The sequence below is a fragment of the Betaproteobacteria bacterium genome (genome assembly GCA_016194905.1).
Taxonomy (GTDB): domain Bacteria; phylum Pseudomonadota; class Gammaproteobacteria; order Burkholderiales; family JACQAP01; genus JACQAP01.
In genome coordinates this window covers 228,366-285,250 of sequence record JACQAP010000005.1, presented here as the reverse complement: position 1 = coordinate 285,250, position 56,885 = coordinate 228,366, and the positions used below count along the sequence as shown (strand labels likewise).

General features: G+C 59.8%; 56 protein-coding genes (2 of these 56 cut by a window edge). 36 read left to right on the top strand and 20 right to left on the bottom strand.

All coding sequences use genetic code 11. The features are described from left to right. Positions 1–530 carry the 3' portion of a hypothetical protein gene (locus HY067_02600; protein MBI3526838.1) on the top strand. 268 nt of this gene lie to the left of the window's left edge, so 530 of the gene's 798 nt are visible here — the last part of the coding sequence; its start codon lies off the left edge, out of view; its stop codon occupies positions 528–530. Between the two features lie 334 nt (positions 531–864). Here HY067_02600 and HY067_02595 read toward each other — a convergent pair whose 3' ends face one another. Together HY067_02595 and HY067_02590 are read right to left on the bottom strand one after the other, a co-directional pair. After that, positions 865–1,386 carry a phasin family protein gene (locus tag HY067_02595; GenBank protein MBI3526837.1) on the bottom strand — a complete coding sequence of 174 codons (522 nt, stop codon included), beginning with the start codon at positions 1,384–1,386 and terminating at the stop codon, positions 865–867. 201 nt (positions 1,387–1,587) lie between these two features. Then, positions 1,588–2,250 carry a class I SAM-dependent methyltransferase gene (locus HY067_02590; protein MBI3526836.1) on the bottom strand — a complete coding sequence of 221 codons (663 nt, stop codon included), beginning with the start codon at positions 2,248–2,250 and terminating at the stop codon, positions 1,588–1,590. A gap of 68 nt (positions 2,251–2,318) precedes the next feature. Here HY067_02590 and HY067_02585 point away from each other — a divergent pair, with 68 nt between their 5' ends. Beyond that, the gene (locus HY067_02585) at positions 2,319–3,089 is read left to right on the top strand and encodes a class II glutamine amidotransferase (protein MBI3526835.1); all 771 of its coding nucleotides are present in this window, start codon (positions 2,319–2,321) and stop codon (positions 3,087–3,089) included. Here the strand turns inward: HY067_02585 and gluQRS are convergent. Genes gluQRS through wrbA form a run of 4 tightly spaced genes read right to left on the bottom strand, consistent with a single transcriptional unit; the run spans position 3,086 to position 5,660 of the window. Beyond that, positions 3,086–3,976, bottom strand: coding sequence for a tRNA glutamyl-Q(34) synthetase GluQRS (gene gluQRS / locus HY067_02580; GenBank protein ID MBI3526834.1), 891 nt, complete (start codon positions 3,974–3,976; stop codon positions 3,086–3,088). The genes HY067_02585 and gluQRS overlap by 4 nt on opposite strands. A gap of 43 nt (positions 3,977–4,019) precedes the next feature. Continuing rightward, entirely contained in the window at positions 4,020–4,361 is a 342-nt protein-coding gene (locus HY067_02575) for a DUF2069 domain-containing protein (GenBank protein MBI3526833.1), read from the bottom strand. After that, positions 4,361–5,053 (bottom strand): DUF2470 domain-containing protein, encoded by a 693-nt coding sequence (locus HY067_02570; GenBank protein MBI3526832.1) that lies wholly within the window; start codon positions 5,051–5,053, stop codon positions 4,361–4,363. Before HY067_02570 ends, HY067_02575 begins: the two co-directional genes overlap by 1 nt. Positions 5,054–5,066: 13 nt before the next feature. Next, the gene (wrbA, locus tag HY067_02565; GenBank protein ID MBI3526831.1) at positions 5,067–5,660 is read right to left on the bottom strand and encodes an NAD(P)H:quinone oxidoreductase; all 594 of its coding nucleotides are present in this window, start codon (positions 5,658–5,660) and stop codon (positions 5,067–5,069) included. A 56-nt stretch (positions 5,661–5,716) separates the two neighbouring features. Between wrbA and HY067_02560 the strand changes: the two genes are divergently transcribed. Both HY067_02560 and HY067_02555 read left to right on the top strand, forming a co-directional pair. Further along, positions 5,717–6,979, top strand: coding sequence for a YihY family inner membrane protein (locus tag HY067_02560; protein MBI3526830.1), 1,263 nt, complete (start codon positions 5,717–5,719; stop codon positions 6,977–6,979). A gap of 8 nt (positions 6,980–6,987) precedes the next feature. Further along, positions 6,988–7,455 carry a TlpA family protein disulfide reductase gene (locus HY067_02555; protein ID MBI3526829.1) on the top strand — a complete coding sequence of 156 codons (468 nt, stop codon included), beginning with the start codon at positions 6,988–6,990 and terminating at the stop codon, positions 7,453–7,455. 6 nt (positions 7,456–7,461) lie between these two features. On the opposite strand, the gene HY067_02550 is transcribed toward HY067_02555, so the two are convergent. Continuing rightward, positions 7,462–8,058, bottom strand: a complete 597-nt coding sequence (locus HY067_02550; GenBank protein MBI3526828.1) for a transglycosylase SLT domain-containing protein — start codon at positions 8,056–8,058, stop codon at positions 7,462–7,464. A 65-nt stretch (positions 8,059–8,123) separates the two neighbouring features. Then, entirely contained in the window at positions 8,124–9,833 is a 1,710-nt protein-coding gene (locus HY067_02545) for a proline--tRNA ligase (protein MBI3526827.1), read from the bottom strand. Between the two features lie 58 nt (positions 9,834–9,891). On the opposite strand from HY067_02545, the gene HY067_02540 reads away from it, so the two are divergent. Continuing rightward, positions 9,892–10,758, top strand: a complete 867-nt coding sequence (locus HY067_02540; GenBank protein MBI3526826.1) for a polyamine aminopropyltransferase — start codon at positions 9,892–9,894, stop codon at positions 10,756–10,758. 78 nt (positions 10,759–10,836) lie between these two features. Then, positions 10,837–11,370 (top strand): RNA pyrophosphohydrolase, encoded by a 534-nt coding sequence (locus tag HY067_02535; GenBank protein MBI3526825.1) that lies wholly within the window; start codon positions 10,837–10,839, stop codon positions 11,368–11,370. On the opposite strand, the gene HY067_02530 is transcribed toward HY067_02535, so the two are convergent. Together HY067_02530 and HY067_02525 are read right to left on the bottom strand one after the other, a co-directional pair. Then, positions 11,351–11,803 carry a barstar family protein gene (locus HY067_02530; GenBank protein ID MBI3526824.1) on the bottom strand — a complete coding sequence of 151 codons (453 nt, stop codon included), beginning with the start codon at positions 11,801–11,803 and terminating at the stop codon, positions 11,351–11,353. The two genes, HY067_02535 and HY067_02530, sit on opposite strands and share 20 nt — an antisense overlap. Then, positions 11,800–12,186 carry a ribonuclease gene (locus tag HY067_02525; protein ID MBI3526823.1) on the bottom strand — a complete coding sequence of 129 codons (387 nt, stop codon included), beginning with the start codon at positions 12,184–12,186 and terminating at the stop codon, positions 11,800–11,802. The genes HY067_02530 and HY067_02525 overlap by 4 nt, the downstream gene beginning before the upstream one ends. Before the next feature lie 242 nt (positions 12,187–12,428). On the opposite strand from HY067_02525, the gene HY067_02520 reads away from it, so the two are divergent. After that, positions 12,429–13,370 (top strand): HD domain-containing protein, encoded by a 942-nt coding sequence (locus tag HY067_02520; GenBank protein MBI3526822.1) that lies wholly within the window; start codon positions 12,429–12,431, stop codon positions 13,368–13,370. A gap of 2 nt (positions 13,371–13,372) precedes the next feature. Here HY067_02520 and HY067_02515 read toward each other — a convergent pair whose 3' ends face one another. Further along, positions 13,373–14,356 carry an NAD(P)H-quinone oxidoreductase gene (locus HY067_02515; protein ID MBI3526821.1) on the bottom strand — a complete coding sequence of 328 codons (984 nt, stop codon included), beginning with the start codon at positions 14,354–14,356 and terminating at the stop codon, positions 13,373–13,375. 157 nt (positions 14,357–14,513) lie between these two features. On the opposite strand from HY067_02515, the gene HY067_02510 reads away from it, so the two are divergent. Genes HY067_02510 through HY067_02500 form a run of 3 tightly spaced genes read left to right on the top strand, consistent with a single transcriptional unit; the run spans position 14,514 to position 16,806 of the window. After that, positions 14,514–15,524: an aldo/keto reductase gene (locus HY067_02510; GenBank protein ID MBI3526820.1), complete on the top strand. Its 1,011-nt coding sequence runs from the start codon at positions 14,514–14,516 to the stop codon at positions 15,522–15,524. A gap of 7 nt (positions 15,525–15,531) precedes the next feature. Then, the gene (locus HY067_02505) at positions 15,532–16,290 is read left to right on the top strand and encodes a 3-oxoacyl-ACP reductase FabG (protein ID MBI3526819.1); all 759 of its coding nucleotides are present in this window, start codon (positions 15,532–15,534) and stop codon (positions 16,288–16,290) included. Between the two features lie 3 nt (positions 16,291–16,293). After that, a complete protein-coding gene (locus HY067_02500) occupies positions 16,294–16,806 on the top strand; it encodes an N-acetyltransferase (protein MBI3526818.1) in 513 nt (170 codons plus the stop codon). A gap of 63 nt (positions 16,807–16,869) precedes the next feature. Here the strand turns inward: HY067_02500 and HY067_02495 are convergent, their stop codons facing one another. The 4 genes from HY067_02495 to HY067_02480 are packed head-to-tail and all read right to left on the bottom strand — an operon-like array spanning position 16,870 to position 20,589. Beyond that, positions 16,870–17,310 carry an acyl-CoA thioesterase gene (locus HY067_02495; GenBank protein MBI3526817.1) on the bottom strand — a complete coding sequence of 147 codons (441 nt, stop codon included), beginning with the start codon at positions 17,308–17,310 and terminating at the stop codon, positions 16,870–16,872. 17 nt (positions 17,311–17,327) lie between these two features. Continuing rightward, positions 17,328–18,233 (bottom strand): DMT family transporter, encoded by a 906-nt coding sequence (locus HY067_02490; GenBank protein ID MBI3526816.1) that lies wholly within the window; start codon positions 18,231–18,233, stop codon positions 17,328–17,330. A 45-nt stretch (positions 18,234–18,278) separates the two neighbouring features. After that, positions 18,279–19,565, bottom strand: coding sequence for a phosphopyruvate hydratase (gene eno, locus HY067_02485; GenBank protein MBI3526815.1), 1,287 nt, complete (start codon positions 19,563–19,565; stop codon positions 18,279–18,281). Between the two features lie 22 nt (positions 19,566–19,587). Next, a complete protein-coding gene (locus tag HY067_02480) occupies positions 19,588–20,589 on the bottom strand; it encodes an aminoglycoside phosphotransferase family protein (GenBank protein ID MBI3526814.1) in 1,002 nt (333 codons plus the stop codon). 175 nt (positions 20,590–20,764) lie between these two features. On the opposite strand from HY067_02480, the gene HY067_02475 reads away from it, so the two are divergent. Then, positions 20,765–21,595, top strand: a complete 831-nt coding sequence (locus HY067_02475; GenBank protein ID MBI3526813.1) for a ParA family protein — start codon at positions 20,765–20,767, stop codon at positions 21,593–21,595. On the opposite strand, the gene HY067_02470 is transcribed toward HY067_02475, so the two are convergent. Then, a complete protein-coding gene (locus tag HY067_02470; GenBank protein MBI3526812.1) occupies positions 21,561–21,788 on the bottom strand; it encodes a hypothetical protein in 228 nt (75 codons plus the stop codon). The two genes, HY067_02475 and HY067_02470, sit on opposite strands and share 35 nt — an antisense overlap. 38 nt (positions 21,789–21,826) lie before the next feature. After that, the gene (locus HY067_02465; protein ID MBI3526811.1) at positions 21,827–22,351 is read right to left on the bottom strand and encodes a gamma carbonic anhydrase family protein; all 525 of its coding nucleotides are present in this window, start codon (positions 22,349–22,351) and stop codon (positions 21,827–21,829) included. Positions 22,352–22,456: 105 nt separating this feature from the next. Between HY067_02465 and HY067_02460 the strand changes: the two genes are divergently transcribed. The 4 genes from HY067_02460 to HY067_02445 all read left to right on the top strand — a co-directional run bounded on the left by HY067_02460 (position 22,457) and on the right by HY067_02445 (position 28,955). Then, on the top strand, positions 22,457–23,563 hold the full coding sequence (locus HY067_02460) for a class I fructose-bisphosphate aldolase (GenBank protein MBI3526810.1): 1,107 nt from the start codon (positions 22,457–22,459) through the stop codon (positions 23,561–23,563). Positions 23,564–24,170: 607 nt separating this feature from the next. Beyond that, positions 24,171–24,902 (top strand): hypothetical protein, encoded by a 732-nt coding sequence (locus tag HY067_02455; protein MBI3526809.1) that lies wholly within the window; start codon positions 24,171–24,173, stop codon positions 24,900–24,902. Positions 24,903–25,480: 578 nt separating this feature from the next. Further along, entirely contained in the window at positions 25,481–27,502 is a 2,022-nt protein-coding gene (locus tag HY067_02450) for a caspase family protein (protein ID MBI3526808.1), read from the top strand. Between the two features lie 37 nt (positions 27,503–27,539). Further along, complete coding sequence (locus tag HY067_02445) at positions 27,540–28,955, top strand: hypothetical protein (protein MBI3526807.1); 1,416 nt, start codon at positions 27,540–27,542, stop codon at positions 28,953–28,955. Between the two features lie 122 nt (positions 28,956–29,077). Here HY067_02445 and HY067_02440 read toward each other — a convergent pair whose 3' ends face one another. Beyond that, positions 29,078–30,022: a transposase gene (locus HY067_02440; protein MBI3526806.1), complete on the bottom strand. Its 945-nt coding sequence runs from the start codon at positions 30,020–30,022 to the stop codon at positions 29,078–29,080. An 81-nt stretch (positions 30,023–30,103) separates the two neighbouring features. Between HY067_02440 and HY067_02435 the strand changes: the two genes are divergently transcribed. The 3 genes from HY067_02435 to HY067_02425 all read left to right on the top strand — a co-directional run bounded on the left by HY067_02435 (position 30,104) and on the right by HY067_02425 (position 35,224). Next, the gene (locus tag HY067_02435) at positions 30,104–31,312 is read left to right on the top strand and encodes a hypothetical protein (protein ID MBI3526805.1); all 1,209 of its coding nucleotides are present in this window, start codon (positions 30,104–30,106) and stop codon (positions 31,310–31,312) included. A gap of 111 nt (positions 31,313–31,423) precedes the next feature. After that, on the top strand, positions 31,424–31,996 hold the full coding sequence (locus tag HY067_02430; GenBank protein MBI3526804.1) for a hypothetical protein: 573 nt from the start codon (positions 31,424–31,426) through the stop codon (positions 31,994–31,996). A 279-nt stretch (positions 31,997–32,275) separates the two neighbouring features. Further along, positions 32,276–35,224 carry a hypothetical protein gene (locus tag HY067_02425; GenBank protein ID MBI3526803.1) on the top strand — a complete coding sequence of 983 codons (2,949 nt, stop codon included), beginning with the start codon at positions 32,276–32,278 and terminating at the stop codon, positions 35,222–35,224. Between the two features lie 651 nt (positions 35,225–35,875). Here HY067_02425 and HY067_02420 read toward each other — a convergent pair. Next, a complete protein-coding gene (locus tag HY067_02420; GenBank protein MBI3526802.1) occupies positions 35,876–36,151 on the bottom strand; it encodes a hypothetical protein in 276 nt (91 codons plus the stop codon). 81 nt (positions 36,152–36,232) lie between these two features. Between HY067_02420 and HY067_02415 the strand changes: the two genes are divergently transcribed. From HY067_02415 to HY067_02375, 9 genes are all read left to right on the top strand, one after another. Then, positions 36,233–36,706, top strand: coding sequence for a hypothetical protein (locus HY067_02415; protein ID MBI3526801.1), 474 nt, complete (start codon positions 36,233–36,235; stop codon positions 36,704–36,706). After that, positions 36,672–36,938, top strand: a complete 267-nt coding sequence (locus HY067_02410; GenBank protein MBI3526800.1) for a hypothetical protein — start codon at positions 36,672–36,674, stop codon at positions 36,936–36,938. Before HY067_02415 ends, HY067_02410 begins: the two co-directional genes overlap by 35 nt. Positions 36,939–36,958: 20 nt before the next feature. Beyond that, the gene (locus HY067_02405; protein ID MBI3526799.1) at positions 36,959–38,320 is read left to right on the top strand and encodes an HlyD family type I secretion periplasmic adaptor subunit; all 1,362 of its coding nucleotides are present in this window, start codon (positions 36,959–36,961) and stop codon (positions 38,318–38,320) included. A gap of 521 nt (positions 38,321–38,841) precedes the next feature. Next, positions 38,842–40,317, top strand: a complete 1,476-nt coding sequence (locus HY067_02400; GenBank protein MBI3526798.1) for a hypothetical protein — start codon at positions 38,842–38,844, stop codon at positions 40,315–40,317. Further along, positions 40,314–40,982, top strand: coding sequence for a VWA domain-containing protein (locus tag HY067_02395; protein MBI3526797.1), 669 nt, complete (start codon positions 40,314–40,316; stop codon positions 40,980–40,982). The genes HY067_02400 and HY067_02395 overlap by 4 nt, the downstream gene beginning before the upstream one ends. Positions 40,983–41,462: 480 nt before the next feature. Next, a complete protein-coding gene (locus HY067_02390) occupies positions 41,463–41,990 on the top strand; it encodes a thermonuclease family protein (protein MBI3526796.1) in 528 nt (175 codons plus the stop codon). 1,349 nt (positions 41,991–43,339) lie between these two features. Beyond that, positions 43,340–43,855 carry a hypothetical protein gene (locus HY067_02385; GenBank protein MBI3526795.1) on the top strand — a complete coding sequence of 172 codons (516 nt, stop codon included), beginning with the start codon at positions 43,340–43,342 and terminating at the stop codon, positions 43,853–43,855. A 921-nt stretch (positions 43,856–44,776) separates the two neighbouring features. Then, a complete protein-coding gene (locus HY067_02380) occupies positions 44,777–45,061 on the top strand; it encodes a hypothetical protein (protein MBI3526794.1) in 285 nt (94 codons plus the stop codon). Positions 45,062–45,172: 111 nt separating this feature from the next. Continuing rightward, positions 45,173–47,062 carry an MFS transporter gene (locus HY067_02375; protein MBI3526793.1) on the top strand — a complete coding sequence of 630 codons (1,890 nt, stop codon included), beginning with the start codon at positions 45,173–45,175 and terminating at the stop codon, positions 47,060–47,062. Between the two features lie 202 nt (positions 47,063–47,264). Here HY067_02375 and HY067_02370 read toward each other — a convergent pair whose 3' ends face one another. Beyond that, positions 47,265–47,924 carry an IS1595 family transposase gene (locus HY067_02370; GenBank protein ID MBI3526792.1) on the bottom strand — a complete coding sequence of 220 codons (660 nt, stop codon included), beginning with the start codon at positions 47,922–47,924 and terminating at the stop codon, positions 47,265–47,267. Between the two features lie 233 nt (positions 47,925–48,157). Between HY067_02370 and HY067_02365 the strand changes: the two genes are divergently transcribed. The 9 genes in view from HY067_02365 to HY067_02325 are tightly spaced (at most 16 nt apart) and all read left to right on the top strand, a layout consistent with a single transcriptional unit that may run on beyond the window. After that, entirely contained in the window at positions 48,158–49,621 is a 1,464-nt protein-coding gene (locus tag HY067_02365) for a thiol oxidoreductase (protein ID MBI3526791.1), read from the top strand. 15 nt (positions 49,622–49,636) lie between these two features. Beyond that, a complete protein-coding gene (gene gspG / locus HY067_02360) occupies positions 49,637–50,074 on the top strand; it encodes a type II secretion system major pseudopilin GspG (protein ID MBI3526790.1) in 438 nt (145 codons plus the stop codon). A 2-nt stretch (positions 50,075–50,076) separates the two neighbouring features. Continuing rightward, positions 50,077–51,267, top strand: coding sequence for a type II secretion system F family protein (locus tag HY067_02355; protein MBI3526789.1), 1,191 nt, complete (start codon positions 50,077–50,079; stop codon positions 51,265–51,267). Then, on the top strand, positions 51,264–52,964 hold the full coding sequence (locus tag HY067_02350) for a type II/IV secretion system protein (GenBank protein MBI3526788.1): 1,701 nt from the start codon (positions 51,264–51,266) through the stop codon (positions 52,962–52,964). Before HY067_02355 ends, HY067_02350 begins: the two co-directional genes overlap by 4 nt. Continuing rightward, positions 52,945–53,769 (top strand): hypothetical protein, encoded by an 825-nt coding sequence (locus HY067_02345; GenBank protein ID MBI3526787.1) that lies wholly within the window; start codon positions 52,945–52,947, stop codon positions 53,767–53,769. Before HY067_02350 ends, HY067_02345 begins: the two co-directional genes overlap by 20 nt. Positions 53,770–53,785: 16 nt before the next feature. Next, the gene (locus HY067_02340) at positions 53,786–54,313 is read left to right on the top strand and encodes a PilN domain-containing protein (protein ID MBI3526786.1); all 528 of its coding nucleotides are present in this window, start codon (positions 53,786–53,788) and stop codon (positions 54,311–54,313) included. Further along, positions 54,310–54,852, top strand: coding sequence for a hypothetical protein (locus tag HY067_02335; GenBank protein MBI3526785.1), 543 nt, complete (start codon positions 54,310–54,312; stop codon positions 54,850–54,852). The genes HY067_02340 and HY067_02335 overlap by 4 nt, the downstream gene beginning before the upstream one ends. Continuing rightward, the gene (locus tag HY067_02330; protein MBI3526784.1) at positions 54,852–55,346 is read left to right on the top strand and encodes a hypothetical protein; all 495 of its coding nucleotides are present in this window, start codon (positions 54,852–54,854) and stop codon (positions 55,344–55,346) included. The genes HY067_02335 and HY067_02330 overlap by 1 nt, the downstream gene beginning before the upstream one ends. Beyond that, positions 55,343–56,885, top strand: the 5' portion of a protein-coding gene (locus HY067_02325; GenBank protein ID MBI3526783.1) for a general secretion pathway protein GspD. 722 nt of this gene lie beyond the right edge of the window; only the first 1,543 of its 2,265 coding nucleotides appear in the window; the start codon lies at positions 55,343–55,345; its stop codon lies beyond the right edge, outside the window. Before HY067_02330 ends, HY067_02325 begins: the two co-directional genes overlap by 4 nt.

Below are 56,885 nucleotides of genomic sequence, written 5' to 3'. Positions count from 1 at the left end.
CCGATGAAGCAAAGCTGGCGAAGTCGGCGCCGCCGCAACTGGCAATGAAGACGCAACCCAAGGCGCGAGCGGACTATCATCGTGAAGACCGGCCTTCCCGCGAGCGTAGCACGCGCCCGGATCGCGAGCCGCTCGCGCGGGATGAATTGGTCGCAGCGCAGGAAAATGCCGCATCCGGCACAGCGGCGCCGCCTGCTCCAGTTCCGGCTGCGCCGGTCGTTGCCGGGCGGGCCAAGTCCGCTGAACAGGAACAGTCCCGGATTGCCGAATCCGGCGACTTCTCCTCGAGCAAGAAGGCCAAGGCGTTGGCCGATGCTGCCACGGAATCCAGCCCAAGCGCCCAGGCGCTGCGCAAAGAAGACGCCGCCGCGCCGGCCCAGCCTCGGGACTGGCTCGGAAAGATCGATGACTTGCTACGCGACGGCAAGGAGGCCGAGGCACGCCGGCAATTGCTCGGTTTCCGGCAACAATATCCCCACTATCCGCTTCCTGAACGCCTCCAGGCATTGCTGCCGCCGGATCAGCGCTGAGGATCGTCTCCCGTTCCGATATTGTTAGGGGCTCGTACGGCCGGCACAACTGCCGTACGGTGAATGCGACCCCGGGGCTCGCGCCAGAAGCTGGCTGAGGAGACCAGGCCCGCAGTATTTCGCCGATGGTCACAGGGAGCATGGGTGTAGCCCGGCAAAACGTGGCCAACGGCCAATGTCGCCGAAGTCATTCGACCCGCCGATCAGCCCTTTATCGGACCACGCGCGATGCTCGCAACCGGGTATCCGGTCTCGCGCTAGGCGATTCGGGTGTCGAGGCCGCCAAATAAAAAAAAGCCCCGGAATCCCGGAGCTTTTTCCAAATCTTAAGCGCTTAAGAAGCCTTCTTTTTGCTGCTGGCGGCTGCGACGTTCGTTTCCGTCAGCGAGGAAAGTTGCTTAGTCGCTTTGGAAACGGTGTCGTACAGGGAATGGGCAACGTCAATGACCGACTTTGCCGCTGCGACAGCCGCTTCAGACCCCGCCGGAGCGGACTGCAAAGCGGTATCCAGTGCCACGGACACATACTTGTTGAACTGGGCGACCTGCTCTTCGAGCAGAGCGCTGATTTCCTGTTGCGTGCCGGTGGCGACGTCGTAAAAGCTTTTGGCATACGCGGCGGCTTTGTCCAGGCTGGGCTGGAAACTGGTTCCGGCCCACGATGCCACTTCCGATACGTCTTTCAGCTCGGTGAGCGCCTTGGCACTATTCACTGCTTCATTAAAGGTGATCCTGGCATTCTTGAGTTGTAAATTCAGGAGCTTTTCGGCGCCTTCGGCGGCAATGGTGGCGAAACGCACGGTGGCGTCCAATTGCGCTTTCCCGGCTGCAGCGACTTGTTCCGGTTTGGTGATCATGGCGAAATCCTTTCACGGTGAGAGTTGTAAGAGACTCGGGACCTGCATTAATGTTGCATTGCACAAATTCTATTTTTCTCTCAGAGAACTCTCAAGTCAAGGAATTTTAGCCTAAAGAGATAAAAATTGCTGCTTCGCAGCAAAATGAGGGAAGTGGCCAGTGGTATGGATTAAGTCATTGAATAATATAATTCTTCAGTCTTACAATTTGAGGGCGAGGGTGACGCCATCGCCGATGGGCAACAGCGAGAGATGAATGCGTAAATCGGTTCGGAGCCGATCATTGAACTGCCTTATAGCTTGGGTATCATCACTTTTTGATTTCTTATCAATTACTTGTCCGCCCCATAGGGTGTTGTCCACGGCGATCAGGCCGCCAGTCCGCACTAAAGTGAGCGCCCGCTCGTAGTAAGGGAGATAGTTGATCTTGTCCGCATCGATGAATGCGAAATCGAAAGAACCGGCTTTTCCGGATGCAATCAATTCATCGAGCGTGGACAATGCCGGCGCGATTCTCAGGTCGATCTTGGCGGCTACTCCCGCCTCCATCCAGTATTTCCGCGCTATCGCGGTCCATTTTTCCGACACGTCGCACGCCACAATGCGGCCGTCGGGGGGCAGGACAAGCGCTACGGCCAGGCTGCTGTAACCAGTGAATACCCCGACTTCGAGGCAGTTCTTCGCGCCCATGAGCCTGACCAGAAGCTGCATGAACTGGCCCTGCTCCGGACCGATTTGCATCATCGACATCCTGTCTTCTGCGGTTTCTGCGCGCAGCCGCTGCAGGATTTCGGGCTCCCGTACCGAGTGCTCAACCAGATAGGTGTAGAGCGCGTTGGAAAGCGAAAGCGTTTTATTGGCCATGACGGGAGATAATCGGAAGGCGCATAGGTGCCGCGCATCGGATCAACAAAGGAAGGCGATCTAATTCAATGTGCCAGTTGATGGGGATGAACTGCAATGTTCCAACGGACATCTGCTTCTCCTTTCGCGGCTTCCATCAGCGCGGTGGTCGCACGGCAGACCATGCGGACGGTTTTGGAGTGGCCTTCTTCGAAGGCCCCGGATGCCGCATGTTCGTGGATTCACGGCCCGCGGCGGACTCACCGGTCGCCGCGCTGATTGCAACTTATCCGATACGCAGCCAGAACGTCATTGCGCACATACGCAAGGCGACTCGTGGCGCGGTGGCGTTGGTCAATACTCACCCCTTCATGCGCGAGTTATGGGGACGGTACTGGATTTTCGCGCACAACGGGACTCTGGAAAATTTCAGCCCGGAATTCGGCAGCCACTACCGGCCGGTCGGCTCCACCGATAGCGAGCATGCGTTTTGTCATCTGCTCGGCACCTTGCGAGTGCGTTACCCGGACGGGCAGCCGCCTCTTGCGGAACTCTGCGGCACCATTGCGACATTGTCCGCGGAAATCGCCAGGCATGGAAAATTCAACTACATCCTGTCCAATGGCGACTACCTGTTCGCCTACTGCACCGACAATCTGTCCTACGTATTGCGGCATGCCCCATTCACGACTGCCCACCTGAAGGACCAGGATATCGAGGTGGACTTCAGCCAGGTGACCACGCCGAACGATCGCATTGCAATCGTTGCTACCGAGCCTCTCACCGATAATGAACACTGGGTGCCATTCTCTGCCGGCCAGCTGGTTGCTTTTCAGGACGGGGTTCCGCTGTCCCTTTAGACGGCAGGAGCGCCTGCGCTCACAACATCAGGCAGCCGATCGCGTCTCCAGTTCTCCAGAGCCCAGCGCCACAGGGCAGAAACGCCGTCAGCGGAAACCTCATCGGGCGGTGAGTGCTTCAGGAATCTCAGGACATCGGCAAGGATGACCGCTGCGCGATCCGGCTCCACGGGATCGGCGAGGGTCTGCTTCGAAAGTTTTTCGCCTGCCGCGTTGAGCGCGATCGGCAGGTGCAGGTAGTTCGGCGTGGGCAGACGCAGCAATCGTTGCAGATAAATCTGCCGCGGGGTCGAGGCCATCAGGTCGGCGCCGCGCACCACATGCGTGATGCCTTGCGCGGAATCGTCGACCGCGCAGGCGAGGTGATAGGCGAATACCTGATCGGCGCGAAAGAGCACGAAGTCGCCGATCTCGCGGTCGAGATTCTGACGCACGCGACCCTGCAGGAGATCCACGAATTCGATTGCTGAATCTCCTGTGCGCACGCGCCACGCTCGCGCTTCGCGTCCCGGCGGCAAGCCCTTGCGGCAGGTCCCGGGATAGACCGGTCCGTCCAATCCGGCATCGCCGATCTCTATGCGGCTGCAAGCGCAGGCGTAGACGAGACCCCGGTTGCGTAGTTGATCCAGAGCCTCCTGGTAGGCCCCCGTGCGCGCGCTCTGAAATACGACTTCGCCATCCCAGTGCATCTGAAATTTTTCCAGGCATCGAAAGATCGAGTCGACCGCACCGGGCGCGACCCGCGGAGGATCCAGATCATCGATGCGCAATGCCCAGGTCCCGCCGTGCGATTTTGCGTCCAGGTAGCTTCCAACCGCGGCCACCATCGAGCCGAAGTGCAGGGGTCCCGAAGGCGTCGGCGCGAATCGGCCGCGATAGGTAGTCACAGGGGGTGCCAGGCTGTTCCAGGAAAGACGATCGATGACGAATTCAAGCCGATTTCCTCGCTGAAGCGCGCGCGTACCAGACGGCCGCGGTGAAAAAAGAGAGAGAAAGCACGATCTCGGCGACCGCCATCACCTGGCCTGATCCGCGTTCGCTCCACGCGCGCACCACACCCTCCGTGAAGTAGGCAAGGATCAGCATCGACGACCACTGGTAGGTGTAACGCTTGCCGCGCAGCACGCCGAACAGCGGCAGCAACAGGGGCAGCGCTTTCAGGGCGAGTGCCGAGCCGCCTGTCCGTACCGGTGCCAGCCACAATTCCCAGGCAACGCACAGAAAGATGAGCGCGATGAGACTCGCGCTGGCGATGAGTTGGGCAACGCGCATCATGCGCGGCTCGCCTGCGCGAGCTTCACCAGTTCGGTGCGCGCCTCGTCGGAGTCCTCCACTTCGTTCTCGAAGTCGATGCGCAGTACTTCGTCGTCAGCGCGCACGTCGAACCCGTCGCAGTCAACGCCGATCATCTCAACGCTCACCGGCGCTTTGCCATGGACGTGGCGGCAATAGTCACGCAGATTGTGCGCATGGTCGACGTTCATGTGCTCGATCACATCGACTTCGGCGTCTGCGATCGGGTAAGCCGGGGCGAGGTAGGTTTCGGCGGCGATCGTGTGGATGCTGCCGAATCCCGCGATATAGCGCAGCGAGCGGGGCTCGATGCGAAAGAAGCGGAAGCCGCCGATCTGCAGATATTGTCGAGCCTCCGGGAAAAAGCGCAGGTAACGCGATGCGATTCCCGCGTCATCGACCGGCGCGATGTCTCCGATCATGCTCACGCGCGCCTGCTCCTGCAGATCGCGGGTCAGCGGAGAAACCAGAAATCCTGCCTTCGGATCGCGGTCCGCATTCTGGGTATGTTCTGCAAGATGGCTGATCAGCACGACGACGCGGCCGCGCTGGTCGGTGCAGAACGGCAACGAAGATGCGTACGGATATCCGGGAAATTTGAGAGACTGTGTGGCCAGCACACCGCTTGCAAACTTGCGCACCAGTCTGCGTGCGTCCGACCCGCGGCTCATGTCCGCTTCCGGTTCACCGGGACAGCTTCCGCGCAATCTCGGCCAGCCTTGTGCCGAGCGCAATGCAAAGGCGCCGCTCATCCTCGCTGATCGGCTGATCGGTGTTGGCGCCGGCGAGGTGGCTGGCACCGTAGGGCGTACCGCCGCCGCGAGTGCTCATCAGTTCCGGCTCGGAATAAGGCACGCCGACGATCAGCATGCCGTGATGGATGAGCGGCAGCATCATGGACAGCAGCGTCGACTCCTGTCCGCCGTGCATCGACGCGGTGGAAGTAAAAACCGCCGCCGGCTTGCCGCTCATGGTTCCTTTCAGCCACAACCCTCCGGTGCCATCGATGAAATACTTCAGAGGCGCGGCCATGTTGCCAAAGCGTGTCGGGCTGCCGAGCGCCAGCCCGGCGCATTGTTCGAGGTCGCTGTACTCGACGTAAGGCGCCCCGGCATCGGGCACTGCGGGCTCCGTCGCCTCCGTCACCGTGGACACCTTTGGAACGGTGCGCAGCCGCGCGCCCATTCCGGGCACCTTCTCGACCCCACGCGCGACGAGTTGCGCCATCTGCTTCACTGCGCCGGTCTGGCTGTAGTACAGAATCAGGATTTCCTGCATCGCTGTTTTCCCGTCCTGGAAGCCCGTATTATATCGGCAGCGTTTTGCCACCTATCATGAAACTGCATCTGCATTCTCTCAAGGACATCGTTCGCCAGTTCCGGTTACTGGGGAACTTCGTCGTGCTGGTTTACCGGCGCTTCAAGGAAGAGCGCTGCTTCCAGCTTTGCGGCAGCCTCACGTTCACCACGCTGCTCGCGCTGGTGCCGCTGGTCACCATCATGGCCACGGTCATGACGGCATTCCCGGTATTCGACAACGTCGTCGAAACGCTGCGGGCCTATGTGGCCAGCAATCTGGTGCCGGCCGGGTCGTCGAAATTGATTACGGTCTACATGCAGCAGTTCGCGGAAAACGCGGCGAGACTGACCGCGCTTGGCATCGTGCTGCTGGGTGTCACGGCGATCATGCTGATGCTGACCATCGACCGCGCGTTCAATACCATCTGGCGGGTCAAGCGGCCGCGCTCCCTGATCCAGCGGGTATTGATCTACTGGTCGGTGCTGACCATCGGGCCCATGCTGATCGGCGGCAGCCTGTCGCTGACTTCCTGGCTGGTTTCACAGTCATTGGGCCTCGGCAGGCAGGCGCCGGAACTCGTGGTCGCGTTCCTGAAACTGGGGCCGCTGGTCCTGACTTCGGTCGCCTTCGGCTTTCTCTATCGTACGGTACCGAACCGCCAGGTTACTGTCCTGGACGCAGTGGTCGGCGGGATCATCGCCGCGTTTGCGTTCGAGGCCATGAAAATCGGCTTCGGCCATTTCATCGCCAACTTTGGCAACTACAAACTGGTCTACGGCACTTTCGCCAGCCTGCCGATCCTCTTGATGTGGATCTATCTGTCCTGGGTGGTGGTCGTATTTGCTGCGGTCATCACGGCGGTGCTGCCTTACTGGCGTAGCGGCGGCGTACTGCTCAAGCAGGCGCCGGGAGCGCAGTTCGTCGCAGCCATGGAAATTCTCAAGATGCTCTATCGGGCTTATCTGGACGGCTATGTGCTCAACCTCCATCAGTTGCGCACGGCGTTGAAATTGTCGTGGGAAGACGCCGAGACGATTCTGGAAAAGCTGGTGGCTGCGGGCTGGGTCGCGAAACTCCAGGGCAACGGCTGGGTGCTTGCGCGCGACGCGGGTGGTATCCCGGTCAAGGAGATCTTCAAGCTGTTCGTGTTCGGGCGGGACGCCGCGGACGTCAGCGAAGAAGCCGCAATCCGAAAGCTGGTTGCGAACGTATCTTCCACGGTAGATGGCGAACTGGACTTCAGTTTGAGGGATTTGTTCGCCACCGGCAGCAGTGCACGTACGGCGCGCATCGCCTGAGGGGGATCATGCAAAAATACTTGTGCCGATTGTTTCTGGTACTGGCGCTATCCTGGATGGGAGTTGCCTCCGCCGCTGAAAATTTCACGCTGACCGATGCGGAAGGCAGGTCGCATAGGCTTGCCGATTACCGCGGCAAATGGGTGATCGTGAATTTCTGGGCAACCTGGTGTCCGCCCTGCCTGGAAGAGATACCGGACCTGGTGGCGATCAAGGAGTCGCGCAAGGATCTCGAGGTCATCGGCATTGCGATGGAATTCCAGGATGCCAAGCAGGTCATGCAGTTCGCCGATGGCATGTTCGTCAACTACCCGATCGTGCTCGGCGATCGCAAGATTTCCGAAAGCATCGGCAAAGTGGATGGACTGCCGACCACGTTCATTTATGACCCGCAAGGCAAGCTCGCGGAGCGGCACGTCGGCAAGATCACGCGCAAACAGATCGAGCGCCTGATCGGCGGCAAGAAAGCCGGGTAACCGGATTCAGCCGTCGCCGATGTAGCGGGTGGGCGCGATGATGATGCGCGAACGGCCGCGTTCGTAATCCCAGTCCGCGGCCCAGGCGCGCAGCACGTTATCCGGGTACCGCGACTTGCCGAGCGTCCCGTTGTAGCGCGCCAGGGCGCGGAACGTGTCGCCGTGTTCGATATCCAGGTAATGGCGCAGGATCGTGCAGCCGTAGCGCAAATTGGTGCGCAGGTTGAATAAGTTCTGATTGCCATCGCCGATCAGTTTTATCCAGAACGGCATCACCTGCATGTAACCTCGCGCACCCGCCTTCGACACCGCATATTTTCGGAATTTGCTCTCCACCTGGATGACACCGAGCACCAATTGCGGATCGAGTCCGGCTCGCGTTGCTTCGTATTGCACGGTAACAATGAAATCCTGGCGCGCGATGTCGTCCGAAATGTGCTTTTCCAGCCGCCTCGACATGTCGGCGAGCCAGGCCGCACCTTCCGCTTGCGACTCGAATGTCAGCCGCGGACTGGCGCGATCGGCGACCGAACGGTGCAATACCGCCCGCACGCTGGCGGACAGCGGCTCGTATTGCTGCTCGCCTGCGAGAGGAGTTTGCATGGCGAAAGCGCAGGCAAGCAGCAGAGCGAGGCGCGCGGCGTATCCCGGTCGTGTGTCTTTTCGCTTCATCCGCAAATCGATTTCAGATGCCCCGCCACCTTCTGCAATTCGATCGTGGAGGGGGAGGTGTCGGCGCGGCTCTGGTATTCGATCTTGCCTTCTTTCAGGCCGCGTTCGCCAATGGTCACGCGGTGAGGCACGCCGATCAATTCGAGATCCGCGAACATCACGCCCGGACGTTCGTCGCGGTCGTCGAGCAGCACGTCGATGCCGGCTGCCTGCAGTTCATCGTGCAGTTGATCTGCGATCTTCCTGACCTCCGCGCTCTTGCGATATCCGATCGGCGCGATCGCTATCCGGAACGGCGCCATCGGCAACGGCCAAATGATGCCATTTTCGTCGTTACCCTGTTCGATGGCGGCGGCGACGATGCGCGATACGCCGATGCCGTAGCAGCCCATTTCCAGGACCTGCGACTTGCCGCCCTCGTCGAGGAAGGTCGCCTTCATCGCTTCGGAATATTTGGTCCGCAACTGGAAGATGTGGCCGACCTCGATGCCGCGGCAGATTTCAAGAGTGCCTTTGCCGTCGGGTGACGGGTCGCCGGTGATTGCATTGCGGATGTCGGCGATGAGCGCGGGCTCGGGCAGATCGCGGCCGAAGTTGACCCCGGTCAGGTGAAAACCGGCTTCGTTGGCGCCGCAAACGAAATCGCTCATCACGGCGACGGAGCGATCGGCGATGACCATGATATCGGTGGATGTTCCCACCGGACCGATATAACCCGGGCGGCAGCCGACGCGCGCTTCGATTTCCTTGTCGGTCGCGAAGCGGAAAGGGTCGAGTCCCGGGAGCTTCGTCGCTTTGATTTCATTCAATTGATGATCGCCGCGAACCAGCAACATGAACATCCTGTCTTCGTTCATCACCGCGAGCGCTTTTACGGATTGCGACAGCGGCAGATTCAGCAGTGCAGTCACGTCTTCGCAGGTCGTCCTGCCCGGCGTGGGCACCTTCTCCATTTGCTTCATCGCTGCCGCTCGCGGCTGCGCCGGCGCTACGGCCTCGGCCAGTTCGACATTTGCGGCGTAGTCGGATGCAGGCGAATAGGCGATGGCATCTTCACCCGAATCCGCGAGCACATGAAATTCATGTGAGCCGGTTCCGCCGATGGCGCCAGTATCGGCCGCAACCGCGCGAAATTTGAGTCCCAGCCGGGTGAAGATGCGGGAATAGGCGTCATACATGTTGCGGTACTCGCGCTCGAGGTCTTGGAATCCGACATGGAACGAGTAAGCGTCCTTCATGACGAACTCGCGCGCACGCATGACCCCGAAGCGCGGCCTGATCTCGTCGCGAAACTTGGTCTGGATCTGATAAAAATTCAGCGGCAGCTGACGATAGGAGCGGATTTCCTTGCGTGCGATATCGGTGATCACCTCTTCGTGCGTCGGGCCGAAACAGAAATCGCGCTCGTGGCGATCCTTGATCTTGAGCATCTGCGGGCCGAACACCTCCCAGCGCCCGGTTTCCTGCCAGAGCTCGGCCGGCTGCACTGCCGGCATCAGCAATTCCACCGCGCCCGCACGATTCATTTCCTCGCGCACAATGTGCTCGACCCTTCGCAGCACGCGCAAGCCCAGCGGCATCCAGGTATAGAGGCCGCTGCCGAGTTTCTTGATAAGGCCGGCGCGCAGCATCAGCTTGTGGCTGGGGAGTTCGGCTTCGCTGGGGGCTTCCTTGAGCGTGGAGATAAAGAACTGCGAGGTGCGCATGCGCCTGATTCCGTTGTCGAAAAGCCGCTATTCTACAGGCCGGCGCCGGTGCGGGACGATGCTTGCGCCGTTTTTGGCTGCGGTTTTTGCGTTTCGGATCGGGACGCTGAACGCTACGAGTCCATCATTCTTCAGGGGGGCGAACTTGCTCGGAAAGTGGAAAATCAGTCGCTGGGTGAACCGCGAAGTCAGCGTCGAAGTCAGCGAGCAGGATGGCATCCGGTCTTTGCATCTGGGCAGCGATACGGTGCAAAGCTCGATGAAGCTCGACGATCCTTATGAACTGGTGCTGTCGTATACGCGCGCGATGATGGCGTTTCTGTTGTTCCGCCCGCGACCCGAACATGTCCTCATGATCGGCCTGGGAGGCGGCTCGCTGCCCAAGTTCGTCTACAAGCATTTCCCCGACGCCAGAACGACCGTGATCGAATCCGAGCCCAAAGTGATTGCGGTTGCACGGCAGTATTTTCACCTCCCGCCGGACGATGAGCGCCTCGTCGTGGAAGTGGCGGAGGGCGGCGCCTGGGTGGCGGCGCACCCGAATTGCTGCGATGTGCTGATGGTGGACGGCTACGACAGCAACGAGCAGGTGCCCGAGCTGTGCTCGGAAGATTTCTACGCAAGCGCGCATGCAGCGCTGTCCGATGAGGGTGTCCTGGTGGTGAACCTGTGGAACTCCGATCCCCGTTTCGACGCTTACTTGCAGCGTATCGAAAGCGTATTCGATGCCGTCGTCTGCGTACCGGCGGAAAGGCGCGGAAACGTGGCGATTCTCGCGTTCCGCCGGTCGCAAGGCCAACCGCGCTGGGACGATTTGCGGGCGGCTGCCCGTCCCCTGCAATCGCTCTACGGCCTTGAATTCCTGAGATTTGTCGAAGGGTTGCGAGAGCTCAATCCGCGCTCCGCAGCCCGCCTTCTGGTGTGATCCCGGATAGCGAAACTTCTTTTATCCCGTTATTTGTGGAAAAATCCGCCCATTGAGAATTGGCGTGGGGTGGCTCACATGATTGATCGTGACGGCTATCGCCCGAATGTAGGAATCATTCTTTGCAACGTCAGGAACGAGGTTTTCTGGGGCAAGCGGATCAAGGAGCACGCCTGGCAGTTCCCACAGGGCGGGATCAAGGGTGGCGAGACACCCGAGCAGGCGATGTACCGCGAGCTGAAGGAAGAGGTCGGCCTCGATCCCTGCCATGTGAAGATCCTCGGGCGGACTCGCGAATGGTTGCGTTACGACGTGCCGCAGAACTGGGTGCGGCGTGAAACTCGCAGCCAGTATCGGGGGCAAAAACAGATCTGGTTCCTGCTCAGGCTCATCGGGCGCGACTGCGATGTTTGCCTGCGCCACTCCGAGCATCCGGAGTTCGATGCCTGGCGCTGGCATGAGTACTGGATTCCGCTGGAAAGCGTAATCGAGTTCAAGCGCGAGGTTTACCAGCGCGCGTTGCAGGAACTGGTGCGTTACCTGAATGCGTCGCGAGCGCGCCGGGACTACGAGCAGCGCGCGCCGCGATCCGTCACGCCGTTGGACGGCTGATTTCCGCAAGCTCCGGCGCCAGGGCCGGAGCTTCCAGTTCGACGACGACGAGCAGCGCCTTGTTTTCACCCTTCCAGTAGTCGGCAGCGTCCGCCATCGTGCCCACCGCGGCGGCGAATTCTTCCGGCTCGGCCCTCGCAAAACCCGACGCATCTCGCAACACCAGCAGCGTGCCGGCGCCCTCACCGTGCTTTAGCTCAAGCAGGCAGTCGTAAAAAGCATCCCAGTTATGGCCGAAATAGTCGGGAAATTGCAGTGCCTTGGCGATCGCATTCAGAAAACCGTTCTTGTCGCGGGCGGCAGGCAGCCTGACCGGTACGACCAGCAACTTTTTTCGCGCGGCAGATTCCAGAGCCGCGCCGGGCAAGGGGGCATGGCAGCGGAATACGCCGCCCGCTCCCGATTCGATGAGTTTGAAGAAATCGGTTTTCATTCGACGATCCGTCTGAAACTGCGGTAGTGGTCGGCGGTGTACCAGAACTGGTTGATCCCTGCGGCGATAATTCTCCTGGCGCCGCGATTCCCGCTGCCCGATGTCTTCACCGTGTATTCCCGATAGGTGCCACGCGATGCATGCGGTAACCGGCCCTCGCGATTGGCAAATACCACGCCGTCGCGGGAATAAGGAAACGGCCCCCCCTGCTTGATCAGCGCCAGGGTTTCGCGCGCTTCCCTGGGCAGATTGGCCGCACGAACCACTCCGGCGGTCTCGATCGCGGGCGAACGTGCCGATATCGTGCCGGTTGCCGACAGTAAGGATATTCCCAGCAGAAAAGCGATGGCGACGCGCATCAAGCCCCCGCGACGGCGGGGCATGCCGCACGGTCGAAGTTTTTCGTCGCCTTTTTTCCAATCGTTCAAGGTATTACCATCCCAATGGCAGGGCAGGCTGGCTCAATAGCCGGTCGCCGTCGGCCGTCATACCCTTTGGCACCGGTTCGCCCGCGTAAAAAGCATGCAAGTAGAAGAATCGTCTTGAAAATTCGGCGGCCGGGAGGGTACCATGACAGGAATATGTCGGCCATAAGCGACAAACCGGCCACAAAGGATATCGATTGATGCCACGTCGGAACGACTACGATGTCACCAACCAAGTCAACACGACTGACCCGGCTTCGGTAAATGGTGAAGTCAATCGCATATTCCTCGAGCTTTATCCGAAGGCGTCCACTCACGTCATTAACCGGTGTTTCCGCGATCTGACGCGCTTGCAGATGGGCGAGTATCCCGGTTATCACGCCTGCGAGACCGATTACCACAACCTGCAGCATTCGCTCGACGTCACGCTGGCGATGGCGCGGTTGATGGACGGCTACGAGCGCACGCAGGATCGTGGCGGTGACCTCGGTGCCAGGCTGTTCCGCTTCGGCATCGTCACAGCGCTGTTTCACGACATCGGCTACCTGCGCAAAGTCAACGACACCCGGCACAAGAACGGAGCGGAATACACCCTGAAGCACGTGACGCGCGGCGCGAAGTTCCTCGAAGACTACATGAACCGCATCGGCATGGCCGAACTTGCGCCGATTGCAACGCATATCATCCATTTCACCGGTTACGAAAAGCCGACTGCCAAGATCGACGTCCCCAACCTGACGTTCCGGCTGATCGGCAATATGCTCGGTACCGCCGACATCATTGCCCAAATGGCCGATCGCTGTTATCTGGAGAAGTGCCGCGATCGCTTGTATCCGGAATTCGTCGAAGGCGGGCTCGCCGCGCGCGACGAAGCCGATCGGCGCACCGGCGTGATGTTCAGGTCCGTCGAGGACTTGATGCAAAAGACGCCGAATTTCTACAAGACCGCAACAGTTCGCCTGAACGATCAGCTTGGCAGCGCGCACGGCTATGTCGACAAGCACTTCGGCGGGCAGAACCTGTACTTCGACGAAATCGACAAGAACATGCAGTACGCCTCTGCCGTTGCCGAGCGGCGCGACCTGTCACTGCTGCGGCGCGAGCCGCCGAAACCCGGCGAAGAAGTTTTCGAAGTGTTCTAGCTTTATTTCCGTACGATCAGCAGAATCTTTCCGACGTGCTCGCTTGATTCCATGAGCGAGTGCGCCGCCGCGGCTTCTTCCAGTCCGAATCTCCGGTAGACCACCGGTCGGATTTTCCCCGACTCCAGCAGCGGCCATACCTTTTCCCGAAGCGCCCGCGCGATGGTTGCCTTGACCTCCACCGGCCGCGGGCGCAGCGTCGAACCCGTGATCGTCAGGCGCCGGCGCAGGATGTCGGTCATGTCCAGCGAAGTCCTGGCTCCGCCAAGGAATGCGATCAGAGACAGCCTCCCGTCATCCGCGAGGCATGCCAGCTCGCGTGGCACGTAATCGCCGCCGACCATGTCCAGAATGACATCGACGCCGCGGCCCCCGGTCAGCTGTTTGATGACCGCGACAAAATCCTCGTTGCGGTAGTTGATTGCGCGGGTCGCGCCGATTTTTTCGCACTGCGCGCATTTTTCCGCCGTCCCCGCGGTCACGAAGACGCGATGCCCGAAAGCGCGCGCCAACTGGATCGCGGTGACGCCGATGCCGCTGGAGCCGCCTTGCACCAGCAGCGTCTCGTCGTTCTTCAGCGCGCCGCGCTGGAAGACATTGACCCAGACGGTGAAGAAAGTTTCGGGCAGGCCGGCGGCTTCTTCCAGCGTCACGCCCTTTGGGACCGGCAGGCATTGCACCGAGGGCGCCGCGACGTACTCGGCGTAGCCGCCACCGGTCACCAGCGCGCAGACTTCGTCGCCGATCTTCCACGCATTCACCTGCGGCCCCAGGCCGACGATGGTGCCCGCGACTTCAAGGCCCGGAATGTCGGATGCTCCAGGCGGTGGTGGATAGCCGCCTTTGCGTTGCAGGACATCCGGGCGGTTCACGCCGGCGGCCGCAACTTCGATCAACACTTCGCCCGCGGCGGGCGAAGGTACCGGGCGTTGGCCGGGGCGCAGAACTTCCGGCCCGCCGGGCGTGGCGATTTCGATTGCTCGCATCTGGGACGGGTTTTGTCTGGGCATGATTGAAGGGATCTCGTCAGTGAATCGCTGGTTTATATCATCTGCACGGCGACGCTCTCAAGTTTGCGCCTGGGCGGGGCTTGCGGCATCATTCGGCGCTCTTTCCAGAAAATAAATTCAGCGGGAGGATTCCATGGAATATCGCAAACTCGGCAACAGCGGACTGAAGGTTTCGCCATTGTGCCTCGGCACCATGATGTTCGGCGATCGTACCGACGCAACGGAAGCCGCCCGCATCATGGGCTCGGCTCTCGACGCCGGCGTCAATTTCATCGATACCGCCGACCAGTACGCGAAAGGCGAATCGGAGCGTATCACCGGCAAACTGATCGCATCCAACCGCGATCATTGGGTGCTCGCCACCAAAGTCGGCAACGCCATGGGCCCGGGTCCGAACCAGGTGGGACTCGGACGCAAATGGATCATGCAGGCGATCGACGCCAGCCTGAAACGACTCGGCGGCGACTATGTCGATATCTACTACCTTCATCGCGACTTCGATGATGCGTCGCTGGAAGAGACGGTTGTCGCCATGGGCGACATCATCCGCTCGGGCAAGGCGCGCTACTTTGGATTGTCCAACTTCCGTGGCTGGCGCATCGCCGAGATCATCCGCCTGTGCCGTGCTATGAACGTGCCGCAACCGATCGTCTGCCAGCCTTACTACAATGCGATGAACCGCCAGCCGGAAGTCGAGATCCTGCCGGCTTGCCGCCACTACGGAATCGGGGTTGTGCCTTACAGTCCGCTCGCGCGCGGCGTGCTCACCGGCAAATACAGGCCGAACGAAACACCGCTCGAAGGAACGCGCGCCGGGCGCGGCGACAAGCGCATGATGGAAACCGAATTCCGCAAGGAATCGCTGGCGATCGCGCAGAAGATCCGGGCCTTTGCCGAAAAGAAGGGCACGAGCGCCGGCCATTTTGCGATCAACTGGGTGCTCAACAACGCGATTGTCACCAGCGTCATCGCCGGCCCGCGCACGCTCGAGCAATGGCAGGATTATCTGAAGGCGCTCGAATTCAAGTTCGAACCCAGGGGCGAAGCGCTCGTGGATTCCCTGGTGTCCGTCGGGCATCCTTCGACGCCGGGGTACAACGATCCGCAATATCCGCTGACCGGACGAGTTCCGCTCATCCGCTGAGGCGAACATGGACCATTCTCCGGTCGCACTCGTCACGGGCGGTTCCCGCGGAATCGGGCGGGCGATCGTCCAACTGCTGGCGTCGCGCGGATTTCGCGTGATGTTCACCTATGCTAGCCGCGAAAGCGACGCCGCGATCGTGCAAGCCGCAGTGAAAGCCGCGGGCGGCGAAGCGAAAATCCTGCGCGCCGATGTGGCGGACGAGCAATCCGCGCAGGCCGTCGTGAAATCCGCGCTCGACGCTTACGGCCGTATCGACGTGCTGGTCAACAATGCGGGAACCCATTTGCCCGGCGTCGCGATCGCCGATACGCCGCCGGAGGAATGGGATCGCGTGCTGCGGGTCAATCTGTACGGCCCATTCCACATGGTGCAGGCAGTGCTGCCGCACATGCGCGCGCGCAAGAGCGGCAATATCGTCAATCTTTCCTCCAACGTCACCAACCGCTTCCCTGCCCAGAACGGCGTGTACACCGTTTCCAAGGTGGGGCTCGAGGCCTTCACGCGCATCCTGTCGAAAGAGGAGGGCCGCAACGGCATCCGCGTGAATGCGATTGGCCCGGGACCGATCCGCACCGACATGCTGGAGGAATCGCTCGTTAAAATCGGCCCGGAGCGCGCCGACGCATTCATCAAATCGGTCCCCCTCGGACGCAAGGGTGAGCCGAAGGAAATCGCCGAAGCCGTGGCCTTCCTGGTTTCCGATGCCGCCAGTTATATGACGGGGCAGATCGTGTTCGTCAACGGCGGCGGACCGGGCGGCTAGCTCATGCCCCTGATCCGGCCGGAACAGTCTCGGGATTTCGATACGGTTCGCGCGCTTCTGCTCGCGTCCTTTGGGCGCGAAGCGGAGGCGCGGTTGGTCGATCGTTTGCGCGCATCCGGCAAAATCGCATCGGCGCTCGTGGCCGAAGAAAGAGAACGCATTCTTGGACACGTCGTATTCTCGAAGATTGTCACGGATGCCGAAGGAGGCGAGGTGAGTGCGCTGGCATTGGCGCCGCTTGCGGTGGTGCCCGCGTTTCAGCGTCTCGGTATCGGCAGCGCGCTCGTCAGTGCCGGACTGGAACGCTGCCGGTCGGCACGGCAGGCGCGCGTGCTGGTGCTTGGCGATCCGGTCTACTACGCGCGGTTCGGATTCGTGCCGGCGGCGCGTTTTGGGCTGAAGTGTCCGTTCCCCGCAGCCGACAATGCTTTCATGGCGATCGAACTCGAACCCGGCGCGTTCGCCAGGGTTTCAGGCACGGTGCGCTACGGTCATGAATTCTTTGATCTGGAATGAAGCTGGCCTGGAATGAAGCTGGTCTGGAATGAAAACGCACGTGTGACGGATTACCTTCCGCAGCTATCGGTTAGCGATGATCTTTTCCAGGGCCGTGCGCATGTCGGCGGGAACCGCGGCTGATCGGCGCGAGGTGCGATCCACGTACACGTGGACGAAATGTCCTTGCGCCGAGGCCGTTTTCTCCTCGTTTCTGAACAATCCGATTTCGTAACGCACGCTGCTGTTGCCGAGCTTGGCGACCCGCAATCCGGCATGCACGACATCCGGAAAGGTGAACGGGGCGAAGTAGTGGCACTGGGTTTCCACCACCAGCCCGATCACCTTGCTTTTTTCGATATCCAGCACGCGCTGCTCGATCAGATACTGGTTTACCACCGTGTCGAAATAACTGTAGTAGACGACGTTGTTCACATGACCGTATACGTCGTTGTCCATCCAGCGGGTCGCAATCGTCTGGAAGTGACGGTAGGCGTCGCGCGGATCGGGTGCGGGTCGAGTCATGTCAGTCCCTGAAAAAATCAATGCGAGCCCGCCTGATCGGCGGCATCGCTTAATCGTCGCATCTGTTTCCAGTTCACCGCGAGCAGTCCGGCCGCGACGACGACCAGCATGCCGAACAGAGTCATGGACTCCGGAAAATCGCCGAACGCCAGGTAGGCCAAGAGCGTCGACCAGATCAATTGTGAATAGACGAACGGCGCCAATGTCGACGGCGATGTGTGCTCCATGGCGCGGATCAACAACAGATGACCGAAGCCGCCGAGCAGGCCGATGCAAACGATGAAGCCCGCTTGACTCAAAGTCGGCGTGATCCAATGCAGCGGCGCCGCAATACTGGTGATCGCACCGCCGACGATGGCGGTATAGAACAGCGTGGTATAGGGGTGCTCGCGTCCCGACAGCTTGCGGGTCACGATCTGGTAGACGCTGAACAGGATTGCGGTCGCCAGCGGAAACACCGCGGCGAGCGAGAGCACGCCGCCGCCCGGTCGCATGATGATCAGCACACCGACGAAGCCCAGCGTGACCGCGAACCATTGGCGGCGAGTCACCTTGTCGCCCAGCATGGGTCCCGACAGCAGGGCCGTGAGCACCGGGCCCACGAAGCTGATGGCCGCCGCCTCCGCAAGCGGCAGATAGCGAAGCGCGAAGTAAAAGAAAGTGGTACTCCCCACCAGCAACACGCCGCGCAGGATCTGCAGCCATGGGTGTGAGGTGCGAAATAGTTTGATGCCCATGCGCGGCCACAGCAGTGCCAGCATCACCACGACGTGAACCATGTAGCGCGCCCACATCAGAGCGGACATCGGGTAAGACTTGAGCATGTACTTGGCGAGCGTGTCCATCGCCGAGAACATGAACACCGCCGACATGGTTAACACGATGCCGCGCAATGTTCGGCGGTGGTGGGAGTCAGTGTTCATGTTCGCTTGCGGTCAAAACGCTCACCGCGGCTGGCGCGTCATTTCTTATTTCTGCCCCGGAAGAACGGTCCGCCCGGCGAAGGCGACCTCGGCGCCGAGCGCTTCCTCGATGCGCAACGCCTCATTCCATTTGGCCATGCGTTCCGAGCGTGCGAAGGAGCCGACCTTGAGTTGACCCGTATCCCAGCCCGCGGCGAGATGCACGATGGTGACGTCCTCGGTTTCGCCCGAACGCGCGGAGACGATGGTCCCCCAGCCGGCGCGCTTTCCGGCGTCCAGCGCGGCCTTGGTTTCGGTCACGGTGCCGGCCTGGTTGGGCTTGATGAGAACGGCATTGCAGGCGCCGGAAGCAGCCGCATCCTTCACGCGCGCGGCATTGGTCACCAGAAAATCGTCACCGATGATCTGTACTTTCTTTCCGGCGGCCGCCGTGAATTTCTTCATGCCTTCAGCGTCGTCTTCGGCCAGCGGGTCTTCGATCGACACGATCGGATAGCGGTCCAGCCAGCCGAGCAGCAATTCGCACAAGCCGTCGCTGTCGAGTTCGCGGCTTTCCAGACCAAGGCGATAACGACCACTGCGGCCGAACTCCGACGCGGCGATGTCGAGCGAGATGCCGACCTCTTCGCCGGGACGATAGCCCGCGCGTTCGATCGCGCGCATCAACATGGTGAGCGCTTCTTCGTTCGAATCGAACGCCGGCCAGAATCCACCTTCGTCGGCGACGCCTTGCAGCTTGCCTGCTTCTCTCATCAACTCACCCGCGGCGCGATAGATCTCGGCGGTGATGGCAGCCGCGTCGCCGAAGCTGCGCGCACCCAGCGCCATCACCATGAAGTCCTGGATGTCGACGCGCCGTCCCGCGTGTGCGCCGCCGCCGAAAATCTGAATTTCGGGCAGGGGCATGCGAATCCTTTTGCCCTGCGCCAGATAGGCGTACAGAGGCATCCGATGCGCGCCCGCTGCTGCGTGCAGGACGGCCATCGACGTGGCGATCATGGCGTTGCCGCCGAGTCTGGATTTGTTCGGCGTGCCGTCGCACGCGATCAACTCGTCGTCGATTTCGGCCTGGCGCAAGGCATTGCGTCCCAGCAGCACGCGGGAGATCTCGTTGTTGACGTGCGCCACTGCTTTCGACACCCCCATGCCGCCGAACGCCGGTCCGCCGTCGCGCAGATCCACGGCTTCGTTCGATCCGCGTGACGCGCCCGCCGGCGCGATGGCCCGGCCGAGCGCACCGCCGGCGACATGGACCTCGACTTCGACCGTGGGCCGGCCCCGCGAATCCCACACGCGGCGGCCGTGAACTTTGGTAATGGTGGTGTCGGTCATGAAACGTTCGCTTCCGTCGCTGTCATTTTTGGGAGAGCTCGCGCTGCCAGGCGGCGCGCACGCCGGCAAGGCGGTCCACCGGATGGAGCAGCAGCGCGCGCGCGACGCGACGCACCTGATCGCGCTCTGCGTCGGTCGTGATGTATTCCACCGGCGACTTGCCGTCGACGCGGCCCAGAAACAGCCCAGGCAGCAGATGCGCGGTGCGCGCCTCGATGTCGGCGCGGGCTTCCCAGGCGACGTTCGCAAGATAGCTCTCGGCGAGTACGTCGAAGCACTCGAGGTAGCGTGTCTGCCACTGGGGCCGCCACACGCATTTCAGCAGCAGATGATTCAGGCAAAACGCGAGATCGAATGCCGGATCGCCGTACCACGCGCATTCGGCGTCGAGGAACACCGGTCCGTCCGGCCCCGACAGAATATTCTTCGGGCTGACGTCCCCGTGCACCAGCGCTTTTTTGGTCGCACCGGTGACGCGCACCAGGCTTTCCAGGCGGTCGGCGCAATCGGGATGTTTCTTCGCGGTGGCGGAAAGATAAGGCTCGAGCCTGATCGGAAAGAAGATGTGATCCGTCGGGAATTTCCTTGCGATATCGATGTTGCCCGCCGTGCGGCCGTGGATCGCCGCAAGGCGGCGGCCGACTTCACGGGCGGTGTCGATCGAAATTTCGCCGTCGCGCAACTGGTTCTTCCAGACGCGGTAGCGGTCCCCGTCGAGAAATTCCATGGCGAACATGCCGGTGTCGCGATCCTCGCCGAGCACCTTCGGTACCGCCTGCGGATCGATGCCCGCCGCGACTCGCATCCATTCGATCTCGTACTGGTTGCGCTCGATCGGTGCCTGCCAGTCCGCCTGGACTTTCAACTTGGGCAGAGCGCGCTTGACGCAGATCGGGCCGCTCGCGAGGTCCACGCGCACGATGTCTGATGACACGCCGCCCGTGAGCGGTGAAATGGCGGGACATTCGCCGGGCTGAAGCAACCCCATGCGTCCGAGCGCAGTGAGGAAGGGATCGTTGCTCATTGTTATCTTGAAGAACGCCGCACTCGGCAGATGCCGCAATGATGGCGCATCACCTGGTGCGGAAAGCGAGGCGGGAACTTTATCACAGTTGAAATACTCTCAAATTGGATTGACAAGCGGCTGATTTTATTAGTATTGTACTTCCCCTTCCCGGGAGGTCGGGGGCGGGTGGTCAATGGCCAAAATCGCGGTTTTCAATCAGAAGGGCGGGGTCGGCAAGACCACGACTTCACTCAACCTCACGGCGGCGCTCGCGCGGCGGGGGTATAACCCGTTGTCGATCGATCTCGATCCGCAGGCCCATCTTTCCTATATATGTAACAGTACCGTCGGCAATGCCGACGATTCGATGTTCGGCTTCTATGAAAGCACCAAGGCCCTGACGCAGTTGATCCGCCCCGCGGCCGGCGGCTGGCTGGTGATCCCCGCGCACGTGGAGTTGTCGAAGGTCGATACGCAATTCGGCAAAGGCCCGAACATCCTCAACCGGCTCAACGTCGGCATCGTCAAGGAAAACCTCAATACCGGCCGGCCGATCGTGCTGGACTGCTGCCCGATGCTGGGGGTGCTCAGTCTGAGCGCGATTTTCGCGTCGGATCGCGTGCTGATCCCGGTCTCCACCGACTATCTGGCAGTGCATAGCGTGTTCCAGGTCGAGAAGACATTGAAGGCGCTGGAGCATGTGCTGAGAAAACGGGTGGTGCGGCGCTACGTGATGACGCGCTTCGACAGCCGCCGCAAGATGTCGCACCAGATCTACAACGAGCTCAAGGCGCGGCTGGGCGACGAAGTCTGCAACACCCGGATCACGGAGAATGTCAGCATCGCCGAGAGCCCCGCGTCAAAGAAGGATGTCTTCGCGCATGCGCCCGACAGCCGCGGCGCACTGGATTACGAGGCGCTGCTGGAAGAGCTGGTGAATGTCGGTTTTATCGAGCGGCGCGAGCCCGAAGTGGTCACGGAATCCCCCGTCACGGCTTTTCTTCGTCCGGCTGTCTCGATATAAGCGAGATGATGCCTTCGAGGTCGCTGCCTTCTTCCCGAACCGGTGCGGCGATCTGTCTGCACTCTATGATTTCGCAATGCATGTACATCTGCGTGATCTTGCGCTCGGCCTCGGCCTGGTCGCGGGCATGAACAACGAGGTTGTCCACCGGCAAGCCGCTGCGCGTGCGGATCTTGAATCCGAACTTGATCATATGCTGTGGCAGGGTTGGAGCGGGCGCGGACACGGCGGTCAACCCGGCTGAACCTTCAAATCCAGCCGGTAGCGCTGGAAGTTCTTCACGTAATGCAGGGCGTTTTCCTGCAGTTGCTCCACTTCCTCGTCGGTCAGTTGCCTCACGACCTTTCCCGGTGAGCCCACCACCAGCGAGCGGTCCGGAATCTCCTTGCCTTCGGTGATCAGCGCATGCGCGCCGATCAGGCAGTGCTTGCCTATCTTCGCGTGGTTCAGGATCGTCGACTTGATGCCGATCATGCTGCCCTCGCCGATGGTGCAGCCGTGCAGCATCACCTGATGGCCGATGGTCACGTTCCTGCCGATGGTCAGCCGCACGCCTGCGTCGGTATGTAGCACGCTGCCATCCTGCACGTTCGATCCGTCGCCGAGGGTGATCAGGTCGTTGTCCCCGCGCACCACGCTGTTGAACCAGACGCTGGCATTGTGCTCCAGCACCACGGAGCCGATGATCGTCGCGTTGTCCGCAACCCAGTAATCGCCGCGGGTAATGACTTTCCTGTCACCGAGGGAATAAATCATGCTTTCGTCGTTTGGCAGTCCGGATCGGTTCATTATAAGGGACGCTTACACGCCCCTACCCGAGCTGGGAGATAATACCGCCAACAGTGTTCAGGAGATCACATCATGTCAGCCGTCACCGCCGTCAAAACCACAGGGGAAAATGTTGTCGAAACCGATATCTTCAAACTGCTCGGCGCCGACGCCGACAAGCTGCTGAGCCACGTCTGCAAGGGCATTCCCAAGGAAACCGTGCACCTGCCTGGGCCCGATTTCATCGAGCGCGTCTTCACCCCGTCGGACCGCACCCCGCCGGTGATTCGCAGCCTCCAGCAGATGTTCGACCATGGCCGCCTGGGCGGCACCGGCTACCTGTCCATCCTGCCCGTGGACCAGGGCATCGAGCACTCTGCCGGTGCATCGTTTGCCAAGAACCCGGCCTATTTCGACCCCGAGAACATCGTCAAGCTCGCCATCGAGGGCGGCTGCAACGCGGTGGCCTCGACGCTCGGCGTGCTCGGTTCCTGCTCGCGCAAGTACGCGCACCGGATTCCGTTCCTGCTCAAGGTTAACCACAACGAATTCCTGACCTATCCCAACAAATACGACCAGATCCTGTTCGGCAGCATCAAGCAGGCGCGCGACATGGGGGCGGTCGCGGTTGGCGCCACCATCTATTTCGGCTCGCCGGAGTCCGCCCGCCAGATCGTCGAAGTCGCGAAGGCCTTCGAGCTCGCTCATGAAATGGGACTCGCGACCGTGCTCTGGTGTTATCTGCGCAACCCGGCGTTCAAGAGCGACAAGGACTACCACGTCTCCGCCGACCTGACCGGCCAGGCCAATCACCTCGGCGTCACCATCCAGGCGGACATCATCAAGCAGAAGCTTCCCGAAAATAACGGCGGCTACAACGCCATCAGCAGCAAGGAAAACCCGTACGGCAAGGTCGACAAGCGCATGTACACCGAACTCGCCACCGATCATCCGATCGACCTCACGCGCTACCAAGTCGCCAACTGCTACATGGGCCGCGCGGGACTGATCAACTCCGGCGGCGCGTCGGGCGAGAACGATTTGGCCGAAGCCGTGCGCACCGCGGTCATCAACAAGCGCGCCGGCGGCATGGGCTTGATCTCCGGTCGCAAGGCCTTCCAGCGGCCGATGAAGGAGGGTGTCGCGATCCTCAACGCGATCCAGGACGTTTATCTTTCCAGGCAGATCACCATCGCCTGAGAGAAAAAGAGGCAAATGAAAACGGCGGCCGACGGGCCGCCGTTTGTTTTTCTGAATCTTCCGAAGTACGAAGCCGGATTCGTGCTGGTCCTTTATCGCATTCGCCGTTCACTCTTAGCTGTTCCCTGTTCCCTGTTCACCGTTCACTGTTAGCTGATCACCGTCGGCGGTTTACCCGCCTCCCGGTTCCGGGAGAGTTTCCGCCAAGTCTGCGTTCGTTGCGCATCACATTCTCCCGACGCGCTGTCCGTTTCCGTCCTACACGGCGCGAGTAATACGGCGCTCGATTCCGAGCTTCCAGGAAATTTTTTTGAATAAGCTTATGACATTCGGCTCCAACCGAACGGACGGCGCGTCGTCCAAAGGTGTGACGACGCTCCGCAACAATCATTTCAATTGAGTCAGTTAAGACGAGGGTCGATGCGCCTTTCGCACGTCTCTATCACGTACCTGCTTCTCCAAATCTATCAATTGTCAGAATTGACAAATTTTCCAGATGCCGTAAAAAGCATGATGTGTAGAAGACGTTGGTCAAGGCGCAAGCACAGGCGCTTGTCATAAAAAATAAACAGAACATGACGCTAAGAAAAAGAAAAGGAATCGGGGATTGGGTCCGCAAGTGGTGCAGTTGCTTCCCGCCGAACAGGGGAGACGGGCGCGAAGCGATGCGTTTGACCATGAGACGCTGGTATGGGTGCTGTCCGTGCTCAGCCAGTACTTTCGACTTCCTTTTGACGAGAAGCTGGTAACCGGGCAGCTTTCGCCCCCCTACGATTTCGAGTCAGTCGCGCGCGCAGCCGGATCGCTCGGCTTGCGCGCGGGCTGGAAGGCGCCGCCGGTTTCAAGGCTGAAGAAACTTTCAGCGCCATTTGTCGTGCTGCTAGCTCCGGTTATAAGCGAGCCGCATCAACAGGGGCTCGGCGTCGACCGCCAAAGTCTTCCCTCCCTAGACCCGGAGGCGCCGGTCCCGCGGCTCGCCTTTGTATTGCGCCTCGAAGAAGACCGCGTCGCCTTCTTCGAACAAGGCACGGCCGGTCACACCATCCTGCCGCTTGCCGAGTTCGAGTTGCGTTACGCGGGCAGGGTCCTGCAGGCGGCGCCCAAAAATGAACCTCTGGCGGATCCGGATGCGAAATCCGCTGCGGGCACCCATTTCGGATTCGGCTGGTTCATCCCCGAACTTCTCAAGCACCGCAAGGTATTCCGCGACGTCCTCATGGCGTCGCTTGCCATCCAGCTCATGGCGCTGGCCACGCCGTTGTTCACCAAGGTCGTGATCGAAAACACGCAAGATTCATCGCGTGTTTCAGTGAAGGTTAATCTGGCCGCATCAGGTTAAGCGCAGCGGCCGGAGCTACAAGGTCGTCGTTGCTTAGGTTCAACGCTGCTCGCTCGTAGTCGTTGAAGTCGCCCCTAAAGCTCCTGAGCGCACTCTCGATCTTTTCCTTCCGTTGCTTATCCGTGAGGGGTTTAGCCATAGTTAAAGAAAGGCAGGGGGCGTGGAGAATAGAAAATAGTAGTAGCTCAGGGGGGATTCGACAATCCTTAGAGGGCACGCAACTTTACGGTCATATCCCCAGACTCATTAGCCTGGCTCTCTCTGAGAGACCTTCCTGCAGAATTGTCGACTGCAGGATGCTGGCGTAATATCGTAGCGACCGAAAAAACTCGACCGTTCCCGTTGCATGTATCTTCCTACGCCTCCGACACAATACCGTCTGCCGCACAATTCAAACGGTAGACCCCGTTCCCCTCCACCGTTCCCCTTTGCTCAGGAAGGGGAAAGGGGGGGGCACGCTCGATTTATGATTAGTTGAGCCTGGCGCCCTAAGACGCTCCCTTGTAATTCGACATCGTCATGGGCATTATCAACAATGAAGACCCTCGTGGTACACAACACACTCTGGGCGGCCCTTCATGGCAGACGATGACGAGCTCAGCCGGTCCGACCTGCTCTCCCTGGTCGAGAACGCCCGTGAGCTGAGTTCCGAGATCGACTACGGCGATCTGGTCGCGGCGATCCTAACCCGAGCGGGAAACCTGACCAGCTCGGAGTCCGGCTCCGTCATACTCCATGACGCCGAGCGCGATGGCATGTATTTCGCCGCCGCAACCGGTCCCAAGGCGCAGGACGTGCTCACGCAATTCGGCGAATTCGGCCCTGACCGTGTCCCGATGGGTTCCATTGCGGGCCGCGTGTACAAGACCGGCGAATCGCTGATCGAGCGCTCCGTGGTGAGGGGGACGGACCATTTCAAAGGCGTCGATCAGCAGACCAATTACAGCACCAAATCGATGATCTGCGTGCCGCTTGCCATCGAGTCACTTCGGAGCGGCGTCGTCCAGCTTCTAAACAAGGCGTCGGGCGACTACACCTCGCGCGACTTGCGCCTACTGGAGCATTTCGCCGGCCACGCTGCCATCGCGATTCGCAATGCGCGCCACATTCGCGATCTGCTCGCGCACAAGGGCCTATTTACGTCCGCAGCCCACAGGCGCAAGACCGGCGATCTGCTTGGCGAGCTCGCCGCCCCGGCGCATCACGAGCGCATGACGGTGATGTTCGCCGACATGCGGGGATTCAGCCGGTTGAGTCAGACGCTCGGTGATCCGAAGGAAATAGCGGGGCACTTGAACGAGTTCCTGACGTTGCTGGCGGCGCAGGTAGTCAAATTCGACGGGTTCGTCAACAAGTTCCTCGGCGACGGGGTATTGGCGCTGTTCCGCGGCAAGACCGGCACGGAGGAGCGGTCGCTGCGCTGCGCCTTCAGCATCATCGCGGGGTTCGTGGACCTGCGCAACCAGTGGAACCGCAAACGCAACGAGGATCTGGGCTTTCTCGACATTGGCTTTGGAATCGCGACCGGCGACGTGATCATCGGGTCCATTGGCGGAGGGCAGATCAAGGACTTCACAGCGCTCGGCAATGTGGTGAACCTGGCCGCGGCGTTCGAGCAGGACGCGCGCGGCGGTAAACGGATCCTGGTCGACCAGAACACGTACTACGTGGCACGCGACATTGTCGCCGAAGTCGACGATCCGCAGACGTACGACATGCGCAAGTCCGATCAGCCGATGGGCGTCGTATACAAGCGCTATCACGTGCGCCGATTGCGGCCGGCTGCAGGCGAGGCCGTCGTCACCGTGAAGAGCCGGAAGACGCATCCCGACGTTGCCAAGGGCTTGGGCGCCTACTACCAGAATTCATGGGCGATCGTGGTCGGCGTCGACACCTACCAATCGCCATCCGTGGCCCGGTTGAGCTATGCGGTCGCCGACGCCGAGGCGGTGGCGGAAGCCCTCCCCAGAGCGGGTTTTCCCGCGGAGCGCATCGAACTCCTCGTCAACGAAAAGGCGACCAAAGATGGGATCTTGCGCTCGATCCTCGGCAAGGTCGAGACCACGCAACGAGAGGACCGGCTGCTGGTATTCTTCGCGCTGCACGGCCAGGTCCTGAAGCACCGCAAAGGAGAGGAAGGTTACCTTCTGCCCTATGACGCGGATCCGGCCAATCTTCCGCTGAGCTCCCTGCCGATGGTGGATTTCGTGCGTCACGGAAAGAGCCTGCCGGCCAAGCACATCCTGTTCGTGCTCGACAGCTGTTTCTCCGGTTATGCGGCGAAGCGCGACGCCGCCCCGTCCGGTGTGGAGATGGACCTGACCGGGCTGACCCAGGAACCAGTGGTGCAACTCCTCACCGCAGGCACAGGGAACCAGAAAGCGGTCGAGGATGGCGGCCACGGCATTTTCACGCGAAGTTTCCTGAAAGGCCTCGAGGGCTTCGCGGACCCCGACGGCGCCGGGTTAACTGCGCTCAAGCTCGCGGATTACATCCTGAAGCGCGTGCTGGCGGAATCCGACAACCGGCAGACGCCTCAATACGCCAAGCTCGACGGCGAGGGCGAGTTCCTGTTTCTTCCGCCGCGAGCGCAAGCGTAAGCGCGCGATCTCCATTCACGCTGGCGCGGCTGTCCCGATGATCCGAAAGCCGATGCCCGATGTGCTGGTGGTGATACCCGGGATCCTCGGCAGCGAATTGAAGCGGCAGGGCCGTGACGCGTGGGGATTTTCTGCCGGCGCGGGATTGCACGCCTTGACCACGCTCGGTGACAGCATCGGCGCGCTCCGTCTCACCGCGGATTCGTCCGACCCAGAACAGCGCGTCGACGATGTCGAAGCCACACGCATCCTGCCCGATCTCCACCTGATCCCGTATCTGTGGAAGATCGACGGGTACTCGAGCTTGACCGAGTCGCTCCGTCGCACCTTCGATGTCGAGCACGGTGTCAACTACTTCGAGTTCCCGTACGATTGGCGGCGTGATAACCGCGTCGCGGCGAAGCAGCTCCAGCGCGTGAGCCGGGAGTGGCTCCGACGCTGGCGCGAATCTTCCGGTAACAACGGGGCGAAGCTCATCATCGTTGCGCATTCGATGGGCGGGCTCGTTGCCCGCTACTTCCTCGAAGCGCTTGAGGGCTGGCCGGATGCAAAGGCGCTCGTCACCTTCGGCACGCCCTTTCGCGGCTCGGTCAATGCGCTGCGCACGCTGGTCGAGGGCATCCGCAAGGGACCTTTCGGCATTGTCGATCTGTCGGCGTTTGTGCGCTCGCTCCCCTCAGTCTATCAATTGCTGCCCACCTATCCCTGTCTGCAGACAGTCGACGGTCAACTCGTACATCTGAGCGATGGCCCCGCGATCGCCCATGTCGAAGCCGGGAAGGTGCTCGGCGCCCGCGATTTCCACGCCGAAATCCGACAGGCCATCGATCGTCATCTCGACGACGACATCTATCGCCGTGGGCGTTATCGCGTAATTCCGGTGGTCGGGACGCATCAGGAAACGCTCCAATCGGCGCGCATGACCGGTGGCGAAAACATCGAGTTCGCCAGCGAGCATGCGGGGCACGACCTCGGAGGCGACGGCACGGTGCCGCGAATCTCCGCTACGCCGGTCGAGCTATCCAATGCGGGCCGCGAGGCCTATGTCTCGACCTGCCATGCCTCGTTGCAGAACGCCTCCGCCGTCCAGCACCACGTGTGCGATGCGATCACGGCGCTCGATCTCGATCTGTCGTCGTGGCAATACCGGGCGATATCGGCTGGCCCGGTCAAGGTCGCACTGCACCTGGAGGATGCATACTGGAATGACGAGTCGGTGTCGTTACGTGTTCTGGCCGACTCCGCGGCTTCGCCGGCGCTTTATGCGACGGTCGTCGAGGCCGATTCTGGCGCCGAAGTGGCACGTATCGCATTTCCGCCGAGTAAGGAAGGATGGCTGCGCGCCGAGGTACCCCCGTTGCCCGCCGGCGTGTATCGCTGCACCGTCGAAGGCGAGGCAGGAGTCAGTCCAGTGGCGGACGTCTTTTCGGTGTACGACAGGGGGCACCGCTAAAAAGCTGGTTCACCATCCGCAAAGTGATAGGGGAACCAACGCGGAGAGTAAATGGACCTGCATAATTGCATAAACGGAAGTGAGATCTAGGCCTCAGTAAAAGAAAGAAAAGTAAAAGGATGTCAGACCTGCAGTGTGAATAGATGTTTTCGCAGCGCATCGGCGGGTTGGCCGGAACTGTGCGAAAGCTTCTCCAGGTTGGCGACAAGATGGCTTAGCGTGGAAGGGGAGCGCGAGAAATGCTCGGCGACTTCTGCAAGCGTGCACGAACGAAACCGGACCGCAAGCCAGCCGATGAGTGCGCGCGCCTGCGCCGTTTGCCGGCCCTTGCCCGGCGCCTTGAGCGCCCCTTCCGTGAGTCCGTAACCGTCGCACACATAGGCCACGATCTGCCTGAGCGATGGGGCTTTGCGCTTCGCTTCTCGCTTGGGGAGCACCTTCAGCACCTTCTTCAGGAAAGCTTCCTCCCCGACCACCCGGCCATCCGCCTGCCCGCCGTAGAACACCTCCGAATGGCCGTCGCGAGCACCGGCGTCGACAAAGGCGGCAAAGCGCTGCCGGGCCGGCTCGACCCGTTCGCCGAATTGTCCCAGCACCCAATCCGTCGTGAGCCAGGGCAAGTCCTCTTCGCCGAGGTAAGCGCGGTGACTGCTCCAGGCGTAGGCACGGGGTTGCCTGACCATTCTCGCGCGCACCGCATTCAAATGGAGATAGCGCACCAATGCCAACCCATAGCGATCCTGATCCACCAGGAAAGCCTTGAAGCGTCCCTGGAATACATGTCCTGACCGCTTGAGTCGCGTATTGAGATAGCGGGTGTAGCGAAACGACAGGTTCTGCATGCCCGCCGACAGTGCAAGATCGCCCACCTGCAAAGCGAGGTGGAGATGATTGCTCATCAGGCAGAAGGCGTGCACCCGGTAGCCGAAGCGGACTACGCCTTCGGCGAGCAATTCATAGAAGAAGCGCCGGTCACCCGCAGAGAAGAACACATCCTGCCCGGCGTTGCCGCGTAAGATGACGTGATACAGACCACCGGGAACGTGCAGGCGGGGTTTGCGAGCCATAGGACGGAGGATACATGAAGATTATCCAATTATGCAGGCCTGACCCTGGACGCACTAAAAGTCACCCAAAGGAGTTCGAGAATGGCAGAAGATAAGGAAACAACCAAGCCAAAGGCCGATGCCTTAAAAAAGGGTGATGTCCCGAAAAAGGCTGATCTCCCAAAAAAGAAAACCAAGAAGAAAGCTAAGAAAGGGAAGCAGAAAAAAGCCGCGGAGTTGTTGACTACTGCCAAGGGAAAGCCCTGGACTTTTCCAAAAAATAGTCTTGAAGATGCTATTGCACTTGCTAAAGCGATCGAGGAGAAGAACGCGGGTAATCCAATGCCTGCACAGGAAATCGCGGTCGCCGTAGGTTTTCGCCAATCGTCTGATTGGAGATTTCTCGATCTCCTTCGCTCCGCCAACCAATATGGTTTAGTCACGGGTACTGGCGCTACCGGAACGATTCATCTCTCGCAGTTAGGCCAAGATGTCGTTGCTCCAAGTTCGCCCAGTCAGCGGTCTGAGGCACTCCTACGAGTCTTTCGAAACGTGAAGGATTTCGAAGGGGTTGAGAAATTCTATAGTGGTAAGCGCATACCTGAGGACGAGTTCTTTCTCAATACACTTACTCGAGAGTTTAATATTCCTCGTGATCGCGTAGAGCAGTTCGCCAAAATTTTTCTCGAAAACCTCAAATTTCTCCGAGCTTTTACTCCGACGACTGTGCCGTCTGACCAAAGAGCCGGTTCGGCGGACACCGCAATTACTCCGACTCCGCCGGAAAAGGTACCGAGTCCGATAGTTTCCAAGGAGCCTCGCGTGCGAGAGTTCTTGGACACCTGTTTTGTAATGATGCCCTTCGGCGCGTGGTTTGATCGCTATTATCAAGAAATCTATATGCCTGCCATCAAGGAAGCGGGATTCGAACCGGTACGCGCCGATGAGCTATTTACAACTGGCAGTGTGGTTGAACAGATTTGGGAGCAGATTGAGAAATCGAAACTATTGCTAGCAGATCTATCTGGAAAGAATCCGAATGTCTTCTACGAACTTGGTTTAGCTCATGCGGCACGTAAGCCAGTTGTCTTCACAGCTTCCGAGGTTGGCGACGTCCCTTTCGACCTTAGGCATCTCAGGGTAATCATTTACGATATTCGTGAGCCAGAGTGGGCCCCTAGATTGCGCAAGAGCGTAACCGATTACCTGCGTAATGCAACTAAAGAACCAGAGAAGTCAATTCCACACCCCTTCCGAAAAGTTGCTGAAGAGTCGGAAGAAACAGCTCATCGCACAAGCCGGCGCGCATGACAAGAGTGTGGATGTCAACTTTGTAAAGTCATAGAAACGTATGCACTATTGCAATTCATTGGAAAGTAGCTTTAGCGTCCAAATGAGCATGAGCTAGCACGGGAGGTTTAGATGAAATTGCGCGGGGTTCATGTTCGGGAATTCAAGTCTGTGTGGGACTCGAATCCGTTTGAGGTGGATCGGGTTGCGTGTCTGGTAGGTAAGAATGAAGCGGGCAAGACGGCTATCTTGCAAGCCCTGTATCGGCTCAATCCCATTGTTGCTAGCGACGGAAACTTTGACGTAACAGATGACTATCCAAGGTCTGAAGTGGAGAACTACCAGCAGGACATCGAGACGAAGCGGCGGATGCACGCCAAAGTTATCGAGGCAACTTTTGCGCTAGACGAGGCTGAACTCAATGCAATAAAAGAAAAGTTCGGAAGCAATGTCCTTTCAAAACCTGAGATTGTCCTTTCCAAGAGCTATTCAAAAAGCGCAAATGGTTGCTATCTCTATGTCAGTGTTCCAGTCGTCGAGGCCACACTTGCAAAGAACCTCGTGGAGAGCTTTGACCTTCCATCCGATATCAAGGGGCAGGCATTAAAACAGCTTACGCTTGAACTTCTGGGCAAGTATTTGGCAGCTACCCTCGACATGTTCGAGGCCGCGTTCAAGTCAGCCAACGCATTGCTCCCGGTGTGAGGCTGTCACCGCCCCAGTGCCATCGCTAACCTAGCCACAGGATGCACAGAGGCCAACCAACATGCGGCTATAGTTATCGGTTGCTTTTACGTCGATGCGCTCAAATGGCGCTTGAAATATTCCGTCAATCCGAGAAAACGCGTCAAGGTCGCTCCGACAATTCACGATGGTTGTTAGCAGGTTGTTTTCCTCCTTTGAGAGGAATTCAATAAGGTTTGTCTTGTACTCCATTATTTTTCCCCGACTGGTGATGTTGCCGGTAATATCTCGCGTATGCCGGTGACCGAACACACCATCAACGACGCTCTCGCGGAAGTCTTACGTACTAAGCGTCAAATGTGGCGGTCAGACAAGGTGGTTAGTTCCGAGAATACAGGAATGTTGAAGGGCACCAGCGAGCGCCCAGACATATTGGTCATCGAACCAAACGTTTCCCCGGTAGTAGTTGAAACCGAGGTACTACCTGCTCCAACTGTAGAGGCGGACGCACTAGCAAGGCTCGGAAAACATCTGCGCCATACGGGCCGCACGATACTTTCAGTAGTGGCGATTCGCCTACCGCTCCGGCTACGAACCAAATCTGGCAAGAAGTTAGCTTCCGAACTGGAAAACGCCGACGATCTGGAAATGGCGCTTTTCACCGGCAGCGATTCATCCAACTTCACGCGCTATCCTCACGCCGGGTGGGTACGTGGAACGGTGGCGGATGTCTCAATACTTGTGCAGTCGGCTTCGGTTCCACCAGAAGTAATTGACGCCGCGGCTGACCAACTCGTGAGCGGTGTTAGCGAGGTAGCCGGTCTCCTTGGCGAAGTCGCACCGCCGGGATCGGGAGCAATCAAGAAGATTTGTGAAGAGCTCCGGCAAGAAGAATCGGAGCAAACCCGTCGCATGGCGGCAACCATCCTTGCCAATGCCTTCGTTTTTCAGGAGAGTTTAGCGGGTGGGCCTGGTGAACTTGCCAGCGTCAGATCGTTAGATGAACTGCGCGGTACGACTGGAGCGCTCACCAAAACCTCAGTCCTGGCTGAGTGGCGCAAGATTCTTAAGGTCAATTATTGGCCCATCTTTGACATCGCGCGCCGCATCCTTGAGGTGCTACCGGCCGCGAGCAGCAAGGCGATCATAGAGAGTCTTGCGGTTACGGCTGACAATTTGCTCAAGAATCAGCTCATGCGGTCGCATGACCTGACCGGGTCAGTGTTCCAGCGACTTATCGCCGACCGTAAATTCCTCGCCGCGTATTACACGACACCAGCTTCGGCTGCGCTCCTTGTGGGATTGGCGATCGCACCGAATAAACCGGCGTCAGGCGGTTCTTGGTCCAACTCAAAGGATGTTCAGAAGCTGCGAGTTGCGGACTTTGCCTGTGGCACGGGCACCCTATTGTCGACTGCGTATCAACGCATCGGACAATTGCACGAGTTGGCGGGTGGGGACTCGGAAGCACTACATCCTGAAATGATGGCGCATGGCCTGATCGGATGTGATGTCCTACCAGCAGCAGCGCACCTCACCGCATCAATGCTTTCCGGTGCACATCCGACAGTCAAATACACCCAAAGCTCGATCATGACTGTCGCCTATGGCAAGCAACCGGACGGCGGTATTGCGCTTGGTTCGCTGGATCTTCTTGACCCGCAACGAACATTCGGCATTCTCGCCATCACCGCCCATGCCGCCGAAGGTATGGGCGAAAAGGAAAAGGAGATTTGGTCGCACCTTCCGCACGCTTCATTCGACATGGTTTTTATGAATCCCCCATTTACGCGCGCTACAGGACATGAAAGCTCAAAGATCGGTGTTCCTAATCCGATGTTTGCGGCATTCAGTTCAACTGTGGAAGAACAACGCTTGATGGGTGCTGCCACCAAGCGCCTTACTGATGGCACCAGCGCGCACGGCAATGCTGGCGAGGCGTCGATCTTCCTTGTACTGGCAGATCGAAAACTCACGAAGAACGGGACCCTTGCATTGGTAATGCCGCTGAGCCTTATGTCTGGCGAGGCTTGGGAGAAGTCGCGCGCACTTTTGGTGAAGAACTACACCGACTTGGTTTTGGTTTCCATCACAGGCGGCGGCAGCGGTGACATGTCTTTCTCGGCCGACACGGGAATGGGCGAATGCTTAGTCGTTGGGAGCAAGTCAGGAACACCCAGCGATAGGGCTACCTTTGTCGTTCTGAAGGAGCGCCCCGCGTTTCCAATGCTTGGCGCTGGTGTCGCGCGCGAGGTGAGACGCTTAATTGACACGAAGGCCCTCAGACGTCTGGAAGATGGGCCAGTCGGCGGCGCCGCAATTATGTTTGGAAGCGACGTGATTGGCCATGTGTTGGATGCGCCCATCTCAGCAACGGACGGGTGGTACCTGTCGCGCGTAGCCGATCTATCATTGGCGCAGAGTGCTTTTCAGTTGCGGAATAATGGGAAAGTCTGGCTCCCGGGCATGCAGAAATCGCAAGCATTGGGCATCCCGATCGCAGCGGTTGGGGCCGTAGGTAAAATCGGCCCCTATCACAGTGATATTGAAGGATCTACTTCATCCGGTGGTGTTCGTGGGCCATTCACGGTGTCGCCAGTAACTCCAGGGGCGGTGCCAACCTATCCCGTATTGTGGTCACACGATGCTGCGCGTGAGCGAACTATGGCGTTTGATGCGGATAGCGAAGGCATTGCTCGCATGGGCGCAACCCCAGCGGAGGAAGATTTGGTGGCAGAAAGAATTCCGCGAGTGGCTGCGACCGCTTCACATTGTCACTTCAACATCAACTTTCGATTCAACAGCCAATCCACAGGGATGCAGTTCACGCCGAGGCGCAGTATCGGCGGCCGTGCTTGGGCCTCCATACAGATGGCGTCTGAAGACCATGAGAAAGCACTCGTGCTATGGGCGAACACGTCGCTCGGACTGCTCTTGCATTGGTGGCAGGCAAACAAGCAGCAAGCGGGCAGAGGAAACATTGGTAAATCGGCGCTTGAAGATTTCGTCATCCTTGATGTCACCAAGCTGAACGCGAAGCAGCTTTCCGCCGCCGTTAATATTTTTGATCAGATGCGCGATAAAGCGTTGCGTCCCATAAATGAAATGGATGTAGACGACGTGCGTAAAGAACTCGATCAGCGTTTTACCCGGGAGGTCTTGGGAGTTGACTTCGCTCTGTTAGCTAAGAACGGCGCAATGGACCTGCTTCGCATGAAGCTCGCAAGGGAGCCTTCAATTCAAGGGTAGTGGATTCAGCATTTAACTGCACCACTTGATCACGGATAGGACACGGCGGGTATATCGAAACGACAGGTTCTGCATGCCCGCCGAGAGTTCACATCGCCCATCTGCAAGGCGAGGTGAAGATGATTGGTCATCATCGATACGACAATAACGCTCCAGGCAAGTCACGACGGGACGAAGCCGGGGAGGGGTCGATGCGTGTCTGGCCGGCACATCGCTCTCAAAGAAACCATGCCCTCTAACCTGCGCGTCAGCACGGACTCGCGAACAGCGGCGCTTCGCTTGCCGTTTGCGAGCCGACTACGCGCAGTACGTTGAACGGCTGCTTTCCGAACACCTGACCGGCAGCTTAGGGTCTATATCTGTTGAAAAACACCTTTTCAGGAGCTACCCGAAAAATTTCAGGCCCGCAGGGGCGTCGGTCCTTCTCGGACGTGGGGGGCATGCGATCTACTGCTGCGCGCGACCACGAGCCTTCTAACAAACGCTTCGACGATTCGTCGAATGAATTGTCAATTGCAATGCACTCTCGCAATAATTCCGGGTGCATGCAAATTGGAGTTTTTCAACAGAATAGGTCGAAAACAGGCATTCAGAAAATCGATATCAACATGACTTAGGCATCTCGCCATAACAGTGACTTCATGAAGCAGCCTAATGCTTTGCATGCTCCTGCTCCAGCATCCCCAGAACGCCAACTACCATTTCCAGACCGTCCCCGATCCACTTGGCTTGCTCGTCATTCATCGTCTCGCTTGAGAGGACTTCAAGCGTGTCCGACATCGGCAATTTCCCGAACTTCGATTGATAGTGAGCGCACTGGACTGCCAGAATCCTCACGCACTCCTCAAGATCCTCGCACTCCGCACGGATGAGCATGTCGTCTGATAACTGCAGGAAGGCGGCGAATCGGGCTATGGCTTCGGACATGGCAAATCCCTGAACGTTGGGCTTCAGTATGATATGCGAATGCCACAGGGTCGATTTCTTGGGTTGCTGTGCATTGCAGCGATGGAGTTCGCTTCTGCGGACCAGAGCGAACTCGATTCTCATGGGCCCGCATTCTTTGTTCCGGATCGCGATCGAACGCCAGGCGCCATCAGTCAATACGTCACGGCAGACAATATTGCTCAGACCATATGCGTTCCCGGCTGGACGGCCACCGTCCGGCCGCCGACTTCATACACTAACCGGCTGAAGGCGCAGCAGATGCGCGAAATGCGCCTATCCAGCAAAGCGTCGGACTACGAAGAGGATCATTTGGTCCCGCTATGCCTCGGCGGGCACCCTACCGACCATCGCAATCTGTGGCCAGAGCCGCGTAATGGGCAGTGGGCGGCGAAGTTCAAGGATCAGCTAGAGGCGTCAGTTTGTCGCGCTGTATGCCGTGGCGCTATGACGCTGGAAGAAGGCCGCGTGATCTTCCTGCGGCCAGATTGGACCAAAGAATATGTCTATTTTTTCGACCTCAAGAAGAAAAAGTGAATTTTCCCTCTGGTATAGACTATTTGTAGCGACAGAGGGCGCGCATCTGTCGGGCAGCGACACGGCGGCCCTTGGCGGCGATCTGGCCTATCAATACGGCAAGAGCGGACCGTTGACCGGAATCGGACTCACGCCGGCGCAGGACGTCATCAATTCCGCGCAATTCGGCAGCAGCGCGCAGACACTGCGCACGCTCGCTGAGCTTCAACAAGGGCAGATCCGCCTGTCGTGAACTGATGGCCAGGAGGGGGCATGGCGAAGAGCATCCATTCCACCGAGGCCGGTGCACTAGATTTCGCGCCCGCGATCCTGCGCGCTCAGCATGAGAACCCGCCACCGCTGTCGCGCATCGTTCTCTATATCGCGCTCTTCGCGGTGATGCTGGCGTGGGCCTGCTTCGGGCGGCTGGACATCATCGCGGTCGCACAGGGCAAGCTCATTCCCAGCAGTTACGTGAAGATCCTGCAGCCGGCCGACTCCGGCGTGCTGCGGGAAATCCTCGTCGGGGACGGGCAGGAAGTCAAAGCGGGCCAGGTGCTGCTGCGCATGGACACGGAAGTCACCGACGCCGATCGGGCCACCGTGGAAACGGATCTGATGCTCCGGCGCCTGCAACTGCGCCGGATTGAATCTGAACTGGCCGGCGTCCCCTTCACCGCGAGACCCGGGGATCGGGTGGATCTCATTCAGCAGGTTACGGCGCAGTCGCTGGCCAACCGCAGGGCGTACGAGAGCCAGCTCGACAGCGAGCAAGCGGCCCTGGCGAAAGCTGCGCAAGACCTGAATGGCGCACTGGAGATGGAATCCCGGCTCCAGCAGATCGTACCCATCTATCTGGAAACGGAGGCCGCGCATCAGAACCTCGCCAAGGATGGCTTCATCTCCCGGCTGGCGATGCTGGACAAGAGGCGCGAGCGCATCGAGAAAGAGCAGGAACTTAAAGCCCAGACCCACCAGGTCGCCAGCCTGCGCGCCAGCATCGAACAATCGCGCAAGCGGCTCGCGCAAATTACCTCGAGCTACCGGCAACAACTCCAGAATGAACGCAGCGAGGCGAACGGGCAACGCTTAAGGCTGGAGCAGGAATCCGGCAAGCAGGCTTACCGCCGCGAGTTGCTGGAACTCAAAGCCCCGCAGGACGGCATCGTGAAGGATCTCGCCACGCATACGTCGGGTACCGTGGTCTCGCCCGGCACCATTCTCCTGACCCTGGTGCCGCGCAACGATCCGGTCAAGGCGGAAGTCTGGGTCACCAACGAAGATGCCGGATGGGTGGAAGTCAATCAGCCGGTCAAGATCAAGCTCGCCGCGTTCCCGTTCAACAAGTACGGCATGATCAACGGCCACGTCGAAACCATCAGCCCCGATGCGGCGGAACTGCCCGACACGCGCGAGCGCGACCGCAAGGACACCCGCGAACATGTCATGCCGCCCTCCGGGTTCCGCACGCTGGTGGCGCTGGATTCGCCTTATCTCGAGCGCGACGGCAAACAATTCCGGGTCTCCGCCGGCATGCTTGTATCGGCCGAGGTCAATCTCGGCAGCCGCACGGTGATGGAGTATCTGTTGTCACCCGTGCAAAAAGTCGCACACGAAGCCGGGCGGGAGATGTAGAGCTTTGTCGCAAGTTCGCTGATCGAGCAAAGTACTTATGCACACTGCAGGCCTGATCGCATTTCCCCCCAACGCCGACTCTCCAAAATTCCGCAAAACTCTCTCTGCAGAACCTTCCCGATGGCGAGCACATCTACTATTTCTCGACCGATGCATCAGTAATCACTGCCGACATTTTCCGGTTCTTCGAAACCGTTTCATGCGAGCAACCGCCAGACCTCGATAACCCGACTCCGGTCGTGTAGAGCCCGCAAATAGGAAGTGCTTTCATCCGGCTGCCCATGGAATACCCAATTGCGGCACCGCTCGTCGCTCAAAGACGACAAGTCGGTTCCCCGTTGAGCTTCCTGCATCAACTTTCTGCGTGATTTACCCGCGCAATAACAGCGATGTAAGCACGCCGCAACTATGCCGCCCGGATGTGGTGCGCGCGGGCGATTGCTGGCCCATCGGTTGCACGTAGCAGACGGGTCAATGCGCTTTTTTTGCCGATGCATAAACCAGACCCCAAGGGGGGAGACATGTCGCTTCTACAATCATTGTTGATTTGGCCGGACCGGGTACTGCCATCGCTGCTGATACTGCTGCTGATCGCCGTACCGTTCCTCTACGTGGCGCGCGGGCCCATGCATGCGCTGATCAGGAGTGCGTCGCGGTCGGTGTCGAATCCGCTGCGGCTGGGCGCGCGCTGGCTTGCCGACGCGGCTGTCCGGCTGCGCAACCGCAACCGCCAAGTGCTGTTCGCGCACGGCAGCCATGAAGTGAAGCAGACCATCGAGCGCGAGTTCGAACGCGTCACGATGCTGGTGCAGCGCGATCTGGAGGGCTATCCGGTGCTGCAGCGGAAACTCATGGACGAGATCACCCGCATTGAGGAGGACTACAAGAAGTCAGGCGAAGTGCCACTGCCTCCGCCGGATTGGGTGAAGGCGATCGAGGCGATCGCCAAGATCAAGGCATCCGGTGACGGGGTGGTCGAGCACATTCTTATCGAAATCCGCGATGCGCTCGGCAACATCTACCAGAAAGTGGTATCCGAGTACCGCAGCGCTTACCAGGAGCGACATCATATTCTGAAGGGCTTTCTGCCTTTCTGGCGTTCCGTGAGCCAGACGCTGACGCAAGTGGACCGCAACATCACCAGCCTGCAGGTCAGCGCGGCAAAGATCGATGCCAACGTGCTGAAGCTGGAAAACATCGCCGCCAGGGGCAATGACGCTGCGCATGCGCTGGCGTCGTCGGCGTCCACGCAGTTCTTCGTCGCCGGCATGGTGATGCTGATCGCTTTCGGCGGCGCCTATGTCAACTTCAAGCTGATCGCGCTGCCGATGTCGGCCATGGTCGGCGGCGGCGATTACATCACCGATACCCTTCAGGCATCGGAAGTGGCGGCGCTGGTAATCATCCTGTTCGAAACCCTGATGGGCCTCTTCCTGATGGAAACGCTGCGCTTTACCAGCCTCTTCCCGTTCGGCAGCATTACCGAGAAGATGCGCCGCCGCCTGATGTGGGCGTCGCTCACCATCCTGCTGGTACTGGCCGGCGTCGAAGTCGCGCTGGCGGTGATGCGTGACACGATCATTTCCGCCGACGTGGCGCTCAAGCAGCAACTCGGCTCGGTTGCGGGCGCGGCACACGCCGAAGCCGGCTGGGTGACCCGCATCCCGACCTTCGGTCAGATGATCCTGGGTTTCACGCTGCCGTTTGCGCTTGCGTTCGTGGCGATCCCGCTGGAGACCTTCATCAATTCGGGCCGCACGGTGCTTGGCGCCGGCCTGGAGCTGGCGCTGCATGGACTCGCTTTCGTGCTGCGCTTCGCCTCCAACATGGCGAAGGAAATAGGTCGATTCGTGATCATGCTCTACGATGTGCTGATCTTTGCGCCGCTCGCGATCGAGCGTTGGGTGGGGAGCTATCGCGAAGGGGCGGCGCGCCGCAACAAGCTGCGGCCGGTGCCGCCGCTCAAGCGCGCGTCCGGATCCGAGGAGGCCATATGAAAGCGGCATCGACGCTTGGAATACTCGGGGCATTCCTGTTTGTCGTCGCCTGCGGACCGCAGGTCAACCACAACCAGGCGGTGTATGTGCTGATCGACACCTCCGGCACTTACGTCAGGGAAATGAACAAAGCACAAGCAGTGATGAATTACCTGCTGGGCACGATCAACCCCGGCGATGCGCTGGCGGTCGGACGGGTGAAGAGCCGCAGCTTCAGCGAAAAGGAAATCATCGCCAAGGTCAGCCTGGGCAAGGACCCGCTCGCCGCAAATGCCCAGAAGCGCGCATTCAGCGAGCAGTTCGCCAGCTTCACCAAGGCCGAACAACAAGCAAAGGGAAGCCGCTACACCGACATCACCGGCGGCATCATCCAGGCAGCGGAGTATTTGAACGAGACCCAGGCTGGGCGCAAGACCATCGTCATCTTCTCCGACATGCAGGAAGAACTCGATTACAAGACGGTGCGGGATATCCCGATCAAGCTCGATGGCATCCGCGTTGTTGCGCTGAATGTCACCAAGCTCAACACCGACAACGTCGATCCGCGCCGCTACCTTGACCGGCTGGAGTGGTGGGAGAAGCGTACCCGTACCGCCGGCGCGTCGGACTGGAAGGTGGTGAACGACATGGAGCACCTGGACCGCATTTTCAAGAAAAACGGTTGAGCGATGAAAAACGGCCGGGATTGTCCCGGCCGTTTTTGTTGGCGGGTAAACGGCGAGTAAACAGGGCCGGATACAGTCTTGTCTGATCAAGCGCAAGGTCAATTTTCCGATGTGGCGCTTCAGTGCCCGTCTTCGCGCTGCATCAGGAACGGGATTATGCCGTGGACTTTCGGGTCAACCAGCCCGTGCCGAAGCAAACGGGGCATTGCATCTCGTCTTGCCTTCCGGTAGCTCCGCAGGCGTCGCACGCAATCCAGGCATTCTGGTCAAAGTGCCACGTGATGCGGCCGCCGCAAACTTTGCCGTTCGCATCGATCTCGAGACAGAGACTCGTCTTTGTCGGATCGGTCTGATACGGCCGGCCGCAACGCACGCAACTTGCGACCGGACGCGGCCGTCTTGCGGACTGGCCTTTAATTGTGCTCATATCGTCATATTAATCAAAAATGTGCTGTATCGCCCAGCAGGAAGGAGGCTTTCATGCGTTGGATCCTCGTCCTCTTGCTGTTCACGTCGGCCGCCCACGCTGAAACCTTGAGCGGCCGCGTTCTTTCTGTCGAAAACGGCGACTCGATTACCGTCGAGGGCGCCAGAAAGAAACAGCACAAGGTTCGACTCTCCGGGATCGATGCGCCCGAGAAGGTGCAACCGTTCGGTAAACAATCGGAGCAACATCTTTCCCGCCTGGTCTACGGTAAGCCTGTCACGGTGGGCTACAAGAAGTACGATCGTTACGGACGCATCGTTGGCAAAGTGATGGTTGCGGCGCCGGACGCCTGTCCCGCTGTACAACTGGAATGCCCGAAGACACTGGACGTCGGACTGGCTCAAATCGCTGTGGGTCTGGCGTGGCATCGCAAGCAGCATGCTGAAGAGCAGACGCCCGAGGAGCGCGAGCGGTATGGGTTCGCCGAATGGGATGCGCGGGCGAGACGTGCCGGACTGTGGGCTGACCCCAAGCCGATGCCGCCGTGGGAGTGGAGACGAGCAAAACGGCAGGAGCGTTGAATATTTCAGTCGCGCCCCCGGCAGCGATATGCATGCGTGGCGCGTCGACATGCAGGCGGCAATCGGATGCAGATGGTCTCGATGTATTCGAAGAGGGTGGCCGTTTGGCCGCCGTTTTTTGATCTCAGTTCGACAGCCAGCCGCCTATTTCCGACCAGCGCATCGGTTTTTGTCCTACAGGGCGAGACCAGCGTGAAAATATTTTTAAGAGGTCCAAAGCGAGGGAGTCGCACAGATTTTGTGCGCCCAATCAAATAATCGCTCATGGATTCGGCGCAATATTTATTTTAATTGAGTATGTTAGAAGGGTCTCCGCAGAGTTTGTCCGGATGGCGTCCGATCCGTTGACTGTGCAAACTTGTCGTTTTGTCAGATTTGACAAATTTTCCAGATGCCGTAGAAAGCAAAATACAAGATAAAGTTAAAAACAAAGATGGCGAGCACATGCGTCCAGCATATAAAAACAGAAATGGTATGAAATAAAAAGGGAGACTGCAATTGGGTCCGCGAGCGGTGCAGCCGCTTTCCGCGGGACGGCTGCAGCAGAAGGAGGGTTGGGCGCGGAAGTATGTGCTCGTTCATCAGTTGCCGGTGTGAGTGCTCTACCGGTACGGCGGTGTTCCCTTCGATAAGGGGCTGGCAACCGGCCAGCTTTCATCCCCCATACGAATTCGACGCAGCTGCGCACGCAGGCCGAAATGATCGGTCAGCGCGCTGGCTGGACAGCGCTGACGGCGCCTTTGTCGTACTGCTTAACCGGTTCGCGAGCCGCACCAAGGTCGCGGTGCTTCCGCGCAAGTCTTGCCTCCCTGGACCCGGGGGTATCCCGGCCTGCGGCTCGCCTTTTATATCGCGCGTCGAAGAAGACCGCATGGTCTTCTTCGGGCAAAACTGATGCGCTTGCGATCGTGCCAATAGCCGGGTTCAAGGCGCGCTACGTCGGCGTCGTCCTGCAGACACATCCAAGCACGATCCTCTGACAGAGTTGGACGCGAATGCTGCCGCTCGCAAGCAATCCGGTTCCCGCAGATTCATTTTCAATGGCGCATTCATTGCGACCATTGCCGCAACTGCGGTGGTTTCAGGTCTCCGCCCCTCTTTTTTTTGCAAACGACGGACTGTTTTTTTGGAATGGCCGGTATTGCAACGATGAATAGTGCACATTGGGTCGCATTTCCTGGAGTTTCCCTTTGTTGCTGATTTACCATAGAGACACCATACGGCCTGACGACTCAATCCAGAGCGGATGCACGCGAGGGCGCGTCGGCGATGTTCGATGTCAGGCAGCAAGCCAATGCTCATTACCGCCCACACCCTTCCGCAGGACTCGTGTGTCAATCAGGAGGGGCATGAATGCAGCGAAGGAAGTGTTGTGGTTCAGTTTTGTACTATTTCTCGGACTGAACAACGCGTGCGTCGCAGAGGATTCCCTGCAAGACTACAAAGACTTGAAACCGATTTCATTTTTTGGTTCGATTTCCGTCAGCGTTCACACTGCCGATTCGGCCAAGCCAGCCAAGTCGAGTGGGCTTTCGTCAGAAGAATTGACGCAATTCATGCGGCTTCAATTCGCCAGGTACTTCTCCGGTGTTCCATTTCAGGGTATCGACGCCTCTCACTGGTCTGACGAGGAGAACAGAAGGGCAATGGGTCGCTTTTCATGCCGGGTATGGATAGAGGGTGACGATTCACCGGTCGCGTATCAGGTCAAGTGCCAGATATCGACGTCGGATCACTTGAATATTGTTGGAGACGCATCGCTCGGTTACGGCCCAAAAGACAAGGTGGCTGCGATAGTTCGTCAACAGATTGATCGCATGGTGGAGAGCTTTGCTCTGATTTTCTCCCGTATCAGAAGTGAGTAGCCATGCGAACTACGTTGGGTGACCAGAGCTCCGAGCGGTGCCCTTTCAGCGGGCGAAGACGCGACTGGACGGCAAAGGCCACCGGGGCATCCGAAGTAATAGACCAAGCCTGCTTATTTTCGACTTTGGCTTTCGGGTATCCGGGATACGGTCTCCAAAAATTCTTCTGGCAGTTTGACCTGATCACCCAACGGAATGTCGTACTCCGTGTCTTTGTTTTTTTTATGGGCGAAAAGCGTCAGAAAGGTTGTCGCGATCCTATTCAAATAGCGGCGTATCCGTGCCTGCCGAGGCTTGTCGAGGCTCCTCGCCAGCAGGGAAGGCGAATCCGCGGAGTCATCTGAAACCGAATGCAAATGCATTGCTGCGTGTTCCCGTGTACTGGTAAAAAGGTGCGCCCAGGGTTTGCGCGAGTCGGATGCCAAAAGACCCCCGACCTCCCTTTGCTCCACGATCCCCGGGCGCATTCTCCATGTCGCAATGGCTATGCCAGCAGCGTATGTTGAAAAAATGACAATCGCACTATTGCTCGAATGTGCTCTGTTTTTTAGGGAAAAAGGGCAGTGCCTGAATGCTGACGCTTGCACTGACGAAGGATCAACAGCCGGGATACGCGCAAAGCGTCACTGAACGCCCCAGTCGATCAAAAGCCCGTTCAACTGGTGAGGAAGATGCCTCAAAATCGCCTTTGCGATGCAGCATCCGGATTTCCACCGCGTGTCGAAATTGCTCCGTCAGGGCGATCGGAGAACTCCGATTTTATCGAGCCATGATCACGTGGAAAGCGGTGGTTCTAGCATCTGATGAAGGACCTTAAACTGCTGAAAAAAAGGTTAAATCTTAAATCTGTCATTTGATAGATTTGACGCGCCATGCGTGCTCGGTTAGCGTTGTCCCGGACTGCGGTCAAAGGGAGACAGCATGTTTATATCCGTCACCCTCAAGCTTCCAGCCAAACTCAAGGTGCGAATAGCCCGGGCAGCAAAACAAAAGGGCAAAAGCACGCGGCGCTGGATGCTCGAGGCAATCGAGCATGAAGTGGAGCGCAGAGAGCGTTTCCTCGCTTATGTAAAACAGGCCCAGCATGAAGACCTGAACATGGGACCGATCGAGGAAATCGACGCGCGCAACCGCGTTCGTTTCTGGCTCGAAAAACTTTCCTCGGGAAAAAGAGTTACCCGCGTGACTCCGCGCCGGGCGCGGTAGCCGGCGAGACACGCAGGGCGCCGGACCGTGCGCGGCCGCGGGGACTCGAGGATGTTGCGTTGTGTGCACCCTTTTCATAAGCTGTGCGGCTAGTCGGGTCCCATCGGCTCCATGGAAAACAAAAACCAGTTTCGACTTCTTTTCGAACGCCGTTTCGGGCCTTTCTTCCTGACCCAGCTCCTAGGCGCGTTCAACGACAATCTCTACAAGAATTCGCTGGTCATTCTGGTGGCGTATCACGCCGCGACGTATTCCAGCCTCGATCCGAATCTGCTGACCAACGCCGCGGCCGGCATTTTCATCCTTCCCTTCCTGCTGTTCTCCGCGAGCGCCGGCCAAGTTGCCGACAAGTTCGAGAAATCCGCGATCATCCGGATCATCAAGGCGATCGAAATTGGAATCATGGTGATCGCCGGCGCGGGACTGCTGCTGCGGAGTCTGCCGCTGCTATTTTCCGCGCTGTTTCTGCTGGGGCTGCATTCCACTTTTTTCGGTCCGGTGAAGTACGCAATCCTGCCGCAGGCGCTGACCCCCGCGGAACTGATCGGCGGCAACGGCCTCGTGGAGATGGGGACCTTTGTCGCGATACTTGCCGGCACGCTGGTCGCCGGCGTACTGGTCGCTCTCGACGGTGGCACTGCCTGGGTCAGCGCATTGATCCTGGTCATCGGCGTACTGGGTTTTCTTGCGAGCCTTGCAATTCCCAAGGCGCCGGCGGCCGCCGCGTCGCTTGCCTTCGACTGGAATCCGTTGCGCGAGACCTGGTCGAACCTGAAATTCGCAAGGCAAAACCGTACGGTGTTCCTGTCGCTGCTGGGCATCTCCTGGTTCTGGTTCTATGGCGCGGTGTTTTTGTCGCAGTTTCCGAATTACAGCAAGGTCGTGCTCGGCGGCGACGAGCATGTGGTCACGTTGTTGCTGGCGCTGTTCTCTGTCGGCGTTGCAGCGGGATCGCTGCTGTGCGAGCGCTTGTCTGGACACAAGGTGGAAATCGGGTTGGTTCCGTTCGGATCGATCGGCCTGAGCGTCTTCGCCGTGGACTTGTTCTTCGCCACGCCGGGCAGTGTTGCGCGCGCAGACGTCGGCGCATGGCAATTCCTGATGCAGCCCGATGCGTGGCGGATTGCGCTGGATCTGTTCCTGATCGGCATGTTCGGCGGCTTCTACATTGTGCCGCTGTATGCGCTGATCCAGACGCGTTGCCCGCCCAGCCATCGCTCGCGGGTGATTGCCGCAAACAATATTCTGAACGCGCTATTCATGGTGGTCGCGGCCGGCCTCGCGGTAGTGACCCTGAATGCCGGTATGACGATCCCGCAATTGCTGCTGCTGACCGGATCGCTCAACGTGGCGGTGGCAGTCTACATTTACGCACTGGTGCCGGAATTTCTGTTGCGCTTCATCGACTGGATGCTGGTGCACTCGATCTACCGGCTGAAGACTTCCGGCGTTGAACACATTCCCGAAGAAGGGCCGGCACTTCTGGTATGCAATCACCAGAGCCTCGCCGACGCGCTCGTCGTCACCGCGGCATGCCGGCGGCCGATTCGCTTCGTCATGTATTACGCCATCTTCAACGTTCCAGTGCTCCGATTCATTTTTCGTTCGATGAAGGCAATTCCGATCGCCGGCGCGAAAGAAGCGCCGGAAGTGCTGGACCGGGCCTACGACGAGATTGCCGCGGCACTGGAAGATGGACAACTGGTTTGTATTTTTCCGGAAGGGCAGTTGACTCGCGATGGTCAGACCGGTCCTTTCCGTCCGGGCGTGACGCGAATCCTCGAGCGCACGCCGGTGCCGGTGGTCCCGATGGCGTTGTCGGGGCTGTGGCGCAGCATTTTCTCGCGCAATCGCGACAAGTGGAAAGTCGCGACGCTGTTTCCCGCTGTTTCCCTGAGCGTTGGACCGGCGCTCAGTCCCGCGACGGCGACTCCGGAAGCGCTTCATGCCGTTGTGCGCCACCTGGCTGCAACCGATAGTGCCACAAGAAGAATGACCTGATTCGTCTCATTCGTGTTCTTGCACTCGCGTTGTCATCGGCGAACCTTCATTGCGAGCCCGGGTCGCCGATCGGCGACAATGAATTTCCCAAGAAACAGCGCATTGAAAATTTGTCGTGGAATTGCGTCGTACATCGACGACAGTCCGCTCGCATGTCGCCATGGACTGGACATTTGGGGCTGGCACAGATAACGCCGGAACTTCACTGTTCCTGAATCAACCAGTGTTCCAGCGTCTTCAGCAACTGACCCGCGGATCCATAGTTGAAGCGCCACTCGCATTCCTTCAGATACAGATGCAGGTGATGGCTGGGGATGCCGTTATATTTTCGCAGGTGCCGCCTGGCCTGGTTCCAGAAATTCTCGATCCCGTTCATGTGCGCGGGGCCGGGGGCGAAGCGATCGCGGGGTGCGACCTTGCGATGGCGCACGCCGAGCCGATTCAACGCATCTGAAACGTGCAATGCGTTGGTGTAGACCAGCGACTCGGGATTGATCCGCGTACGCAGGATCGGCAACAGAGTGTCCTGCCGTGTATTCGGCACCATGACGGTGTGGATCTCGCCGCCACGGGTGAGCATGCCGAACACGGGCGCACTTCCCTTTGGCGTGCGCCCCTTCTGGCCCTTACGGGCGCTGCCCAGATAGGACTCGTGAACTTCCACTTCGCCTCTGCTGCCCGATGGACCGGCATGCGCCAGCCGCACCGCGATGACCTCGCGCAGGCGGTGATAGAAGTGGGTGGCTGTGTTGCGATTGACCTGGACGAGTTCCGCAGCCGTGCGAGCCGGTGTCCCGGCCACGAAGTGTTCGAGTAATCGCCGCGTCTGCGCGCTGCTCAGCCGCGAGCGCCTAAGCTTCATTTTCCTTCATGTAACCTCTGTGTTTTCCTTGATCTATGCCAGCCCGTCTTCCGAAAATCCCCGGGCACGGATGTCGCTTCGGCTGCTGTCGCTATTTTTCAAAATCAAAATAATTTTAATTTGGAACCTCATCGGTATTCGACAGCGGACGGGGTCTGAGTTCAATTCATTCGCGCAATTCGTTCGCAATGGTCTTCGGATCACCACGCTCCACACACGAGGGGGGAACGGCCATGAACAAGAAATCCGCTGTCCTGCTGTCCGCACTTCTTGCAGTCGCCGGACTGTTTCTGATCACCATCGAGTTCGCCTCATCGGTGGATCCCACGGCTGCCGCAGCCGTGCCCGCAACTTCTGGAGCAACTTCTGCGCCTGCCACAACAACCGCTGCAGTCACCAAAGCCAAGGATCCGGGCGCACGTCCGGGCGCCGGGGCCGCCGGCGGGGCGATTGCGAATCTGACCCCCAACCAGGTGAAATTCTTCCAGGCGGGGTTGCTCGACTTCGCAGAGCAGGAAACGGTCGAGGAGGGGCTGGGCCCCACCATGAACCTCGACAGTTGCGCAGGCTGCCACTCGCAACCGGCAATCGGCGGGTCGAGTCCGCCGGTCAATCCGCAGGTCGCCTTCGCCAAGAAACTGGGAGCGACCAATAGCCTTCCCTCTTTCATCAGGGCGAACGGACCCGTGCGCGAGGTGCGCTTCGTGAAGAATCCCGACGGAACCCCCGACGGCGGCGTACACGACTTGTTCACGATTGCCGGCCGGTCGGACGCGCCGGGTTGCGGCAAGAGACAGCCGGATTTCGCGACTGCGCTGGCAAATAGGAATGCGATCTTCCGCATTCCCACGCCACTGTTCGGCACGGGACTGATCGAAATCATTCCGGACAGCGCCATCCTGGCGAACCAGACCGTCAATGCGCCGCAGCGAAGAACGTTCGGCATCCGCGGCCGGCCGAATATCGTGCTGGCGGGCAACACCATCTCGGGCCAGCCGAACACCAACGGCAACGACGGCACCATCGCCCGCTTCGGATGGAAGGCGCAGAACAAGTCGCTGTTGCTGTTTTCGGGCGAGGCCTATAACGTCGAGATGGGCATCACCAACGAATTGTTCCAGACCGAGCGCAGTGAATCGGACACCTGTCAGTACACGGGGACGCCCAACGACACCACCAACAGCGAAGCGGCCGATATGGTCGGCACCCTGAGCGCTATCGAGAAATTCGCGATCTTCATGCGCTTCCTGGCGCCGCCGGCGCCGTCCGCCGACACGCCGGGAGGGGCCCCCTCGATCACCAGTGGGCAGGGGTTGTTCAATACGGTCGGTTGCGCGACTTGTCATACGCCCATGATGCGCACCGGCAACTCTTCAGTCGCGGCATTGCGCAATCAGCCTGTGAATCTCTATTCGGACCTGATGCTGCACGACATGGGTCCGGGCCTCGCGGACGGGGTTTCGCAGGGACAGGCCGGTCCACGCGACTTCCGTACTGCGCCGCTGTGGGGACTGGGGCAGCGCCTCTTCTTCCTGCATGACGGCAGGGCATCGGATTTGCTGGATGCGATCCAGGCGCATGCGAGCGGAAGCACGCGCACCAACAATGCTTCCGAAGCGAACCTGGTCGTCGCCAATTTCAACAATCTGAGGGAGAACCAGAAGCAGGACGTACTCAATTTTCTGCGTTCGCGGTGATCGGGCAACGGGGGCATGTCCGGATTGCGTCGACGGCCGCGTCCGCCGCCCGGTTTCACGCTGCTGGAACTGCTGGTGGTGATGGTGATCATAGGTCTGCTGGCCAGTTACGTCGGACCGAAGTACTTCGGCCAGATCGGCAAATCCGAGATCAAGGTTGCCCGCGCGCAGATGGACGCGCTGGACAAGGCGCTTGCACAATATCGCATCGACGTCGGTCATTTTCCGACAGCCGAGCAGGGGCTCATGGCGCTGATCGCCGCACCTTCGGGCGAGCCGAAGTGGAGCGGGCCTTACTTGTCCAAGGCCGTCCCGTCCGATCCGTGGGGCAGGCCTTATTTCTACAAGTGTTGTCCTGGAGAGCATGGTGACTTTGATTTGTACACGCTCGGCAAGGACGGTGTCGCCGGCGGCACCGGCGAACAGGGTGACATTACGAACTGGGCCAACTAGCCATGCGATTCCGGGTAAAAGCGGTGCGTGGCCACGCGGATGTCGTCGATCTCGCGATCGAGGCCTTCGATGCGCAGAACGCCGCGCGTCACGCGCGCGAGCAGGGCTACGCCGTGCTGGCTGTGAAACGCTCCACCGGCTTTGGCAACCGCACGGCATTCCGACGAAGCAGCTTGCGCGTACTGGCCTTCACGCAGGAACTGGTTGCGCTGCTTGAAGCCGGCCTGAATCTCGTCGCGGCGATAGAAACGCTTGCGGAAAAGGAGGAGTCGTCCCAGACGAGCCAGGTCCTCTCACGGATTCTCGAACGCCTGCATCGCGGCACGGCGTTTTCCGATGCGCTGGAAGAATTTCCTCATGTGTTTCCGCCTCTGTACGTGGCGACTGTACGCAGCAATGAGAAGACCGGCGGCCTCGCCGAATCGTTGACGCGCTACGCGAAATACCGCATTCAAATGGACCAGGTGCGCTCCAAGCTGGGCAGTGCACTGATCTATCCTGCGCTGCTATTCATCGTCGGTAGCCTGGTGGCGTTGTTCCTGTTGTTCTATGTGGTGCCGAAGTTCCGCCGCATCTTCGAGGACATGGGCACCAATCTGCCGTTCTTCTCCCGGATGCTGGTGGACTGGGGGGCGGCCGTGGAGAATCACGGCGTGCTCATCGCCCTGCTGTTTGCAGGCCTGATCTTCGGGGTGGGGAGTGCGCTATCGAGACCGGGCATACGCGGGCGGCTCATGTTGCGTTTCCTCGCGCTGCCGGCGATCGGCGAGCACCTGCGCATCTATCAGTACGCGCGCTTCTATCGGACATTGGGCATGCTGCAGCGCTCCGGCGTTCCGCTTGCAGGTGCGCTCGAGATCGCCGCGGCGCTGCTGACCGAAGCCTTGCTACCGGCGATGCGCAATGCCGGCCGCGCGGTGCGCGAAGGAATCGCATTTTCCGATGCGATGCGCGACAATCGGCTGACCACGCCGATCGCCTATCGCCTGCTGCGCGTAGGCGAACACAGCGGCGAGATGCCGGAGATGCTCGATCGCATCGCCTCATTCCATGAAGAGCAGATTGCGCGCTGGGTCGAATGGTTCACGCGCCTGTTCGAACCGCTGCTGATGGCGACAATCGGAGTGGTGATCGGCTTGATCGTGGTGTTCCTTTACATGCCGATCTTCGAACTTGCCGGGAGCATTCAATGAACCGCGCCCGCGCCGCCATATACGCTTCCTCCGACCGCGTTTCTCCGGACCTCATCGCGCAGGCGCGCCTTGAATCCGCCGCCGGCGGCCGGCCGGCGCTTGAACTGCTCGAAGAGAAGAGCGGTCTTCCGCGTGTGCATGCCATCGGGGCGCTGGCCCGAGCCTTCGGATTCCGGGCGATTACACCGGCCACGCTCGGCGGCCTCACGCCGGCATTCGACGTCGTTTCCTATGCGGACGCAAGCATGCGCAAATGTCTCGCCTTGCGCGATGCGCGTGGTGCCTTGCTGGTTGCGGTTTGCGACCCCTGGTCGTCCATGTTGCGTGCCTGGGCCGAAGAGCACATCGAACCCGCGTTCGCATGGGGCCTGATCCATCCGGCCGACCTGGCCGCGATCCTGTCGCGGCATGAAGAATCGCTGACGGCCGTCGCAGGCCTTGCGAAGGACGACGACACCCGGCCGCGCGCGGGCTCGCAGGCGGAGGACATTTCCCTGCGGCGCATCAGCGAAGATTCCAGCCCGGTGGTGCGTTTCGTCAATTCCACGCTGTACGACGCGATCAAGAGCGCGGCGAGTGACATCCACTTCGAGACTTCGCCACGCGGGTTGAGCGTCAAGTACCGGATCGACGGCGTGCTGGTGCCGATCAATGCGCCGCGCATGCAGGAAAGCGCCGACCAGGTACTGTCGCGCATCAAGGTAATGTCCGAACTGGACATTGCCGAACGCCGCATTCCGCAGGACGGCCGCTTTCGTGCCGCGATCAACGGTCGCGAAGTCGATTTCCGGGTATCGATCATGCCCAGCATTCATGGCGAGGACGCGGTGTTGCGCATACTCGACAAGCAGTATCTGGCCGAAGGCGGAGCGGGGCTGCAAATCGACGTCCTCGGATTCGATGCGGAGTCGAAAACCGCGTTGAGACGCCTGGCACGCGAGCCTTACGGCATGTTGCTGGTGACGGGACCCACCGGCAGCGGCAAGACGACCACGCTGTATGCGGTGATCAACGAGATCAACGACGGACGCGACAAGATCGTGACCATCGAGGATCCGGTGGAATACCAGTTGAACGGCGTGCTGCAGATCCCGGTCAACGAAAAGAAGGGACTGGGCTTTGCGCGGGGGCTGCGCTCCATCCTGCGCCACGATCCGGACAAGATTCTCGTGGGCGAGATTCGCGACCCTGAAACCGCGCAGATTGCAGTGCAGGCGGCGCTGACGGGCCACCTCGTGTTCACGACGGTGCATGCCAACAATGTGTTCGACGTGATCGGCCGCTTCGTGCACATGCAGGTCGAACCCTACAGCTTCGTCTCGGCGCTGAACGGCATCATGGCCCAGCGGCTGGTGCGCCTGATCTGCCCGCATTGCGCGCGCGATGCGACGCCGTCCGCGGAACTGCTCGAGGTTTCGTGTATAGGGCCGGAGCGCACCGCGGAGTTCGGTTTCCGTGAAGGCGCCGGGTGCGGTGAGTGCCGCGGCACCGGGTTCAAGGGACGCAAAGCGATCGCCGAAGTGTTGAACCTCAACGAGGAGATTCGCGAACTGATCGTTGCCCGCTCACCGTTCCGCGAGCTGCGCGTCGCGGCGCGCAAGAACGGCACGGTATTCCTGCGCGACCAGGCGGTGGCACTGGTCAGGAGCGGCGAGACCACTCTGGAGGAGATCAACCGTGTCACGCTGGTCGCCTGAGAACCTGCTCATCGCGCTGTTTCCCGCGCGGGTCATCGCCGCGAAGATCGAGCGCGGCTGGCGCACGCGCTTGATCGACAAGCGCGTTGTGGAAACGGCCGACCCAGGTCCAGATCCGCCGAATTCCAATCCGGCAGGCTCCAGTCCAGCATGGAGGGTGACCGTCGCGGCGCTGGAAAAAAACCTGGCCGGTTTCGCGGCGCCGGGCACTCCGGCCACCGTCATCGTGTCGAGCCGTTTCGTGCGCTACACCGTCGTTCCCTGGCGCGACAACGTCGTCAGCGTACCGGAGCAGGCTGAGTTTGCCCGCCACTGCTTCCAGAACATTTACGGCGAAGCGGTGGCGGACTGGGAGATCAGGATGAGCAGCGGCGGCTTCCGGCGCAACGCGCTGGCTTGCGCTGTGGACGCGGAGATGTTGAGGGCCGTAGAGAAACTGCTGGTCGAGCACAGCGTCCGGATTGTATCGATCCAGCCGAACTTCATGGCGGCCTGCAACCGCTTCCGCCGCGAATTGGGCGGTTACCGGAGCGGTTGCATTGCGGTGCTCGAACCCGGGCGCGTGGCGCTCGGCATCTTCGACGAGGCCGGCTGGCGCACCCTGAGCGCGCGCCGGATCGGCACGCTCAAGCCGGACGAACTGGTGCCGGTGCTGGCGCAGGAACTGAAATCGGTGGACCCGGATGGGTTGCCGGAATATCTCTTTGTCGCGGCTGTCGGCCCCACCACCAGTTCGTTCTTCCGTACCAGGACGAAAGCGTGGATGTCGCCGACGCGCACGCGCATTCCCGAATCCGTCCAATGAGCGCGCGGAGCAGACGATGATACGAAAGATCGATCTCGACTACTGCGCGCGCAAATCGCGGTTGGGATGGGTCCTGCTCGGCATCGGCGTGCTCGCGGTCAGTGCCGCGGCGACCCTTTACGCGGGATTGGCGGACCGGGCGGGGCAGTGGGAGCAAGTCGCAGTGAAGGCCGCACGGCAGAGCGCGGCAGCCGTCGCGGTCCGCGCTAACGCAGAGGATCGCAACCGACTGCTGCTGCAAGTCGAAGACGCCAACGAGGTCATCGGCAGGCTGTCGTTGCCATGGCACGAACTGTTCAAGGGTATCGAAGATTCGGCGATCGACAGGGTCGCGCTGCTGAGCGTGCAACCGCAACCGCAGCAGCGCCTGATCACGTTGAACGGTGAGGCGCAAACTTACGCCGACGTGCTCGAATACATGGAACGCCTCGATGCGAGCGAGGCATTCGCGCACGTGCGCTTGCTGAGCCACAAGGTCAAGCGCGAAGATCCGCGGCATCCGCTGGCATTTGCCATCGCCGCCAACTGGAGGATCACGCCGTGATCCGGTTGCGCTGGCTGGCACGGCTCGCCGTGCAACGGCTGGGCTGGCAGGGCGTCGCCGGCCTCGGGCTGCTGATTGCGACCTGCGCATTCTGCGCGGGCGTCATTGCGCCGCTGGATAGTCGGATCTCGGAGTTCAAGGCGAAGATGTCCTTGCCGAAGGCGCGCCGGGACACGGCGAATGCCCTGCGCGCGCCGGATCCTGCCGCCGAACTCGATGCGTTCTATCGAGCCTTCCCCGGCGACGATGCGCTGACCGGCCTGCTGGCGAAATTGCACGGCATCGGCGAGAAGAACGGAATGGCGTTGCAGCAGGCCGACTATCGCGCCATTGACGAACGCGGTCCGCGACTCGGCCAGTACCGCATTTCCGTCCCCGCCACCACAACCTATCCGCAGCTCAAGCATTTCCTGGCTGCGGTGCTGACGGAGATGCCGAACCTGTCGCTCGACCAGATCAGCCTGCAACGACATGCAATCGCGGATGCCAGGGTCGACGTGCAAATGCAGTTCACGCTCTACCTGCGGCAGAGAACATGATGCTGACCGTCACTCAGCGACGGATTGGTTTGGGCTTCACTCTGCTGCTCGCGATTGGGTTGACCGTGATAGGCGACGGCAGATCGATTCAGGTCGAGGAGCCGAAGCCAGCGCCGGTGGGACAAACCCAGGCGACGTCCGTGGCCATCGCAGAGACGCCGGCGCGCATCGAAGTCGCGAAACTCGTGCGCGTGCCGCCCGCCGCGGACGGTGTCGATGTTTTCGCGCCGAAGTCCCGGAACAAGCCATCCGTGGTGCGGGAAACGATCGCGCCGCAGCCGGTCGCTCCGCCGATGCCCTTCCAGTACGTCGGCCAGATAGAAGGCCGGGAAGGTCCGACCGTGCTGTTGTCGCGCGGCGAGGAGGCATTCTCGGTAAGAGCCGGCGAGCCGATCGACAACGAGTATCGACTGGAATCCGTAACAGGCGAAACGTTGACGATCGTCTACCTGCCATTCAACGAACGGCAAACCCTGAACCCCGAGCCCAAATGAATCCCATTGCACGCATCGCAGGATCGAGCGCATTGGTGTTTTTGGTCCTGGCACTCGGCAGCTGCGCGACCCAACGCGCCAGGCACGAGGACGGATTGGCGCTGATGGCACAGGGCCAATACGAGGAAGGCATCGCGCAACTCGAACAGGAGATAAAGGACCAGCCGGGGAACTACAAGCTTCGGACCGACCTCATCAACGCGCGCGAACGGGCATTGAATCGCCTGCTCGCCGAGGCGGCGGACGAGCGAACCGCCGGCGGCATCGAACCTGCCGCCCAGCTCTGCCGGCGTGCGCTGGGCATCGACCCCGGCAACGAGCGGGCGCGCAGCGGATTGGCCGAAATCGACCGCGACCGCGCCCACGCCGAGAGCATTGCGCAGGCGCGCAAGTTGTGGGACGAGGGTGACATCGAAGGCGCCTGGCTGCGAATCCAGACGGTACTGAGGGAGGATCCTGGCCACCGGCAGGCGCGGGAGTTGAAGCGCCAGATCGAGGAGCAACGCGCCCGGGAACTGGCGTCGATTCCGACCCTGCGCTCGATGTACGACGGGCCGCCGCTGAACATGAAGTTTCGCGATGCCGACCTGCGTCAGGTATTCGACGTGCTATCGCGCGAGAGCGGCGTCACCGTGGTGTTCGACCGTGACGTCAGGCCGGACTTGCGCGCCACCATCGTCGCCCGCGAAATTGCGTTCGAGGACGCGTTCGACCTGCTGCTGATGAGCAACCAACTGGAGAAGAAGATCGTCAATCGCAACACCGTGCTGATCTATCCGGTGACTGCGGAGAAGCTGCGCCAGTATCAGGACCTTGCGGTCAAGGGTTTCTATCTCACTTACGCGGACGTGAAACAGACCGCGGAGCTGCTGAAAGCCGTGCTCAAGCCCACGGAAATGTTCGTCGACGACAAGATGAACATGATCGTGTTGCGCGACACCCCGGAGGCCATCGCCATCGCGGAGAAGCTGATCGCGATGCACGATCTCGTCGCCCCCGAGGTCATGCTCGATGTCGAGGTACTCGAAGTCCAGCGCAGCAAGCTCCAGGAGATGGGCATCCAGTGGCCGAATCAGTTGACGCTTTCGCCATTGCCCTCGAACGGCCAGATCACGACGCTGCGGGACATTACCGGGATTACGTCCGCCGCCACCGGCGCGCAGCTGGCGAGCATGATCATCAATCTCAGGAAGGAAACCGGGGTGGCCAACCTGCTGGCGAATCCGCGCATCCGGTCGCTGAATCATCAGAAGGCCAATATCCTGATCGGCAGCAAGGTGCCCGTTGTGACGACCACCGCGTCGGCGACTGGATTCGCTTCGCAAAGCGTGCAGTATCTCGACGTGGGTCTCAAGCTCGAGGTCGAACCCTCGATTCATCTCCAGGACGAAGTCGAGATTCGGCTGGCGCTGGAGGTATCCAGCATATCCAGCCAGGTTCAGAGCGCGGGCGTGCTGACTTACCAGATCGGCACGCGCAATGCTTCGGCGGTATTGCGCATGCGCGACGGCGAGACCCAGGTGCTCGCGGGCCTCATCA

Bases quoted from the DNA above. Each gene is read 5' to 3' on its own strand.
- HY067_02595 (MBI3526837.1), bottom strand. From the start codon at position 1,386: ATGATCACCAAACCGGAACAAGTCGCTGCAGCCGGGAAAGCGCAATTG.
- HY067_02590 (MBI3526836.1), bottom strand. From the start codon at position 2,250: ATGGCCAATAAAACGCTTTCGCTTTCCAACGCGCTCTACACCTATCTG.
- HY067_02585 (MBI3526835.1), top strand. From the start codon at position 2,319: ATGTGCCAGTTGATGGGGATGAACTGCAATGTTCCAACGGACATCTGC.
- HY067_02575 (MBI3526833.1), bottom strand. From the start codon at position 4,361: ATGCGCGTTGCCCAACTCATCGCCAGCGCGAGTCTCATCGCGCTCATC.
- HY067_02570 (MBI3526832.1), bottom strand. From the start codon at position 5,053: ATGAGCCGCGGGTCGGACGCACGCAGACTGGTGCGCAAGTTTGCAAGC.
- wrbA (MBI3526831.1), bottom strand. From the start codon at position 5,660: ATGCAGGAAATCCTGATTCTGTACTACAGCCAGACCGGCGCAGTGAAG.
- HY067_02560 (MBI3526830.1), top strand. From the start codon at position 5,717: ATGAAACTGCATCTGCATTCTCTCAAGGACATCGTTCGCCAGTTCCGG.
- HY067_02555 (MBI3526829.1), top strand. From the start codon at position 6,988: ATGCAAAAATACTTGTGCCGATTGTTTCTGGTACTGGCGCTATCCTGG.
- HY067_02550 (MBI3526828.1), bottom strand. From the start codon at position 8,058: ATGCAAACTCCTCTCGCAGGCGAGCAGCAATACGAGCCGCTGTCCGCC.
- HY067_02545 (MBI3526827.1), bottom strand. From the start codon at position 9,833: ATGCGCACCTCGCAGTTCTTTATCTCCACGCTCAAGGAAGCCCCCAGC.
- HY067_02540 (MBI3526826.1), top strand. From the start codon at position 9,892: ATGCTTGCGCCGTTTTTGGCTGCGGTTTTTGCGTTTCGGATCGGGACG.
- HY067_02535 (MBI3526825.1), top strand. From the start codon at position 10,837: ATGATTGATCGTGACGGCTATCGCCCGAATGTAGGAATCATTCTTTGC.
- HY067_02530 (MBI3526824.1), bottom strand. From the start codon at position 11,803: ATGAAAACCGATTTCTTCAAACTCATCGAATCGGGAGCGGGCGGCGTA.
- HY067_02525 (MBI3526823.1), bottom strand. From the start codon at position 12,186: ATGCCCCGCCGTCGCGGGGGCTTGATGCGCGTCGCCATCGCTTTTCTG.
- HY067_02520 (MBI3526822.1), top strand. From the start codon at position 12,429: ATGCCACGTCGGAACGACTACGATGTCACCAACCAAGTCAACACGACT.
- HY067_02515 (MBI3526821.1), bottom strand. From the start codon at position 14,356: ATGCGAGCAATCGAAATCGCCACGCCCGGCGGGCCGGAAGTTCTGCGC.
- HY067_02510 (MBI3526820.1), top strand. From the start codon at position 14,514: ATGGAATATCGCAAACTCGGCAACAGCGGACTGAAGGTTTCGCCATTG.
- HY067_02505 (MBI3526819.1), top strand. From the start codon at position 15,532: ATGGACCATTCTCCGGTCGCACTCGTCACGGGCGGTTCCCGCGGAATC.
- HY067_02500 (MBI3526818.1), top strand. From the start codon at position 16,294: ATGCCCCTGATCCGGCCGGAACAGTCTCGGGATTTCGATACGGTTCGC.
- HY067_02495 (MBI3526817.1), bottom strand. From the start codon at position 17,310: ATGACTCGACCCGCACCCGATCCGCGCGACGCCTACCGTCACTTCCAG.
- HY067_02490 (MBI3526816.1), bottom strand. From the start codon at position 18,233: ATGAACACTGACTCCCACCACCGCCGAACATTGCGCGGCATCGTGTTA.
- eno (MBI3526815.1), bottom strand. From the start codon at position 19,565: ATGACCGACACCACCATTACCAAAGTTCACGGCCGCCGCGTGTGGGAT.
- HY067_02480 (MBI3526814.1), bottom strand. From the start codon at position 20,589: ATGAGCAACGATCCCTTCCTCACTGCGCTCGGACGCATGGGGTTGCTT.
- HY067_02475 (MBI3526813.1), top strand. From the start codon at position 20,765: ATGGCCAAAATCGCGGTTTTCAATCAGAAGGGCGGGGTCGGCAAGACC.
- HY067_02470 (MBI3526812.1), bottom strand. From the start codon at position 21,788: ATGATCAAGTTCGGATTCAAGATCCGCACGCGCAGCGGCTTGCCGGTG.
- HY067_02465 (MBI3526811.1), bottom strand. From the start codon at position 22,351: ATGATTTATTCCCTCGGTGACAGGAAAGTCATTACCCGCGGCGATTAC.
- HY067_02460 (MBI3526810.1), top strand. From the start codon at position 22,457: ATGTCAGCCGTCACCGCCGTCAAAACCACAGGGGAAAATGTTGTCGAA.
- HY067_02450 (MBI3526808.1), top strand. From the start codon at position 25,481: ATGGCAGACGATGACGAGCTCAGCCGGTCCGACCTGCTCTCCCTGGTC.
- HY067_02445 (MBI3526807.1), top strand. From the start codon at position 27,540: ATGATCCGAAAGCCGATGCCCGATGTGCTGGTGGTGATACCCGGGATC.
- HY067_02440 (MBI3526806.1), bottom strand. From the start codon at position 30,022: ATGGCTCGCAAACCCCGCCTGCACGTTCCCGGTGGTCTGTATCACGTC.
- HY067_02435 (MBI3526805.1), top strand. From the start codon at position 30,104: ATGGCAGAAGATAAGGAAACAACCAAGCCAAAGGCCGATGCCTTAAAA.
- HY067_02430 (MBI3526804.1), top strand. From the start codon at position 31,424: ATGAAATTGCGCGGGGTTCATGTTCGGGAATTCAAGTCTGTGTGGGAC.
- HY067_02420 (MBI3526802.1), bottom strand. From the start codon at position 36,151: ATGTCCGAAGCCATAGCCCGATTCGCCGCCTTCCTGCAGTTATCAGAC.
- HY067_02415 (MBI3526801.1), top strand. From the start codon at position 36,233: ATGGAGTTCGCTTCTGCGGACCAGAGCGAACTCGATTCTCATGGGCCC.
- HY067_02410 (MBI3526800.1), top strand. From the start codon at position 36,672: ATGTCTATTTTTTCGACCTCAAGAAGAAAAAGTGAATTTTCCCTCTGG.
- HY067_02405 (MBI3526799.1), top strand. From the start codon at position 36,959: ATGGCGAAGAGCATCCATTCCACCGAGGCCGGTGCACTAGATTTCGCG.
- HY067_02400 (MBI3526798.1), top strand. From the start codon at position 38,842: ATGTCGCTTCTACAATCATTGTTGATTTGGCCGGACCGGGTACTGCCA.
- HY067_02395 (MBI3526797.1), top strand. From the start codon at position 40,314: ATGAAAGCGGCATCGACGCTTGGAATACTCGGGGCATTCCTGTTTGTC.
- HY067_02390 (MBI3526796.1), top strand. From the start codon at position 41,463: ATGCGTTGGATCCTCGTCCTCTTGCTGTTCACGTCGGCCGCCCACGCT.
- HY067_02385 (MBI3526795.1), top strand. From the start codon at position 43,340: ATGAATGCAGCGAAGGAAGTGTTGTGGTTCAGTTTTGTACTATTTCTC.
- HY067_02380 (MBI3526794.1), top strand. From the start codon at position 44,777: ATGTTTATATCCGTCACCCTCAAGCTTCCAGCCAAACTCAAGGTGCGA.
- HY067_02375 (MBI3526793.1), top strand. From the start codon at position 45,173: ATGGAAAACAAAAACCAGTTTCGACTTCTTTTCGAACGCCGTTTCGGG.
- HY067_02370 (MBI3526792.1), bottom strand. From the start codon at position 47,924: ATGAAGCTTAGGCGCTCGCGGCTGAGCAGCGCGCAGACGCGGCGATTA.
- HY067_02365 (MBI3526791.1), top strand. From the start codon at position 48,158: ATGAACAAGAAATCCGCTGTCCTGCTGTCCGCACTTCTTGCAGTCGCC.
- gspG (MBI3526790.1), top strand. From the start codon at position 49,637: ATGTCCGGATTGCGTCGACGGCCGCGTCCGCCGCCCGGTTTCACGCTG.
- HY067_02355 (MBI3526789.1), top strand. From the start codon at position 50,077: ATGCGATTCCGGGTAAAAGCGGTGCGTGGCCACGCGGATGTCGTCGAT.
- HY067_02350 (MBI3526788.1), top strand. From the start codon at position 51,264: ATGAACCGCGCCCGCGCCGCCATATACGCTTCCTCCGACCGCGTTTCT.
- HY067_02340 (MBI3526786.1), top strand. From the start codon at position 53,786: ATGATACGAAAGATCGATCTCGACTACTGCGCGCGCAAATCGCGGTTG.
- HY067_02330 (MBI3526784.1), top strand. From the start codon at position 54,852: ATGCTGACCGTCACTCAGCGACGGATTGGTTTGGGCTTCACTCTGCTG.